We start from the raw sequence: 56,841 nt of genomic DNA, 5'->3' as shown, positions 1-56,841 counted from the left end.
TGACTGACCGCGTGTGTCTGCGCAGTGCTGTCGATGCTGACAATCTGCCAGGCACTGCCGCCACGCTGTTTCACAATCGCTTCTTTCCGTGTCCAGATACGCCAGAACGCAGAAAGCCGTTCCTCGGGCGCTTCACGCTCCAGCTCATCATGCTCTGTCACGCTGAATACCGCATTAGCCAGCGCCTGCCAGTTCTTCCTTGGACGAATCACTTCGATATCACAGCCGACTTCGCCTTCATCGCTCATCAGTAAGGCGATATCGTCACCGCTGTGGCTCAGGTTGAACCACAGTGGATGCCCCTTCGCAAAGGCTGGTTTCCCCTGCTCACCGTAAATGATGTCGGGGAGCGGGTGAGGGGATAACGTTCTGGCGAGCAGCGTCCTCCCGGCCAGCCAGGAGGCATGTCGGGCACCCAGAGGTGCCCTGTCTGCGAGCGTTGACGCCAGCGGGTCCGCGCTAAGGGTGGAGATCTTTCCCAGTACAAACTGGTACATAGTTACGCCCAGCGTTTAATGATAATCGAGGTGTTGATGCCGCCAAACGCGAAGTTATTGCTCTGCAGATACTCGCAATCGATCTGGCGGGCTTCCCCCATAATATAATCTAAAGCACCGCATTGCTCATCCGGGTGCGTTAAATTGAGCGTCGGGGCAAACCAGCCTTCACGCATCATCTGCAAGCTCATCCACGCTTCCAGCGCGCCGCAGGCCCCTAACGTATGGCCAAAATAGCTCTTCAGCGAGGAAACCGGCACGTTGTCACCATAGATAGCGGCAGTGGCCTGACTTTCGGCGATATCACCGCGATCGGTGGCGGTACCGTGCGCGGAGATATACCCCATATCCAGGGCGTTTAATCCCGCCATGGCCAGCGACTGCTCCATGCAAATCTGCATGGTTTCACGCTGAGGCTGGGTGATATGGGCCGCGTCACAGTTAGTGGCAAAGCCCACGATTTCGCCGTAGATCCTGGCTCCGCGCGCTTTGGCATGCTCCAGCTCTTCGAGTATCAGGGTACCTGCGCCTTCTCCAATCACCAGACCATCCCGTTGCGTATCGAACGGTGAAGGGGTGGTTTTGGGTTCGTCGTTACGCTGGCTGGTGGCAAACAGCGTGTCAAACACCGCCGCTTCAGACGGGCACAGCTCCTCAGCGCCCCCCGCAACCATAACGGTCTGGTAGCCGTGGCGAATCGCCTCCCAGGCGTAGCCAATCGCCTGGCTGCCGGACGTACAGGCGCTCGACGTCGGGATGACGCGGCCGCGTAGCCCAAAGAACAGGCCGGTATTCACCGCGGTCGTGTGCGGCATCATCTGCACGTAGGTTGTCCCGGTGATGTTATTGGTGTGCTTTTCGGTGAGCATGGTCGCGAATTCGCTGACCGGTCCGGTACTGCCTGTAGAAGAACCGTAGGCGATACCGGTTTGCCCGTTGGTGAGTACCGCCTCGCCAATCAGCCCCGCCTGCTCCAGCGCCAGCTCGGTGGCGCGGGTCGACATCAACGACACCCGGCCCATGGCGCGAATACGCTTGCGGGTATAGTGTTCCGGCAGCGTGAAATCATCGATCGGCGCGCCCAGCAGGGTATGCAGGCCATCATACACCTGCCATTCCGGCATTTTACGCACCGCGTTTTCATACGCCAGCAGTCTGCTGGACACGGATTGCCAGTTTTCGCCAAAGGCGGTCACGCCGCCCATGCCCGTAATCACCACGCGACGCGTCATAGCATTCCTCCGTTAATGGAAATGACCTGGCGGGTGACGTAGCCCGCAATATCTGACATCAGATAGCTTGCCAGCCCGGCGACCTCCTCAGCCTGGCCCATGCGTTTCATTGGAATGATGGACATCGCTTCTTTCAGCGCGGCCTCTTCCATCTCAATCATGCCGGTATCAATCAGCCCCGGGGCAATGCAGTTCACGGTGATTTTGCGTTTTGCCAGCTCAATCGCCAGCGCTTTGGTGGCACCGATAATGCCCGCTTTTGCCGCGCTATAGTTCACCTGCCCGCGGTTGCCCATCACGCCGGATACGGACGATAAGGTGATAATACGTCCCCCTTTACGGGTGCCAATCATCGGCATAACGCAGGGGTGAATGACGTTATAAAAACTGTCGAGATTGGTGTGGATCACGCTGTCCCAGTCGTCTTCACTCAATGCCGGAAAGGCGCCATCGCGGGTGATACCGGCGTTGCTGACCACGCCATACCATGCGCCATGGGCTTCAATGTCCTGCTCCAGCACCTCGCGGCACTGTTCGCGGTTGCCCACATCAAAGGTGAGTAAACGACCGTTGCCACCCGCCTGCGTGATGGCGTCCAGCGTCTCCTGCGCGCCTGCGGCATCACGATGGTAATGCACGCCTACGGTAAACCCGTCGGCGGCGAGCTGGCGGGCGATGGCGCGCCCTATGCCTTTGCTGGCCCCTGTGACCAGTACGGAACGACTCATGCGTTAGATCCCTGATTAAAAAGCGAGGTTAATTCTTCTGCGCTCGGCTGAAAGGTGTTGACCCGGCCCGTGGCCAGCGTCTCTTCATCAGCGGAAATCGCGCATTCAAAACTGCCGAAGCGTTCGTCCTGCATCAGCAGTTTTACGGTGATTTCCAGCGTCAGACCTTGTGTAAAACGCCCGCTGGCGCAGACCAGCTCGCGCGCGCCGAGCACCATGCCCAGCGCAATATGATCCTGCCCATGCTGCTGGCGATGCCAGCCTGACCAGACGCCAACGGTCTGCGCCATCAGCTCGAGCGCGTACCAGCCCGGCAGATCGCCATCGGCATTCAGAAACGGCGCCAGTACGCTTTGCCTGTCGACCACAACGCGGCATACCGCCGTGTCATCCGTAACGCACTCAACGGACTCGAGCAGCATCATTGGCGCATCGTGCGGCAAATAGTCGACGGGTGATAAGTATCTCATGACGCTCTCCCCAGCAGAATGCTGGCGTTATTGCCGCCAAACGCGAACGAATTAGACAGAATGATCGGTTTTTTCAGAGCGGCACTCTGGTGCAGCAGGCCGCACGGCGCTAGCGTGTCGTCCGGTGCGTAGCGGGCGAAGTCCTGCGGCGGCAAGGGCAGATCGCGCGTCAGGATCAGCCAGCTCAGGGCCGCTTCGGTAATGCCGGCAGCGCCCAGCGTATGGCCGGTAAGGTGTTTGGTTGAGCTGCACGGCACGCTTTCCCCGAAGAGATCGTGAACGACCTGCGATTCAATCTGATCGTTGAGCGGCGTGGCCGTGCCGTGCAGGTTGATGTAGCCGATATCATCCGGCTGCATACCCGCTTCGTTAAGCGCCTGCGTGATGGCTCTGATCGCTCCTTCGCCCTGCGGATGAGGAGCGGAAATATGGTAAGCATCACTGGATTCGCCCGTCCCGAGCAGCGCCACATCGGCGGGCTCACGGCTCAGCACCATCAGCGCGGCGGCTTCACCGATGGTGATCCCCCGGCGATCGCGACCGAACGGCTCGCAGAGCGTAGGGGAGAAGGATTCAAGGCTGTTAAAACCGTTGACGGGCATTCGGCTCAGGGTATCGGCCCCGCCGACAATGGTGATATCCACCAGTCCGGCGTCGATCAGGCGTTTGCCGCCGATCATCGCCCGCGCGCTGGAAGAGCAGGCCGTCGAGATCGTATAGGCCGGGCCCTCGAGCTGAAGCCAGTTGGCAAGGAAGCGGGACGGATCGCCAAGCTCCTGCTGCGCATACTGCCAGCGCGTGCTGGTCTCGCCGTCGGTCATGCGGCGCACATGCTCATCGCCTTCATCCAGCCCGGAGGTACTGGTTCCCAGCACCACGGCCACACGGTCGCGACCGACGCGGGTGATGGCCTCGTCGACGGTCGACTGAATCTGCGCCAGCGCGGCCAGCAGCAGCTGGTTGTTGCGGGTGCGGTGTGCGGACAAGGTATCCGGGATGGTCGGCAGCTCGCCTTCCACGCCACCCAGTACGGCTTCGGGTGAGCCCTGCAGCCAGCCGGTCCGGGCATGCATCCCCGGTGCCACGCCTGCCGTCAGGTTCGCGGCAATCTCATCAGGCGAGTTGCCCAGCGCGTTGACCATGCCAACAGCGGAAATATAAATCATCTCAGTCACCCAGATATTGAATGGTGATGTGGTATTTGAATACGTGTTGCTCGATGCTGATCGGCTCGCGCTTGCCTTTGCGCTGCAGATAGACAATCTCCGTCACCAGCTTGCCGCTGGCGTTGCGCAGCTCGCGTCGATCGCCATTGTCCGTTAACGTCCAGCCCTTCGGCAACTGTGGCTGCCAGGCGCTAATTGGCCAGTGGCTGAGCATCACGTCGGCCAGCACCTGGCTGGCTGGCGGCAGCTGCGGCACGACGATCGACTGCTCGGTATGAATACCGGTCTCATCGTACGTCGCGAGGAACAGACGAATGCCCACGGAAGAGAGTCCGGCCAGCGTCACTTTATGCGCATCCGCGTTGAGCATCACCAGCAGAGACTGCGATTGTCCGTTAAAGCTGCCGGTCAGCAGCTGTTGGGAGCTTACTGCCGGGCTAATGCCGGGTGGCGGGAGCGTAACTTTAGTTCCCGGCTGGAGCCAGGCCTGGGGACGCGTCTCTTTGGTATCGGTCGAATGGCTGCAGCCTGCCAGCAGCAGCGCGGCGGCCAGCGCGGCGGCGCGGTAAAAAGCGTTCATTTACGTTTTCTCTCTTTCTTATCCGGCATCGCCAGCGGCGCCAGCAGGAAGGCGGTAAAAATACCGCTCACCAGCACGATACCAAAGCTGCTGATGGCCTGGGTGGCGCTGAAGACGAGCATGCCCAGCGTCAGCAGCGTGGTCATCATCGCCAGCGTAATCGCCAGCATTGAGGTCAGCGGCGTACCGCGCGGGTTGCTGAAAAACAGCGTGTAGTTAATGCCAATGCCGAGCACCAGTACCAGCGCCAGCAGTGAAAACAGATTCACCGGATGGCCCGTTGCGGCCAGGACCGCCAGCCCGCAGCTCAGCGACAGCACGGACGGTACCAGGCTTATCAGCCCTTTACGCCAGCCGAGGCGCAGCATTGCCCCACAGGCAATCACTGCCAGCGCCGCAAACAGTAGCCCCGTCAGCAGCGTGCGATAGAGGGCAAACAGGCTGTCAAAGCTGGCTTTGCGATCGACCCAGACGACGCCGTCATGGCGCGCGGCCAGTTCACTGAGGTGCGCGCTGTTTTTCGCGCCGTCCACCGGCACCAGCACGCCGCTTTCCCCATCCGGCAGGGTCAGCCAGAGCAGACGCCAGCCTTCGCTGGCCGGGCTTTTAAGCCACGCGTCAACGCTGACCGGCATGGCGTCGAGATTCGGGGAGACGGCGTTGAGCCCGGCGCTTTGCAGCACGTTCGTTACCGCAGGGGCAGCGTCGCGCAGCATCGTAAGATCGCTTTTCTGGCGGGCCAGCGAGTTCAGCGGCAGGGTACGCCAGCGGGCGATCTCTCCCGCTTTTTGCGCCTCCGCCAGCGCCGGGGTAAAGGCTTCCAGCCGCTCCAGCGTTTGCTGAGGCGAGGCGCCATGGACCACAAACCATTTCTGATCGACGCTCTGTCCGGTCAGGGCGGTAATGGCCTTCTCCTGCGCCAGAATATCTTTTGGCAGGGCCTGTAGTTGGGCGATATCGTCGTCCACCCTCAGGGTGCTCATCCCCACGGCGGAGAGCAGCGCCAGCGCGACGGGCAAACCAACGGACAATTTTTTATTGCGTCGCCAGGCGGCCAGCCAGCGCATCATCGGGACCATCAGCGGAACCGGGCGCACCGGTAAACCCCGGCACAGCCACGGATGCCAGAAAATCACCGTCAGGCAGGAGGCGCTCAATCCCACGGCGGCGAACACCGCCATCTGGCGGATCCCGGGGAAGGGGGCCAGCATCATTATCAGGTAGGCGGCGACGGTCGTCAGCAGCGCCAGCAGCAGCGCATTGCGCACTTTCCCCAGGCTTTGCCAGGGGGAATGCTCCGCGCCGTGCACCATCCGTTCGGTCAGGTAGTAGAGCGTGTAGTCGGCTGAAATACCGATGATGCTCATGCTCATCACCAGCGTCATCAGGTGCAGCTCGCCAAAGAGCAGCAGCGTTACCACCGTGCCCGCCAGCGCGCCGATGACAATCGAGAGCACGCTCAGCAGCAGCGGACGCAGAGAGCGGAACACCGCCACGATGAGCAGGAACACGCCAAGCAGGGTGGCGATGCCCAGCGTTGAGACGTCGCGTTTGGCCTGCTGGCTGGCGTAATCGCTGTAAAACACGGTTCCGCGGGAAAGCAGCTGTGCCTGCGGGTAACGGGCTTTGAGCGTCTCCTGCAGCGCGTTAAGCGTCGTCACGAGCCGGTGGGTCTGCTGCATATCAAATGACGAGCCCGCCAGTTCACCGTGAAGCAGATACCAGTAGTTTCCCGCCTCATCTTTTGTGACCAGCCAGCCGTCCATCAGCCGCAGCTTCTGGCCGTTTTGCGCCAGAGCGAGCTGCGAGCCGCGCATCAGCATCAGGGGATCGTTTTGCAGCTCTTTGCCGCTGACGCCGGAAAAGGCTGAATAGAGCTGAGATAAAATCCACTGCGCCTGCGCGTTTCCGCCGTTTTGCAGGCGGGCGCGGGTGGCGGGATCGATAAGGCCGTTGCGGTGCTGCCAGAAGAACTCTCCCCAGGCTTTTTGCCCGGCGGCGTCCATCGGGCCTTTGACCTCGCTGAGCGCGTCACTGCTTTGCAGCATCGCCAGCCACTGCTGCGCCACGCGCGAATCCGGCTCTTTGCCGGGGCTAACCAGCCAGACCAGCTGGCGGTCGAGACGCTGCATAAACCCGTCGTTAAGCGCCGGCGGGATCGCCCCCAGCGTCTGTTTCGGCAGCATGGCCAGCACGCTGCTGTTCAGCCGCGCGCCGGGCAGCCGCGACAGCAGCACGCCCAGCAGGATCAGGCATAGCGTGGCCCACAGCAGCGCCGGGCGCAGGGATTTACGGTGCGGCAAAGCGTTGGCGTTCGTCATCGGTCAGGCTGGCGGGCGTCAGTTGGTGGCGTGAAAGGGCGATATCGGTACGGTCACCCTGTTTGTCGTTGAGGCGAATCGTCTCCAGATAGGTCGCGCCGCCCAGATCGAGGGTGGCGAAAATCTTGTCCAGCGGCGTCGTTTTTGGCGTGAGCACCAGCGACCAGCGGCCTGCTCCCTGGTCTTTAAAATCGATGCGGAAGTTCTCTTCAAGCACCTTACGGTCGGCCTGGAACAGGGCCCGCAGAAGGTGGTTGAACTGGAACATCTGCGGATTATTGTCGGCAGTGATGGTCTGCGGCGGCTGGCCGTTGATCGCCTGAACCATCCGCTTGTCGTCCAGCAGGAGCGTCATCGGAAACGGCGCTTTTTGATCCCACAGCAGGCCACTGTCGCGGGCGATCAGCATCTCGCCCTGCGAGCGCAGCGGCTGCGGCATATCTTTTATCGTGCGAACCTGTTCGAAGTGCGCGCGCACGACAGGCTGCTCGGTGAAGCGCTGCTGCAGTTCATCCAGCGTCACGGCGCTGACCAGCGGGCTGACGATCAGCGCCAGCAAAGGCAACCATTTCATGGCGTCACTCCCATTCGTTCAAACAGTATTGCCGGGCTCACAAAGCACATTTCGCGGGTGGCTTCTTCTACTGCCACCTGGATGGTGTAACCGGTGGTGGTGCGTTTGCCGGTCTGCGCATCGAAAATTTGATAGGCAATGCGCAGGCGGTTTTCATACTCTTCAATGTGCGCGCGGACGCGAATTCGCTGCTCAAAGGTCACCGCATCGCGGTATTTCACCCGGGTATCGACGACGGGCCAGACGTAGCCGGAGGCCTTCATCTGGCGATAGCCATAGTTAAACTGATTGAGCAGCGCCTCGCGGGCGATCTCAAAGTAGCGGAAATAGTTACCGTGCCAGACCACGCCCATCATATCGACGTCGTGGAACGGAACGGTGATCTCGACTTCAGTCGTAAAGCGGGGATCGGTCAGCACCCTTTACTCCTTCTCTCTGGACTCTGGCAGATGCCAGAAATCGAAAAAATTAAACCAGTCGAGCGGCGACATGAGGGCGTAATGCTCCAGCCGCTGCGCGTAGCGATCGACGATATCCTGCAGCGCCTGCTGGCGTTCACCGCGCGGCAGGCGCAGCGGGTCGGCAAACGGTTCGCAGTGCAGGGTGAGCTTCCCCTGCTGGCGCAGGGCAAAAATCAGCACCACCGGGCAGCGCAGGATGGAGGCCAGAATAAACGGCCCCTGTGGGAACGGCGCAGGCTGGCCCATGAACGGACTCCAGATCACGCGCCAGTCGCCGCCACGCTGCGGATTCACCGCGATGCGATCGCCCACAATCGCGACCCACTCTCCGCGCTCAAGCTTCTCTTTGATGGCAATCGCGGTGTCCGGGCCGATGTCGGTAACCGACATCAAATTTACGCTGGCCTGGGGCGCCATTTCGCTCATGATTTGCTTAAAGCGCTGGGCGTTCTCGCTGAAAACCAGGGCGTTGATGATTTTGCTCTCTTCCAGCTGAGCCAGCGCCCGGCAGGCTTCTACGTCGCCAAGGTGCGAGGCGAGCAGGAGCTTGCCCTGCGGTGCCGCGATATCTAGCGCTTCGCTCGCGCCGGGGGCAAAGACCACGTCGCGATCAAACTTCAGCTCACCGCGCCAGCTGGCGACTTTATCCAGCATCGCGTTTCCGAAGCGCATAAAATGGAAAAAGCTGTTGAGCCGTGAGGGAACAGGCATGCTCCGCTGACGCAGTTCTTGCTTCACTCTCGCAATCCACTGCCGCGAGGCCTGCCGCGCCGGATGCGCGATAAGCCAGTACACGCCGATCACCGGCCACAGCAGCACGGCAAAGGCCCGCCGCCCCAGCAGTTGCCAGACGCGCAGCATCAGGCGCATCCCCCGCAGACCCTTGACTTCGTCCTGCTGCGCCCAGTGCTGGCGGCGTCGACGGAAAAGCAGGCCGGGCATGCGGGGCAGCATGCCGAAGAAGAGTCGGGTATGCATCAGGGAGATCCGCACGTTATCTTTTAACGCATCGAAGTGGGACAACCCGTCCTTCGGATAGGTGACGCGGGTGGGCAGAAAGACGCTAGTGTTGCCCTGCCAGTAGAGACGGACCATCACTTCGGTGTCAAAGTCCATCCGTTTACCGAGCGGCTCACGCGCTGCCAGCCGCAGCGTGGGCGAGACCGGGTAGACCCGAAAGCCGCACATGCTGTCTTTAAGCTGCAGGGATAAGGTCTCAATCCACACCCAGACGTGGGTTACCCAGCGACCGTAGAGTCGCGAGCGTGGAATGGAATCATCGTAAATGGGCTGGCCGGAAATCAGCGCGTCCGGGTGGCGCTCTGCCAGCGCCAGCAGTTTGGGGATATCTTCGATGGCGTGCTGGCCGTCCGCGTCCACCTGCACGGCGTGGGTATAGCCCGCACGCGCGCACTCCTCCAGCCCCCTGATGACCGCGGCACCTTTCCCGGCGTTTTGCGCCAGACGGACCAGCGTCATCTGTGGCTCCGCCGCCGCCAGGCGTTCGAGCTCCTGACGGGTGACAGCTTCGCTGCCGTCATCCACCACCAGGCACGGCAGGCCGAACGGTGCGAGACGCGACAGCACGCTGGCGATCATGGCGCCGTGGTTGTAGCACGGGATCAGCACGCAGGGGCGAAAGATTACTGACATAGACGAATCTTTCCGCTGCTGGCGGTATGGCGCTCATCCCCGGCGTGACGCTGGTAGCTGAAGGTCAGCATCTGACGTTCGGCATGCCACTCAAGCACCAGCGTGACCGTGGTTTCCGGCAGCAGAGGAGCCTGGAACTTCACGTTTTGAATGCTGTGAAAGCGGTAGCCCGGTGCCAGTAATGTCGTGGCGTAGTGCATCACCCAGTCAAGCTGTGCAACGCCGGGCAGTAGCGGTTGTACGGCAAAATGGCCCTGAAACCAGAACAGCGCCGCGTCGAGATGCAAAGTGATTTCCAGCTTCTCCGGCTGTGTCTGGTGGCGCTCAATTTCATGAATTTTCATGAAACAACTCCTCTAACTGCGCATAGACACGCTTGTTCATACTGTTTACCGGCATTTCATCGACAATGCGCCAGTAGCGTGGAACGGCGACCGGCTCAAGCCAGGGCAGCAGGGCGCGACGCCAGGCGAACTCCTGCGCTTTTTTATCCTGCATATACCCGCGCTGACGAACCGCTTCGTCCAGGACCAGCAGTGCACCAATCCCCTGACGGCCTCCGCGCGTGACCGGCAGTACAGCCGCTTCGCAAATGCCGTCGAGCTCCAGCAGGCGACGTTCGATCTCGTTAAGCGAGATGCGCTTTTCTTCAATTTTGACCACCCGCCCGCGACGACCTGCGATGCTGAACAGCCCCTCGCTGTCGAAGTGGAGGATATCGTCCAGCTGGAGTCCTTCAGCCTCATGGATCAGTGGCGACGTGACGCGACAGGCTTCATCTTCCTGATGGAAGATCACGCCGGGGAACGCCAGCCACGGGACGTTATCCTGCTGGCGATGGCGCCAGGCGAGGATCCCGGTTTCGGTACTGCCATAAATTTCATCCGGGCAGATGTTAAGCCAGCCAGCGGTGGTGGCGACGTCACACCAGGGCAGCATTCCGCCTGCGGAAATCAGCATCCTGACGGGCGGCGCGGCCAGCTCGGTATCCAGGCGCTTCAGGAACGCCGGGCTGCTGATGAACAGGTAAAGCCTGTCATGAGGAAGGGCGGCCAGCTGTTCTGCGTAATAGAGCATCGCGGCATGCAGCGGCAGGCCCAGCGCCATCGGCAATACGATGCGGAATGTCAGACCGTACAGATGTTGCGGTACGACCGAGGCGACAACGCTGCATCCGGCCAGACGCTCGCCGAAGCGGTCAGCCAGCAGACGGGCCTCGCGATCCAGGCTGACGATGTGCTTAATCACCCGGCGCGGAGTACCCGTGGAGCCAGAGGTGAACAGTTCAACGAAGCGGCTTTCGTCAATCTCCGGCAGGGGCGCCCAGTGGCTAACTGTCTGATGGCGGGAAGCCACCACAATCAGCTTCCCATGGAAAGCGAGAGTCCGATCGCTCAGAACGCCGCTAAACAACGCCTGCTGTTCTTCAAGCTGTGAGACGCGGCTATGGCCGGGAATGACCGGTGTTTTACCGGTATGCAGCGAGGCCAGCAGCGCAACAATAAACAGGTAGCTATTTTCAAAGCACAGCGCCCAGCGCTCGCCTTCCTGCTGACGCAGGGTGCCGACCAGTAAGGTCACGTCGTGGCGCAGCTGGCCCAGCGTCCAGGTACGATCGTCAAGCCAGGCAACGGGCGTATCGTCAGGGCGCGGCGCGTTTAACCACTGGCCCAGTGGAAGGGGGTTAGTCATTGTGCATCTCTTTTTTTATCACCCGCTGGCGCACCAGCCACTCTGTCGCCATCAGCGTCCCCATCAGGATGTAAGCCACCATACCGTTCCACAGCGTCCACAGATGCATGTCGCCGTGGAGGACGGTGAACAGCGCCATCGCGCCGTTACCGATGAAAAAGCCGCACCAGACGAGAGTCACCCTGCGGGTATAGCGCACGCCCTCCGGGGGCAAATCTGGCTCGCGCAAGCGCGCCAGTCGCTCGACAAGTGGCATCGCGGTCCACAGCGAACCCCCGAACACGGCCAGCATCACCAGGTTGACGACCACCGGGTAGAGCAGCAGCCACTGATGGGTTTTCAGCAGATAGCTGGCCGCGCAGAGCACGATGCCCGCCAGCGCAACACACTGCACCACGTACCGCATCGGGCCGGTGTTTCGCTGCGCCTGACGCAGCCGCAGCAGCAATACCAGTGCCATCACCGGTAACAGCCATTGCAGGCTGTTGTGCGTCAGCCCAAATCCAATCAGGAAGGGCCACGCCAGCAGCATCAGCCCCGTCAGCAGTGGGATGACCGGGAACGTCCGTCCACCACGCACAATGTCTTACTCTTCGCGCAGAAGCTGTTCGACGGCGTCTACCACATCCTGAACGGTACGAACCGATTTGAAGGTTTCCGGCTTGATTTTCTTGCCCGTTTTTTTCTGCAGATGAACAATCATGTCCACCGCATCAATGCTGTCCAGCTCCAGGTCTTCGTAAAGACGGGCTTCGGGCGTAATATCCTGCGGGTCGATTTCAAAGAGCTTGGTCAAAAGGCCACAGACTTCCTGATAAATGGTTTCTTGTTCGGTCATCGTGATCACATCTCAGGCGCGTTGAGCGTTGATAAAGGACGCCAGCGTGGCGACGGAAAAGAAGTGCTGGCGCATCTCTTCGCTTTCGGCGGAAAGCACCACGCCATACTGGTTTTTCACGGCCAGCCCCAGTTCCAGCGCGTCGATAGAGTCGAGACCCAGCCCATCGCCAAACAGCGCGGCATCGGTATCAATATCCTCTGCGGTAAGCTCGTCCAGATTCAGCGTGGTGATAATGAGATTCTTAATTTCAAGATAAAGCGCTTGCATCATTAATTCCTGACAAAGATTGAAGGCCTGATGTTAATCGATGCTGTAGATGCCGGTTTAACTGCCTTGCCGCCAGCGCCGGTTCTTGTTCAGTTGCATCGTAAAATTCGTCGATGTTCACGCGGTCGCGGACATCCACGGTGAAAACAGGTTTTTCTGGCGGTACATCATACCAGTGACTTTTTTTATCCAGCAGATGTTCGCTACAGTGGATCAGCACCACCCGCAGATCGCTGTTACAGCGCACGGCGATATTTGCCGCGCCGCGCTGGAGAGAGATAGCCTCGCCAAATCGGGTACGCGTGCCTTCCGGGAAGATTAAAAGCGTGTCGCCCTGAGCCAGACGCTGCTGGCTGGCCGCGAGCAGGGGCTCGGCTTCGCTGTTAATCAGGTAATCCGCCGCACGGATAACACCGCTGACAAACGGGTTGCGCAGCAGCGCGCTCTTCACCAGACAGTCGGTTTCCGGCATCACCGACGCCAGAATCACGTAGTCAATTAACGTGGGGTGGTTAGCCACCACCAGACAACCCCGATCGCTGCGCAGCGCGTCAAGGTTGTGAATGCGATAGTCCAGTACTCCGAGGCTGCGAGCAACGGTCAGGAAGAAGCGGAAGCTGGCCGCAATGCTGCGACGCGCCAGGCGACGACGGCTGGCGCGGTCGCGCTGGACGATCAGCAGCAGGTTGAACCAGACCAGCGACAGCAGCAGCCCGCCCACGCCAAACAGCGCGAAGCAGAAGCCGGTCATCACCAGACGCCATAACCAGTTGATACGGGCAGCCAGGCGGTTCATGCGCGCGTCCATTGCCACAGCAATCGTTCCCCGGGCACCACAAACTGCCGCGCCTCGCTGAGATAGCGTTGCAGGAACAACAGGCTTTGCGGCAGGGCGGGTTCTTCACCCGTGCTGCCGCTGCGGGTTTCACACTGCAATCCGTTGCCGGATTCAATCACCAGCGCCAGCGCGTATGGCCAGGTGGGCATCTGCGGCGGTAACGCCGGATGGTAAAATTCCGGCAGCGCGCCGTCAAAATCGACCAGCAGGACGCGGGAATAGCCCGCATGCAGCAGGCTCAGCACTTCACATAAGGCCTGCTGGAAGGTGTCCAGTCCGGCTGAGATGGATGACGAGACGATGGCCTGGCGTGCGGTAATCGTGAGATTGCCCACCGCGGAATTGTGCACGGACATGGCGAAATCGGTGGGGGAAACGGACTGCCCGGTCGCCAGAGCATGCAGAATACGGTAGTTGCGCTCCAGCTCGCCGTGACGGCTGGAATAGACGACGGCATCAATGGCGTGCTTTTGCAGCATGGCAAGACCAATGTCCACCGCCAGCTTACTGCCTGAATTGAGGCGGCGCGCGGTCATCATAGGTAAAGCGGTCAGCCGGGGAAGCGGGGCCGCTGGGTCAACGGCCAGCTGCAGGCGCGACCACGCCTGCCACTCTGTGGCATCGCTGAGTCCTGGCGCTCTCGCCTGCCAGTCGATAATGTTCAGTGAAAATTTCATCTACGCGCGTCCGCGAAAAAACCGTATTCAAAGGGCAGGCTGGGCCACCCGGGCAGCTACGCTGCTCTGTTGTTCACGTTTGGTGCATATCAGCAGGGTATGACCGACCCCAAGGTTGTCCAGCCGCTGTTCAACGCTGAAACCTGCGCTCTCCAGGTAGCGATAAAACTTCTCTACGCTGTAAAACCGGCTATTACCATTCGCCATACAGGTGAAATAGAGCGAGGTGGCATTCAGGCTGAAAGAGGCCGCTTCAAACTTCTGGGCATCCCAGAAAAGCTCCATGATGCACAAACGTGCGCCTGGCTTCATGACCTGTGCGACGCGCGTCAGCATGGCGACAATCTGATCCGGAGAGAAACAATCCAGGAACTGGCTCATCCACCAGACGTCGGCGTCACCCGGCAATGCTGCTGGGCTAAGCATATCGACAGCATGGAATCCAATACGATGAGAAAAACCTGCTTTTGCGATGTTTTCCTGCGCCAGCGCTATCTGCTGCGGCAGATCGAGGATCGTCACGGCAACATTTTCGTCATAGCGGCAGCAGCGTAACGACCATTTACCCGTATTTCCGCCCACATCGTACAATTTTGTCGGCGAGCTTGCGAATATATATGGTAACGCAGCGTCAAAAGCGGCGTCAGAATAGTAATGATCAAAGGCGAACCAGCTCTCTTTCGCCGGAGCCGGTAATTGGGATAATGCCGGGTAGATGGTTGGCCAGTCGCCAAACACGGCTAATCCGGCCGGCTTTTCTTCCTGCAGGGCGTCCGCCAGGTGAAATAGCCCCTGATAACAAACATCCTGAGTGAAATCCATATTTACGCGGGTCATTGCGTCGTGCAGTAAAAAATGTCCCACTTTCGCCAGAAAATAACGTCCATTCTGTTGGGTAACGATGCGTCCGCTTAATCCCATATCCAGCAGGACGCTGACACCATAGCTACTCAGGGTGCTGTTTTCGGTTATTTCCTCGAGGGTAGCTCCCTCTTTGCCTTGTTTATCGAGACAGGCGAGAACGCCTGAGTTACGCAGACAAAGCGCAGTCTGGAATAACATCGGGGCAAAGGCGATGCGTTGCGCTTCGGTAATGGCATCCAGTGCGCTGAGTGTGTCCTTTTCGTACATTACTGCGTAACCTTATAGGGCAATAAAGAGAGGTTATCGGGCCATACGCGGCCCGACTTTAGAAAAATATTACAGCGCGGCGCCAGCGGAGAGGTTCAGCTGAATATCGTGGTCGAGGTTATTCACCCAGCGGTTATAATTCTTGTGAATTTTACCGTCTGCCGCTTTCAGGTTAAGGCTGTTTTCATAGTTGATTGAATAGCTTGTTGCCGTGTACGGAATACTCACCTGGACCGAGTGATCGCGTGACTGCAGACGTCCCTTAATCACCCCAGGACCCGCTTCCGTCATGATCCAGTCACGCTTTTGGCCTGCTTTCAAAATTGCCGTTTTTACCTGATCGGCAGTATGACCCGCGCTGACAATAGAGTGAACCTGAGCGATTGGGGCGGTACGCGCACAGCCTGCCAGTGCACCCACGAATACGGCAGCAGTACACCATTTAACGATCTTTTTCATCAACAACTCCATATCAATAATAACAATTAAAGGTAGTGTTTTTTACAAATAATACGCATCCGGCTTTTTTTGACCGCCAGATGTATTTTTAATCAATATTAATGTTTGCATTGCGTTGACGCGAAGGCGGGCATAATAACATGGAAAATAAATAAGAATTTCATTTTTTATAATTTGCGTTAAATCATGGATTGCGTTTCAACATAATGCGCGTGGAGTAAATAAAGACAGAGTGAATATCGCCTTAACGCAAATAAAAATACCGCGACGGATTAGGGACGCGGTAATTTACGGTGTATTACTGACGCTTTAAACCTACCTGTACAGGTAGGCCGGTTACCCGGGTAGCCGGCTTTTCGGCCTCCCCGGGCCGAGCAGGATCGCCAGCTTGCTTCCGCCTTTGGTGGTTTCCATCCAGATTTTACACACGCTGGTCAGGGGGACCGACAGCAGCATCCCGACCGGGCCCAGCAACCATCCCCAAATCAGTAAGGATAAAAACACCACCAGCGTCGACATGCCCAGCCGGTGTCCCATCATGCGCGGCTCAAGAATATTGCCCAGCACCATATGCACGACGAGGAACAGCGCGCCGACCAGCATGCATTCGTAAAAACCGTTAAACAGGAACGCCTGAATCATCGGCGGCACGGCGGAAAGCACCGCGCCAATATTGGGCACGTAGTTGAGCAGAAACGCCAGCACGCCCCACATCAGCGCGAACTGCACGTCCATCAGCATCAGCCCCAGCCAGACAATGATTCCCGTCCAGACGCTCAGCAGCGTTTTCAGCGCCAGATATTTGGAAACGCCCTTCAGTGCCCGATGTAATCCAGCAATATGAATTTGTGGATTATTTAATGCAAAGCGCAGCTTATAGGGGACGTGGCGGACTTCGAACAGCATAAACACCACCGTCATGACCAGCAGCAGAATGCTGGCCATCGCGCCGGAAAGCCCTGTCATCAAGGTGGTGGCGTAGGTCATAACTTTCTCTGAATCCATCCGGCGCAGCATCCGTTCGGGTGAGATATGCAGATTAAGGAAGGGCACCATCTCCTGCAGCGCCACAATCTTACGCGTCAGCTCTTTGTTGTACTGCGGCAGCATGGTGGAGAATTCGCTCAGCGAGGCCGCCAGCACGCCAAAGAGCGCTGTCAGGGCAATCAGCATCACGATGACGACGATGGTGATGGCGACCGGACGGCTGACGCCCCGGCGTAAAAACCAGGTGACCAGCGGATTAAGCACAATGGCAAAAAAGAGCGCCAGCAGGAGCTGGACAATAATGTCAGCGGCAGCGTGGATACCCGCAAGGATAACCACCAGACAGGCGAGTTTTAATAAGATATGGAGCCCTGCTTTGTCGGACGGGTTAGCGATCATGCGTGTTCCTTAATATGATGACCCGGTAAGTGTAGTGCCCGGGCTTCGCTTCGTCTGGCACCGTTAATCTGAAAGTCGGTGCTGATTTTCTTATTGGGGCGTGGTAATAGTGAAACACTGTTGTAAAAAATCCAGGTAGAACCCCATGCCCGAACCTGCCGCTGAACCGGTACTGAGCGGACTGCGCCTCAATCTGCGCATCGTTTCCGTTGTGATTTTCAACTTTGCCAGCTATCTGACCATCGGGCTGCCGCTGGCGGTCCTGCCGGGCTATGTCCATGACGTGATGGGCTTCAGCGCCTTCTGGGCGGGGCTGGTGATTAGCCTGCAGTATTTCGCCACGCTCCTCAGCCGCCCGCATGCCGGGCGCTACGCGGACACGTTCGGTCCAAAAAGCATCGTGGTGGTGGGATTGTGCGGCTGCTTCCTCAGCGGCCTGAGCTATCTTCTGGCTGCCGCAACCAGCCACTGGCCGCTGGTCAGCCTGGCGCTGCTCTGCCTGGGGCGCGTCATTCTGGGCATTGGGCAAAGTCTGGCGGGAACCGGCTCGACGCTGTGGGGCGTGGGGGTTGTCGGCGCGCCGCACATTGGCCGGGTGATCTCCTGGAACGGGATTGTCACCTACGGTGCGATGGCGCTCGGTGCGCCGCTCGGCGTGGCCTGCTATGCGCTGGGCGGGCTGCATGGGCTGGCCATCACCATTATGGCGGTCGCGCTGCTGGCGATCCTTTTGGCGCTGCCGCGCCCGAAGGTGAAGGCCAGCAAAGGCAAGCCACTGCCGTTTCGGGCGGTGCTGGGGCGCGTCTGGCCGTACGGCATGGCCCTGGCGCTGGCGACAACTGGCTTCGGCGTGATAGCCACCTTCATTACTCTATTCTATGACGCCAAAGGCTGGGACGGCGCGGCCTTTGCGTTAACCCTGTTCAGCTGTGCGTTTGTTGGCGCGCGCCTGCTTTTCCCTAACGGCATCAACCGTCTGGGCGGGCTGAACGTGGCGATGATCTGCTTTGCGATAGAGATTGTTGGGCTGCTGCTGACCGGAATAGCGATGGTGCCCTGGGTCGCGAAAGTGGGCGTCTTCCTCGCGGGGGCAGGCTTTTCTCTGGTCTTCCCGGCGCTGGGCGTGGTGGCGGTAAAAGCCGTGCCGCAGCAGAATCAGGGGGCGGCGCTGGCGACCTATACGGTGTTTATGGATATGTCTTTAGGCATTACCGGCCCGCTGGCGGGGCTGGTGATGGCCTGGGCAGGCGTGCCGGTGATCTATCTTGCCGCGGCGGGTCTGGTGATTATTGCGCTGCTGCTGACGTGGCGGCTAAAAAAATGGCCCCCGGTGCAGGCACCGGAGGCCACGTCATCATCGTGAATCGTTACTGGATCACGATGGTGTTAATGATGTTTTCAGCAGCCGTCTGTGCTTTCTGCTGATCTTCCGCTGGCAGGGTGATCTGCAGGGTCAGCAGTTTGTTATCGACCTTGCCCAGCACGACAGAGGAGTAAGCTGTCTGGCCTTTTGCAGAGATGATGCTGTCCAGCTGCTGCAGCTTATGACCTTTCAGCTCGATGGATTTATTGGTCACGACCTGCAGCTGCGGGTCGCGGCCGCGCTGCTGATCTTCCAGACGTTTGGACAGAACGGCCAGATCTTCGCTGGTGTCGTCGCCCACAATTACAATGACCGCTTTCTGCCCGGTTGCGTCGGAGTAAACGTGCATGTTATTCGCCTGGGTGCCCAGCTTGCCGCTCTGGTCAGTCATATCGGCTGGCAGAGAGAAACTGAGTTTGCCATCCATCAGATTGACCGGCTGGCCGGTCGCGTTGCTCTCTGCGGATGCGCCCTGAGCAGGCGTTTTCGTGTCGCTGTTATCACAGGCTGCAAGACCCACAACCAGCAGGCCAATCCCGACATATTTAACCAGATTGCGCATTGACTTCTTCCTTTCGATAAACGGCCATAACGGCTCATTCGCTCATCTTATCACAACTGATAAAGCTAACCTTTAACCTGCCTGCAATGCGGTGATTTCAGATTTATCTGCCAGCCTTTTCAGCAGCATATTGAGCAGTACGCCGTACATCGGCAGGAAGAAGACAATGCTGATGAGGACCTTGAAGCAGTAGTCCACCAGCGCGATTTCCATCCAGTGTTCGGCCATGAACGCATCCGGGCTGCGCCAGAAGGCGATGAAGAAGAAGGCCAGAGTATCGCTCACGTTACCGAACAGCGTGGAGGCGGTGGGCGCCATCCACCAGCGGTGATTTTGCCGCAGGCGGTTAAACACGTGCACGTCGAGGATCTGCCCCAGCGCGTAGGCCATAAAGCTGGCGGCGGCGATACGGGCGACAAACAGGTTAAAGTGGGTTAACGCCTCAAAGCCCTGCCAGCTTCCCATATAAAACAGAGAGGAAACCCCGTACGAGATAAACAGCGCCGGGAGCATGACCGAAAAAATAATGCGGCGAGCCAGCGGTGCGCCAAAGATACGCACGGTCAAATCGGTCGCGAGGAAAATAAACGGAAAACTGAACGCGCCCCAGGTGGTATGAAAACCAAAGATGGAGATCGGGAGCTGCACCAGATAGTTGCTGGAGGTGATCACCAGCAAATGGAAAAGCGAAAGCCAGAACAACGCTTTTACGCGCTGAGATTCGGAAAACGACGTCATATTGTGACCTTTTTATACGTTGGGGTGAGGGAACCCAATAAAAACCGCAGCATGATACTGCTTTGGCAGGACATTGCAATGGTTAGTTTTTACGCAATCGTTAACCTGGTTTGCATTGATCGAAACCGGGCGTAAACTACAGCCGTTTTTATCTGACCGAGAAGATCATGACCGACCTGTTTTCCAGTCCAGACCACACCCTTGATGCCCAGGGCCTTCGCTGCCCGGAACCGGTAATGATGGTACGTAAGACCGTGCGCAATATGCAGACCGGTGAAACGCTGTTGATTATTGCCGATGACCCGGCCACAACCCGCGATATTCCCGGTTTTTGTACCTTTATGGAACATGAGCTGGTGGCACAGCAGACTGAGGCGCTGCCGTACCAGTATTTGATTCGTAAGGGGTAGATGGGCTGCCCTCTGCGGCCTGATGCCCTCACCCCGACCCTCTCCCACGGGGAGAGGGAGAAAGTCATCCTTTCATCCACGCCCGGATCCCGTCCAGGAACATCTGCGTCGCCATCATGACCAGAATCAGCCCCATCAGGCGCTCCAGCGCGTTCACCCCTTTCTCACCCAGCAGGCGCAGGAACAGGGACGACTGCAGCAGGATAATAAACGTCCCGCCCCAGGCGATCAGCAGGGCAATCACCAGATGACTCATCTGGTTCGGATACTGATGCGACAGCAGCATCAGCGTGGCCAGAATGGTCGGGCCCGCGACGAGGGGGATCGCCAGCGGCACAATAAACGGCTCTTCACCCGCAGGCAGGCCGCTGCTGCTGCCTTCCGCGCTCGGGAAAATCATCTTAATGGCAATCAGGAACAGAATAATCCCGCCGGAAATCGACACAGTTTCGGCGCGCAGGTTCAGGAATGCGAGGATCTTTTCCCCGGCAAACAGGAAGATAAACATCACCAGCAGGGCGATGAGCAGCTCGCGGATCATGATCGCCCGGCGGCGCTTCGGCTCGGTGTGCTTCAGCACCGACATGAAGATCGGCAGGTTACCCAGTGGATCCATTATCAGAATCAATAAAACCGCTGCGGAAATGATTTCACTCATGTAAATTATCCCTGAAATTCTCTATGGTTATTATGATAATTAGCTGTATTTCTGATTGTCGGGCAATCATCGATTAATTTCGCTTGCGACTTTGGCAGCATTTTGTAATGTGAAGCATATCCCAGTTCAATACTGGCTTGCACAAACAGCACACACCCTCAGCAGGAAAAAAATGCTATGAAAAACGTTGGTTTTATCGGCTGGCGCGGTATGGTCGGCTCTGTACTCATGCAACGCATGGTTGAAGAGCGCGATTTCGACGCTATCCGCCCGGTCTTCTTCTCCACTTCCCAGCTCGGCCAGGCTGCTCCGTCCTTTGGTGGTACCACAGGCACGTTGCAGGATGCTTACGATCTGGAAGCGCTGAAGGCGCTCGACATTATTGTGACCTGCCAGGGCGGCGATTATACCAACGAAATCTATCCAAAGCTGCGTGAAAGCGGCTGGCAGGGCTACTGGATTGACGCGGCCTCGTCGCTGCGCATGAAAGACGATGCCATCATCATTCTCGACCCGGTTAACCAGGGCGTGATCACCGATGGCCTGAACAACGGCGTGAAAACCTTTGTCGGCGGTAACTGCACCGTCAGCCTGATGCTGATGTCCCTCGGCGGCCTGTTCGCGCAGGATCTGGTGGAGTGGGTCTCCGTGGCGACCTACCAGGCGGCGTCCGGCGGCGGCGCGCGTCACATGCGCGAGCTGCTGACCCAGATGGGCCAGCTGCACCAGAGCGTTGCGACCGAGCTGGCAAACCCGGCATCCGCTATTCTGGATATCGAGCGTAAAGTGACCCAGCTGACCCGCAGCGGCGAGCTGCCGGTGGATAACTTTGGCGTACCGCTGGCCGGCGGCCTGATCCCGTGGATCGACAAACAGCTGGATAACGGCCAGACCCGCGAAGAGTGGAAGGGCCAGGCTGAGACCAACAAAATTCTCAATACCGCGAACACCATTCCGGTTGATGGCCTCTGCGTGCGTATCGGTGCGCTGCGCTGCCACAGCCAGGCCTTCACCATTAAACTGAAAAAAGATGTGTCTATTCCGACCGTGGAAGAGCTGCTGGCCGCGCACAACCCGTGGGCGAAAGTGGTGCCAAACGATCGCGATATCACCATGCGCGAGCTGACCCCGGCTGCCGTTACCGGCACGCTGACCACGCCGGTTGGCCGTCTGCGCAAGCTGAACATGGGGCCGGAGTATCTCTCCGCGTTCACCGTTGGCGACCAGCTCCTGTGGGGCGCTGCCGAGCCGCTGCGCCGCATGCTGCGCCAGCTGGCGTAATAATTTGTTAAATACCGGGGGTGATTTTCACCCCTTTTTTTTGCGTACTACATGGAGTAACACGCGTATGTCTTATTTTTTATCAGGAGTCATCTAGAGCGTTGGCTATGCTTTAAGGAAGAGTCATTTCTTACCTGAGGTTCGAACGGAGCAGATTGGATGCACATTTTTGTGCTGTCCCGTTCAGGTCACATTAAAAGTCGTCCCGGAGCGCTTAAAAAGGACGACATAAAAAACAGGATGAATACCATGTCCGATCGTGTGGATAGAGACGTGATTAATGCGCTTATTGCGGGTCATTTTGCTGACCCCTTTTCTGTGCTTGGGATGCACCGTACTGAGGCCGGTCTGGAAGTTAGGGCACTGTTACCGGATGCCACAGAAGTCTGGGTGATTGAACCCAAAACCGGCCGCAAGGTGGGTAATCTTGAATGCCTCGATTCCCGTGGCTTCTTCTCGGGCGTAATGCCCCGTCGTAAAAACCCGTTTCGCTATCAGCTCGCCGTTCTCTGGCACGGTCAGCAAAACCTGATTGACGATCCCTACAGCTTTGGCCCTCTGCTTAAAGAGATGGACGCCTGGCTGCTCTCCGAAGGGACGCATCTTCGTCCTTATGAAACGCTGGGTGCCCATGCCGATACCATGGACGGCATTACCGGCACGCGCTTCTCCGTGTGGGCGCCCAATGCCCAGCGCGTCTCCGTTGTCGGGCAGTTCAACTACTGGGACGGCCGCCGCCACCCGATGCGTCTGCGCCGGGAAACCGGCATCTGGGAGCTGTTTATCCCCGGGGCGCACCACGGGCAGCTTTATAAATTCGAGATGATCGACGCCCACGGCAAGCTGCGCATTAAAGCCGACCCGTATGCCTTCGAAGCGCAGATGCGCCCGGATACCGCGTCGCTGATTTGCGGCCTGCCGGAGAAGGTCGTTCAGACGGAGGAGCGCAAGCAGGCTAACCGCTTTGATGCGCCGATCTCCGTCTATGAAGTCCATCTTGGCTCCTGGCGTCGCCACACCGATAACAACTTCTGGCTGAGCTACCGGGAGCTTGCCGACCAGCTGGTGCCGTATGCAAAATGGATGGGCTTTACCCACCTTGAGCTGCTGCCGGTCAACGAGCACCCGTTCGACGGCAGCTGGGGCTATCAGCCCACCGGGCTGTATGCGCCGACCCGCCGCTTCGGCACCCGCGACGACTTCCGCTATTTCATTGATGCCGCGCACGCCGCCGGGCTGAACGTCATCCTCGACTGGGTGCCGGGTCATTTCCCGGCGGATGATTTCGCGCTGGCAGAGTTTGACGGTACGAAGCTGTACGAGCACAGCGATCCGCGCGAAGGCTATCACCAGGACTGGAACACGCTGATCTACAACTACGGTCGCCGTGAGGTCTCAAACTACCTGGTCGGGAATGCCCTGTACTGGATCGAGCGGTTTGGCATCGATGCCCTGCGCGTGGATGCGGTGGCGTCGATGATCTACCGCGACTACAGCCGCAAAGAGGGGGAGTGGATCCCGAACGAGTTTGGCGGCCGCGAAAACCTGGAAGCGATTGAATTCCTGCGTAATACCAACCGCATTATCGGCGAGCAGGTGGACGGTGCCGTGACCATGGCGGAAGAGTCGACCGACTTTGCGGGCGTCTCCCGTCCGCCGTCATTGGGCGGCCTGGGGTTCTGGTATAAGTGGAACCTGGGCTGGATGCACGACACGCTCGACTACATGAAGCTGGATCCGGTTCACCGTAAGTATCATCACGATAAGCTGACGTTCGGGATGCTCTACAACTACACCGAAAACTTCATGCTGCCGCTGTCGCACGATGAGGTGGTACACGGCAAAAAATCGATTCTCGACCGCATGCCGGGCGACGCGTGGCAGAAGTTTGCCAACCTGCGCGCCTACTACGGCTGGATGTTTGCCTTCCCGGGCAAAAAACTGCTGTTTATGGGCAATGAGTTCGCTCAGGGACGCGAGTGGAACCACGACGCCAGCCTCGACTGGCATCTGCTGGAAGGCGGCGACAACTGGCATCACGGGGTGCAGCGGCTGGTACGCGATCTGAACCTGACCTATCGCCACCACAAAGCGCTGCACGAGCTCGACTTCGATCCGTACGGCTTTGAGTGGCTGGTGGTGGACGACCACGAACGCTCGGTGTTTGTCTTTGTGCGTCGTGACAAAGCCGGTAACGAGATCATCGTCGCCAGCAATTTTACGCCGGTGCCGCGCGAACACTACCGCTTCGGCATTAACCAGCCGGGCAAATGGCGCGAAATTCTGAATACCGACTCGATGCACTACCACGGCAGTAACGCCGGTAACGGCGGGCTGGTACAGAGCGACGCCATCGAAAGCCACGGACGACCCAACTCCCTGAGCCTGACGCTGCCGCCGCTTGGCACCATCTGGCTAATGCGGGAGGGCGAATGACGCAGCTTACGGCAGGTAAACCCGAACCGCTCGGGGCGAGTTTTGACGGGAAGGGGGTCAATTTCACCCTCTTTTCCGCTCACGCTGAGCGGGTAGAACTGTGCGTGTTTGACGGGGAAGGTAACGAGCACCGTTACGATTTACCCGCGCGCACGGGGGATACCTGGCACGGCTACCTGGCCGGAGGGCGGCCAGGCTTGCACTATGGCTTTCGCGTACACGGTCCGTGGGATCCGGCGCAGGGGCACTGGTTTAATCCGGCGAAGCTGTTGATTGACCCGTGCGCGCACCGCGTGGACGGCGAATTTAAAGACGACCCGCTCTTCCACGTGGGTTACGGCGATCCCGACCACCGCGACAGCGCGCCCGTCGCGCCAAAAAGCGTGGTGGTGAACGATCTTTATGACTGGGAAGACGATGCCCCGCCGCAGACGCCGTGGGGCCATACCGTCATTTATGAAGCCCACGTCAAAGGACTGACGTACCTGCACCCGTCGATCCCCAAAGAGATGCGCGGTACCTATAAGGCGCTCGGGCATCCCACCATGATCGCCTACCTGAAGCACCTCGGCATCACCGCTCTGGAACTGCTGCCCGTCGCCCATTTTGCCAGCGAGCCGCGCCTGCAGCGGCTGGGGCTCAGCAACTACTGGGGCTACAACCCGCTGGCGATGTTCGCGCTTGAGCCACGCTATGCCGCTCATCCGGAAAAGGCGCGGGACGAGTTTCGCGATGCGGTGAAGGCGCTTCATACGGCGGGCATTGAGGTCATTCTGGATGTCGTGCTGAACCACAGTGCCGAAAGCGATCTCGACGGTCCGACGCTCTCCATGCGCGGAATTGATAACCGTAGCTATTATTGGATCAGGCAGGATGGCGATTATGAGAACTGGACCGGCTGCGGCAACACGCTCAATCTCAGCCATCCGGCGGTCACGCATTTTGCTTATGAATGCCTGAAATACTGGGTGGAAACATTCCACGTCGACGGTTTTCGTTTCGACCTGGCGCCCGTGATGGGGCGCACGCCGGCGTTCAGCAAGCAGGCGCCGCTGTTTGAGGCGATAAAAAACTGTCCGGTGCTCTCGCAGGTGAAGCTCATTGCCGAGCCGTGGGACATCGGAGAAGGTGGTTATCAGGTCGGGAATTTCCCGCCGCTGTTTGCCGAGTGGAACGACCACTACCGCGACGCCGTACGCCGCTTCTGGCTGGAGCGGAATCTGTCGCTCGGGGAGTTTGCCGGACGTTTTGCCGCTTCAAGCGATCTCTTTAAGCGCGACGGCAAACGCCCGTCGGCCACCGTCAATCTGTTGACGGCGCACGACGGTTTTACCCTCAGGGACTGCGTTTGTTTCAATCAGAAACACAATGAGGCAAACGGCGAAGAGAATCGCGATGGCACTAACAATAACCATAGCTTTAATCATGGTATAGAAGGGTTAGGCGGAAGTCTGGATGTGATAGAGCGGCGACGCGCCAGCGTACATGCGCTGCTGACAACGCTTTTATTGTCGCAGGGCACGCCGATGCTGCTGGCAGGCGATGAACACGGCCACAGCCAGCACGGTAACAACAATGCGTATTGCCAGGACAACACGTTAACCTGGCTCGACTGGGGTGAAGCCAACAGCGGGCTGATTCATTTTACCGCTGCGCTGATCCATCTTCGCCAGCAGATCCCCGCGCTGACCGCCGACCGCTGGTGGGAAGAGGGTGACGGCAACGTTCGCTGGCTGAATAAAGACGCGCAACCGTTAAGCGCGCAAGAGTGGCAACACGGCGTACCACGCCTGCAAATCCTGCTGTCGGATAAATGGCTGGTCACGCTGAACGCGACGGATGACGTCGCAGAGATTGTTTTACCTGAAGGGGAATGGCGCGCCGTTCCTCCCTTTGCCGGAGCGGATAATCCGGTAGTAATGGCTGTCTGGCACGGGCCTGCGCACGGAGTGTGCGTATTCCAAAGATGATAAAAAAGGAGTTAGTCATGGTTAGATTAGAGAAGAACGATCCCTTAATGTTGGCACGCCAGCTACCATTAAAAACGGTTGCCCTGATACTTGCGGGCGGGCGTGGTACCCGTCTGAAAGATTTGACCATCAAGCGCGCCAAACCGGCTGTTCACTTTGGTGGTAAGTTCCGTATCATCGACTTTGCGCTCTCCAACTGCCTGAACTCGGGCATTCGCCGCATCGGCGTCATTACGCAGTATCAGTCGCATACGCTGGTTCAGCATATCCAGCGCGGCTGGTCATTCTTCAGCGAAGAGATGAACGAGTTTGTCGATCTCCTTCCTGCGCAGCAACGCGTCCACGGCGAGAACTGGTATCGCGGGACAGCGGATGCGGTGACCCAGAACCTCGACATCATTCGTCGCTACAACGCGGAATACATCGTGATCCTCGCCGGGGACCACATCTACAAGCAAGATTACTCCCACATGCTGATCGACCACGTCGAAAAAGGGGCGCGCTGCACCGTGGCGTGTCTGCCTGTGCCCGTTGCTGAAGCGACGGCGTTTGGCGTCATGCACGTGGATGCCGACGACAAAATTATCGACTTCGTTGAAAAACCGGCGAACCCGCCAACCATGCCGGGCGATGACACCAAATCGCTTGCCAGCATGGGGATCTATGTCTTTGACGCAGATTATCTTTATGAGCTGCTGGAAGAAGACGACAAAGACGAAAACTCCAGCCACGACTTCGGTAAAGACATCATTCCGAAAATCACGAAAGCTGGCATGGCGTATGCACATCCTTTCCCGCTGTCCTGCGTGCAGTCCGACCCGAATGCGGAACCTTACTGGCGCGATGTGGGCACGCTGGAAGCGTACTGGAAAGCGAACCTCGATCTGGCATCGGTCACGCCTGAACTGGATATGTACGACCAGAACTGGCCGATTCGTACCCATATGGAGTCGCTGCCGCCGGCCAAGTTCGTCCAGGACCGCTCCGGCAGCCACGGTATGACGCTGAACTCGCTGGTGTCCGGCGGGTGCATTATTTCAGGCTCGGTGGTGGTGCAGTCGGTGCTGTTCCCCCGCGTGCGGATAAATTCATTCTGTAATATCGATTCGGCAGTCTTGTTGCCGGATGTCTGGGTAGGGCGCTCGTGTCGTCTGCGTCGTTGCGTGATCGACCGTGCCTGCGTCATCCCTGAAGGGATGGTTATTGGGGAGAATGCGGAAGAAGACGCGCGTCGTTTCTACCGTTCGGAAGAGGGGATCGTGTTAGTCACACGGGAAATGTTGCGGAAGCTGCAGATCAAACAGGAGCGATGATGCAGGTTTTACACGTATGTTCTGAGATGTTCCCGTTGTTGAAAACGGGCGGACTGGCAGATGTGCTTGGCGCATTACCGGCGGCGCAAATCGCCGGAGGCGTGGATACCCGAGTCCTGCTGCCCGCCTTTCCGGATATCCGGCGCGGTATACCTGATGCGAAAGTGGTGACCCGCCGTGAAACGTTTGCCGGACGCATTACCCTGCTGTTTGGACATTACAATGGCGTAGGGATTTACCTGATCGACGCGCCGCATTTATACGATCGCCCGGGCAGCCCGTATCATGATACGAACCTGTTCGCCTACACCGACAACGTGCTGCGCTTTGCGCTGCTCGGCTGGGTCGGTGCAGAAATGGCGACGGGGCTGGATCCGTTCTGGCGCCCGGATGTGGTGCACGCGCACGACTGGCACGCCGGGCTTGCCCCGGCGTATCTCGCCGCGCGCGGCCATCCGGCCAAATCGGTCTTTACCGTGCACAATCTGGCGTATCAGGGGATGTACTATGCCCATCACATGAGTGAAATCGATCTGCCATTATCGTTCTATAACATGCACGGGCTGGAGTTTAACGGGCAGATCTCGTTCCTGAAAGCCGGGCTGTACTACGCCGATCACATCACGGCGGTGAGCCCAACCTACGCGCGTGAGATCACCCAGCCGGCGTTTGGCTACGGTATGGAAGGGTTGCTGCAGCAGCGCCATCGCGAAGGACGCCTGTCGGGCATTCTGAACGGCGTGGACGAACAGATCTGGAGCCCGGAAACCGATCTCCTGCTGGCGGCGCGTTATGGCCGTGATTCCGTGGAAGACAAAGCGGAAAACAAACGCCAGCTGCAGATTGCGATGGGCCTGAAGGTTAACGACAAAGTGCCGCTGTTCGCGGTGGTCAGCCGCCTGACCAGCCAGAAAGGGCTGGATCTGGTGCTGGAGGCACTGCCCGGTTTACTGGAGCAGGGCGGACAGCTGGCGCTGCTCGGCGCGGGCGACCCGGTGCTGCAGGAAGGCTTCCTTGCCGCCGCGGCGGAACATCCGGGTCAGGTGGGCGTGCAGATTGGCTACCACGAGGCATTCTCGCACCGCATTATGGGCGGCGCGGACGTCATCCTGGTGCCAAGCCGTTTCGAACCCTGCGGCCTGACGCAGCTGTACGGCCTGAAATATGGCACCCTGCCGTTGGTACGCCGCACGGGCGGACTGGCGGATACCGTATCCGATAGCTCTCTGGAAAACCTGGCGGACGGTATCGCCAGCGGGTTTGTCTTTGAGGACAGTAATGCCTGGTCGCTGCTTCGGGCGATTCGGCGTGCTTTCGTCTTGTGGTCCCGTCCATCGCTGTGGCGTTACGTACAACGTCAGGCGATGTCCATGGACTTTAGCTGGCACGTCGCGGCGCAGTCATACCGCGATCTCTATCAACGCTTGATGTAACGAGGCGAAGTTACTGATATGAACGCTCCATTTAGCTACTCTTCACCCACGCTCAGCGTTGAGGCGTTAAAGCACTCTATCGCCTACAAGCTGATGTTCACCATCGGGAAAGATCCGGTTATTGCCAACAAGCACGAGTGGCTGAACGCTACCCTGTTTGCGGTGCGTGACCGTTTAGTGGAACGCTGGCTGCGCTCAAACCGCGCCCAGCTCTCTCAGGAGACGCGTCAGGTTTACTACCTGTCGATGGAATTTTTGATTGGCCGCACGCTGTCCAATGCGCTGTTGTCGCTCGGTATTTATGACGACGTCAAAACCGCACTGGAAGAGATGGGGTTAGATTTAGAAGAACTGATCGACGAAGAGAACGACCCGGGCCTCGGTAACGGCGGTCTGGGACGTCTCGCCGCCTGCTTCCTCGACTCGCTGGCGACGCTGGCGCTGCCGGGCCGCGGCTACGGTATTCGCTACGATTACGGCATGTTCAAGCAGAACATCGTCGACGGGCGTCAGAAAGAGTCCCCGGACTACTGGCTGGAGTACGGTAACCCGTGGGAGTTCAAGCGCCACAACACGCGCTACAAGGTGCGCTTTGGCGGGCGTATTCAGCAGGAAGGGAAAAAATCCCGCTGGGTGGAAACGGAAGAGATCCTGGCCGTGGCCTACGACCAGATTATCCCCGGCTACGACACCGACGCCACCAACACGCTGAGGCTGTGGAGCGCCCAGGCCAGTAGCGAAATTAACCTCGGTAAATTTAACCAGGGTGACTACTTCGCGGCGGTGGAGGATAAAAACCACTCCGAGAACGTATCCCGCGTGCTGTACCCGGATGACTCGACCTACTCAGGCCGCGAGCTGCGCCTGCGTCAGGAGTACTTCCTTGTTTCGGCGACCATTCAGGACATCCTTAGCCGTCACCATCAGCTGCACAAAACCTACGCCAACCTGGCGGAGAAAACCGCGATCCACCTTAATGACACCCACCCGGTGCTTTCTATTCCGGAGCTGATGCGCCTGCTGATCGACGAGCATAAATTCAGCTGGGACGACGCCTTTGAGGTGACCTGCCAGGTGTTCTCGTACACCAACCACACGCTGATGAGCGAAGCGCTGGAAACGTGGCCGGTGGACATGCTCGGCAAAATCCTACCGCGCCATCTGCAGATTATCTTTGAGATTAACGACTACTTCCTCAAGACGCTGCAGGAGCAGTATCCGAACGATACTGGCCTGCTGAGCCGCGCGTCCATCATTGATGAGTCGAACGGTCGTCGCGTGCGCATGGCCTGGCTGGCGGTTGTCATCAGCCACAAGGTCAACGGGGTGTCCGAGCTCCACTCGAACCTGATGGTGCAGTCGCTGTTTGCGGACTTTGCGAAGATCTTCCCGACGCGGTTCTGCAACGTGACCAACGGCGTCACCCCGCGCCGCTGGCTGGCGCTGGCCAACCAGCCGCTCTCTGAGGTACTGGACGAGAATATTGGCCGTACCTGGCGTACCGATTTGAGCCAGCTGAGCGAGCTGGAACAGCATATTGATTTCCCGACGGTGAACAAAGCCGTGCGCGAAGCCAAGCTGCTGAACAAAAAGCGTCTGGCGGTCTGGCTGGCGATGCACCTCAACGTGGTGGCAAACCCGAAAGCGCTGTTCGACGTGCAGATCAAACGCATCCATGAATACAAGCGTCAGCTGATGAACGTGCTGCACGTGATCACCCATTACAACCGCATTAAGGCCGATCCGACGGCCGAATGGGTGCCGCGCGTGAAGATCTTTGCCGGTAAGGCGGCGTCGGCCTACTACATGGCGAAGCACATTATTCATCTCATCAACGACGTGGCGAAGGTGGTTAACCAGGATCCGGACATTGGCGACAAGCTGAAGGTGGTGTTCATTCCGAACTACAGCGTCAGCCTGGCTCAGCTGATCATCCCGGCGGCGGATCTCTCTGAACAGATTTCCACGGCGGGGACGGAAGCATCCGGCACCAGTAACATGAAGTTTGCCCTTAACGGCGCGCTGACCATCGGTACGCTTGACGGGGCGAACGTCGAGATGCTGGAGCACGTGGGCGAAGACAATATCTTTATCTTCGGTAATACGACAGAAGAGGTGGAGGCGCTACGCAGAAAAGGCTACTCGCCACGTCAATATTACGAAGGGGATGAAGAGTTGCGTCAGGTGCTGACGCAGATCGCGACCGGCGTGTTTAGCCCGGATGAACCGAGCCGCTACCGCGATCTGGTGGATTCGCTGATTAACTTTGGCGATCACTATCAGGTGCTGGCGGATTATCGCAGCTACGTGGACTGTCAGGACAAGGTGGACGAACTGTATCGCCAGCCGGAGAAGTGGACCAGCGCCGCGATGTACAACATCGCCAATATGGGCTATTTCTCGTCTGACAGGACCATCAAGGAGTATGCCGAGACGATCTGGCATATTGATCCGGTGAGGTTATAAAAGCAAAACGGCAACCTCGGTTGCCGTTTTTAGTGTTTGTTCCCTCTCCCTGTGGGAGAGGGTCAGGGTGAGGGCATCAGCCCGCACCGATCGCATTAAGACGCCAGCGACAGCTCACGCTTTCCCGCATGTTGCAGTAACCACTGCGCCACGCGAGACTGCTGCTCGGCGTTGAGCCACATCCCTTCTTTGGTACGGCGCCAGATAGCATCGTCCAGACGACGCACCCACTCGTGCTCAACCAGGTAGCGCAGCTCGGCTTCGTACAGCTCGTGGCCGAAATGCTCGCCCAGATCCGCAATGTCCTTCGCATCGCCCAGGAACAGCTCGGTATTGCTGCCGTAGGTGCGGGCATAGTGGCGCGCCATCCCTTCGGTGATGAACGGGAAGCGACGGCGCAGTTTCGCGGCGTAATCATCGCGGTTACCGCCGATATCACCGCCGGGCAGCACCGCGCCTTTGGTCCATGCCGGGCCAATGCCTTTGTAGTACGGCGCCAGTTTTTCCAGCGCGTGCTCGGCCAGTTTGCGGTAGGTGGTCAGCTTGCCGCCAAACACGGACAGCAGCGGCGCCTGACCGTCTACGTCGTGAATATCGAGCGTATAGTCGCGGGTGATGGCCTGCGGTGAGTCAGACTCGTCATCGCACAGCGGACGCACGCCGGAGTAGGTCCAGACCACGTCGTCGCGTGACAGCTGTTTCTTAAAGTGCGCGTTATACACTTTGAGCAGGTAGTTCACTTCGCTCTCGTCGATCTCGACGTTCTTCGGATCGCCTTTGTACTCCACGTCGGTGGTGCCGATGATCGAGAACTCGTCCATCCACGGGATCACAAACACGATGCGCTTGTCTTCGTTCTGCAGAATGTAAGCCTGCTTCTGGGTATGCACGCGCGGCACCACAATGTGGCTGCCCTTGATCAGGCGGATGCCGTACGGCGAAGGCAGATGCATGCCGTCGTCGAAGAACTGCTTCACCCACGGGCCGGTAGCGTTCACCAGGCCGCGCGCTTTCCAGCTGAATTTCTCGCCGGTATCGATGTCTTCCGCTTCCACAATCCACAGGCCGTTTTCACGACGGGCAGCGGTCGCGCGGGTACGGGTTTTCACCTCGCCGCCTTTCTTCTCAACCATCTGCGCGTTCGCCAGCACCAGACGGGCATCGTCCACCCAGCAGTCGGAATATTCGAATCCGCGCACGATTTCAGGCTTAAGGACCGATTCTGAGCCAAAACGCAAACCTTTCGAACCCGGGAGACTGGTGCGTTTACCCAGATGATCGTACATAAACAGACCAATTCGGATCATCCATGCCGGACGCAGATGCGGGCGATGGGGCAGGCGGAAGCGCATCGGAATCGCCAGATGCGGGGCCATTTTCAGCAGCACTTCACGTTCGGCCAGCGCTTCACTGACCAGGCGGAATTCGTAGTGTTCCAGGTAGCGCAGGCCACCGTGAATCAGTTTGGAGCTGGCGGACGACGTCGCGCAGGCGAGATCGTTAGCTTCCAGCATCAGTACGGATAAACCGCGTCCTGCGGCATCGACCGCAATACCGGCACCGTTGATGCCACCGCCTATCACAATCAGATCTTTGGTTTCCATAACACCCTCATGCACTTTCGTTAAAGCTCAGAAATGTTCGATATCGCTCATAATAGCAAAGGAACGCGCTTTTGGTAACATCAAAAAAACAATTTAGAGTGATATGGATAACATAATGGCGTTTACCCGCCGCCAGGACGTACACTACGGGGTAAAATCTTGTCGTTGACCACTGTAAAGAGAACACCATGGATCAGTTTGAATGTATTAACGTAGAAGAAGCCCACCAGAAGATGCACCAGGGAAAAGCGGTGCTGGTGGACATCCGCGATCCGCAGAGTTTTGCGATGGGCCATACGCCGGGCGCGTTCCATCTCACCAACGACACGCTGGGCGCGTTTATGCGCGATAACGACTTCGACACGCCGGTCATGGTCATGTGCTATCACGGCAACAGCAGCAAAGGCGCGGCGCAGTATCTGCTTCAGCAGGGCTACGACGCGGTATACAGCGTCGACGGCGGCTTCGATGCCTGGCATCGTCATTTCCCGGCAGAAGTGGAATACGCTTTTGAGCGCTGATCCCGCTATACTGTCCCCTTTTGTGTGGAAATAAGCGACCGCTGCCCATGTTGATGATCACCTCTTTTACCAACCCGCGCGTCGCCCAGGCGTTTGTCGACTATATGGCGACGCAGGGCGTTATTCTGACTATTCAGCAACATACGCAGACCGACGTCTGGCTGGCCGATGAGAGCCAGGCCGGGCGGGTAAACGAGGAACTGGCGCGTTTTCTTGAGAACCCTGGCGACCCGCGCTATCTGGCGGCAAGCTGGCAGTCCGGCCAGACCGGAAGCGGATTGCACTACAGCCGCTTTCCCTTCATCGCCACCATTCGCGAGCGCGCGGGCCCGTTTACGCTGCTGCTGATGGCGGCCTGCATCATTGTCTTCATTATCATGAACGTGGTCGGCGACCAGAGCGTGATGATTGCCCTGGCGTGGCCCTATGATCCGTCTGTTGAGTTTGACGTCTGGCGCTACTTTAGCCACGCGCTGATGCACTTCTCGGTGATGCATATCCTCTTTAACCTGCTCTGGTGGTGGTATCTCGGCGGTGCCGTTGAAAAGCGTCTGGGCAGCGGCAAGCTGATCGTTATCACCCTTATCAGCGCCCTGCTGAGCGGCTACGTGCAGCACAAGTTCAGCGGGCCGTGGTTCGGCGGGCTATCGGGCGTTGTGTATGCCCTGATGGGCTACGTCTGGCTTCGTGGGGAGCGCGACCCGGAAAGCGGCATCTATCTGCAGCGCGGATTAATAACCTTTGCGTTAATATGGCTAATTGCCGGATGGTTTGATCTGTTTGGTATGTCTATCGCCAACGGTGCACACGTCGCCGGGCTGGCCGTGGGGCTGGCGATGGCGTTTGCCGACACGCTCCATGCGCGAAAACGAACATAATTCTCAGGGATAATTGATGAAACAAACACAACGTCATGACGCCATTATCGAACTGGTAAAAAAACAGGGATACGTCAGCACCGAAGAGCTGGTGGAGCAGTTTGCCGTCAGCCCACAAACCATCCGTCGTGACCTGAACGACCTGGCCGATCAGAACCGTATTCTTCGCCACCACGGCGGCGCGGCGCTGCCGTCCAGCTCGGTTAACACCTCCTGGCACGACCGTAAAGCCACGCAGACGGCGGAGAAAGAGCGTATTGCCCGCAAGGTCGCCAGCCAGATCCCGAACGGGGCAACGCTGTTTATTGATATCGGCACCACGCCGGAAGCGGTCGCCCATGCGCTGCTGGATCACGAGAACCTGCGCGTGGTCACCAACAACCTGAACGTGGCCAACACCCTGATGCAGAAAGACGATTTCCGCATCATCCTCGCGGGCGGCGAACTGCGCAGCCGCGACGGCGGGATTATCGGCGAAGCGACCCTCGATTTTATCTCTCAGTTCCGCCTCGACTTCGGCATTCTGGGGATCAGCGGCATCGACAGCGACGGCTCGCTGCTGGAGTTTGATTACCACGAGGTGCGCACCAAGCGCGCGATCATTGAAAACTCGCGCCACGTGATGCTGGTGGTAGACCATTCGAAGTTTGGCCGTAACGCGATGGTGAACATGGGCAGCATCAGCATGGTGGATGCGGTCTACACCGACGTGATGCCGCCGGCGGGCGTGATGCAGGTGATTAAAGATAATAATTTGCAGTTAGAGTTGTGTTGAAAAGCCGTTCTCCCTCTCCCTGTGGGAGAGGGTCGAGGTTAGGGCATCAGGCCGCACAAAACCTAAACTCCGTACCCCATCATCTTCAACAGCTGCTGTGCATGCTGCACCGCATCCTGACGATGCGCCACGCCCAGCTTCTGGTACAGGTTGCGGATATGCGTTTTGATGGTGGTCGCCGCCACCGCCAGCTCACCGGCAATCTGTTCGTTGCTGTAGCCTGAATAGATCAGCCCCAGAACCTGCCATTCGCGCTGGGTGAGCGGGCTGGTGCGGATAAGCTCCGGCACTTCCGGGTGGTTCAGCAGACGTTCAACGAAGTTCTCATCGAAGTGCGCGAACTTGTGCCGATGATGCTGGTTAATCTCGCGCAGAATACGCTGGGCGCGATGCTGATCCAGCTCCGGCAGCGTGTTGAGCTGAATAAGCTGACGCAGCTGCTGCGCCATCACTTCACCTTCAATCACAAAGTGGCTGATAAACCCGGTGCGGTTAGCCAGCTGCAACGCCTCCAGCAGCACGCGCTGGGCATCATTTTTACGACCCGCCTGCCAGTAGAGCTGGTTCTGCAGCAGCAGGTTGCGGTTCAGGTCGCTCATCAGGCGCAGGCTGCGCGCGTTCTCGTTCAGCTCCTCCAGGACAATCTCTGCGGGCTCTAAATCACCGAGCAGGATCTGCGCGCGGGCGATGTTGCGCCACTGGCTCTGCAGAAAGTGGTTGTTGGCAAATTCCGGTTTTGGCGTCTGGCGCAGCCAGTTGGCGGCGGATTTTTTGTCGCCGGTCATCTGCCAGTAAATCACCCGAACCTTATCGGCGTTCGATACCCAGTCGCTATGATACTGGCCGTTGCCGAGCAGGTTCTCCAGGCGGTTCAGATGGTTGCGGGCGTTATCGAGATCGCCGCGCGCCAGCGAGCACTGCACCAGCAGCGCCAGGCACTGCAGCTGCTGCTGCGGCTGGAAGCTGGAGAGCACGTCTACACCCTGACGGGCGCAGCTTTCTGCTTCATCCAGACGCGACCATGCCCACAGCAGCTGAGCGCGAATACGCAACAGGAACTCGTGCATCGGCAGCTGTTCCAGATGCTGTTCACGAATCAGCTGGAACGCTTTTTCCTGGTTTTCCCAGGCGGCCTGCAGGAACCCCTGCGCGAATAAAATCTCACTCTGTTGGATCAGGCTCCACAGCGCGTAGTGCCAGACATCATGACGACGCGCCATCTGCTCGGTTTGCTGCATCAGTGAAAGCGAACGCGTGAGATCGCCTTTGCAGTGCAGCACTTCGCCGTGCACCGAGGTCGCCACGATGCGGCTGTAGAAGTTAGCCAGCGGCAGTTCATCCAGCGCGACCATCGCCAGCCGTTCAGCTTCGTCCGGGTCGCCGTCGTTAATGGCCACCTGAGCGCGCAGCGCGTTGAACTCGCCGTGCAGGGTGGTATCCATTTCGCTTTCCATCTCCTGCTCGGCGCGCGCCAGCAGGGTGTTCACTTCGCTGTAACGATGCTGGCTCTGCATCAGCCAGGCCTGCAGCAGCACCAGACGCGGGTTCTCCAGCAGGCTTTCCCACGGCAGGGCTTTGAGGGACTCTTCCAGCAGCGTCAGTTCGCTGTGGTTAAACAGGCCCCATGCATGGTTGAGGAGGATATCGCGCAGCATGCTGGCATCACCGGCGGCCAGCGCGTGGTGGATGGCCTCGCTCGGGAAGCCTTGTGCCATCCAGCCTTCAGCGGCGGCACGGTGAATCTCCGGGAGTTCAACCGCCATTTCCCACTGACAGCGCTGGCGCAGGAAGCTACCAAACAGCGGGTGATAGCTAAACCACTCGCCCGGATCGTCCATGCGCGTCAGGAAAAGGCCCTGACGTTCAATCTCTTCGAGCTGCAGCTGACCGTTTTCACAGCCCGTCACCCGCACGATGAGCGCATCATTCATGGAACGCAGCAGAGAGCTTTTCAGCAGGAAATTACGCGTCGAGGGATCGACGCTGTCCAGCACCTCATCCACCAGGTAGTCAGAAAGGTGGCTGGCGTTGATGCCCGCCAGACGCCGCGCAGACTGATGCGCCGGACTGTTGTTTTGCCGGGCAGAGAGGGCGATAAGCTGCAGCGCCGTGGCCCAGCCCGCAACGTCATCACACAGACGGCTGCTTTCGGCGGCCTCAATCGGTGAGGTCAGGCGGCAGTCAAAGAACTGTTTAGCTTCCTGGTGGGTAAAGGCCAACTGCTGGCTGCCCACTTCCAGAAGCTGATCGCGCACGCGCAGGTTGGCAATACCCAGCTGCGGCAGGTTGCGTGACAGCACGACTAAAGTCAGGTTTTCCGGCTGATGGCGCAGGAAGAAACGCATCGATTCATGAATCACCGGGTTAGTGATGAGATGATAATCATCAATCACCACGTAAAGCGGGCGATGCCATTCGGCCAGTTCGATAAACAGCTGAGAGAAAAGGGAAGACAAGCTGGCATACTGGCGCTTTTGCACCATCATCTCACTGGCGACGCAGTGTCCATGGGTGGCTTGCTGTATGGCAGCAATCAGATAGCTGGCAAAACGCTCTTGCTGGTTATCGCCCTCATCGAGGGAGTACCAGCCAAGATCGCTCTTACCTGCGGCCCATTGCGAAATGAGCGTTGTTTTTCCATAACCTGCAGGGCTCGTAACCAGCGCCAGTCGGAAATTATGCGCGCCGGAAAGTTTAGCCAACAGACGTTCGCGGACCACTGTATGGTCAAGGCGAACCGGGCGACTTAATTTAGACGGAATCAACATAGGTTTCACTTCACTGTGGGGAACGAGAGATTTTATTTTTTTTGCGCTTCGTAATTAATGGATATAAGGTCGGCCAATAAGTTAACTATTGCAAGTTATGTCTGGATTTGGTGGCTGTGAATTTGCACTCTGTCACAAAACATTCAGGAAGAAGATGGAACTTTCTGGAAAGGTCTTTGACGCCGCGTCACTGCTGGCTTGTCTGTACTGGTTACCGCTGCGCTGAAACTGGTTTCAGAAAGGGATAGTGACGTCAAATTTAATATACTGCTGGTAAAGTTAAGGGAGATTAATAATCTCCTTAGCGATTACCCGATTGCAGAAATATTATTCTACGTAAGTAATTATTTCGGTGGGGTTTGATTTCACCCGAAACTGCATTTCATTTCTTTGACATTATACTCGGTTACTTTTTTATCTTCCGGGCACACTCGAACTATGCTCTGAGAGTGGCCTCGATCACACTTTTCTGCTCATCCCCGCTACTCCTCCCTGTCTAATCCCCCACGGGAGGAGGAAGAGGGGAAATGAGCCAGGCACACTAGCGCCAACTTGTGTTTTCTTTCTAAAGGATGCCGATCCCCTATGTCACAGCCTACCTTCAACAAAGCTCAATTCCAGGCTGCCCTGACGCGTCAGTGGCAGCGTTTTGGCCTTCATGCTGCAAACGAAATGACGCCTCACCAGTGGTGGCAGGCAGTGAGCGGTGCGCTCGCAGAGCAGCTGGATGCTCAACCCCTGGCAAAACCGGTAAAAGGCCAGCGCCATGTAAACTACATTTCAATGGAATTCCTGATTGGCCGTCTGACGGGCAACAACCTGTTGAACCTCGGCTGGTATCAGGAGGTCGGTGACGTCCTTAAAGAACACGACATTAACCTGACCGACCTGCTGGAAGAAGAGATTGACCCGGCGCTGGGCAACGGCGGCCTGGGACGCCTGGCGGCCTGCTTCCTTGACTCCATGGCGACCGTCGGCCAGTCGGCGATTGGCTACGGTCTGAACTACCAGTACGGCCTGTTCCGTCAGTCGTTTGCTGACGGCCACCAGATGGAAGCGCCGGACGACTGGCATCGCAATACCTATCCGTGGTTCCGCCATAACGCGCAGCTTGACGTGCAGGTTGGCATTGGCGGGAAAGTGACGAAACAAGGTCTCTGGGAACCGGCGTTCACCATCACCGGCGAAGCCTGGGATCTGCCGGTGCTTGGCTACCGTAACGGCGTGGCGCAGCCGCTGCGTCTGTGGCAGGCGAAACACGCTCACCCGTTTAACCTGACTAAATTCAACGACGGCGATTTCCTGCGGGCCGAGCAGCAGGGCATCGACGCCGAGAAGCTGACCAAAGTCCTCTATCCGAACGACAACCACCTGGCCGGTAAAAAGCTGCGCCTGATGCAGCAGTACTTCCAGTGCGCCTGCTCCGTGGCGGATATTCTGCGTCGCCATCACCTGGCGGGCCGCAAGCTGGCGCAGCTGCCGGACTTCGAAGTGATTCAGCTCAACGACACGCACCCGACGATTGCGATCCCGGAACTGCTGCGCGTGCTGATCGACGAGCATCAGCTGAGCTGGGATGACGCCTGGGCCATCACCAGCCGTACCTTTGCCTACACGAACCACACCCTAATGCCGGAAGCGCTCGAGTGCTGGGATGAGAAGCTGGTGAAAGCGCTGCTGCCGCGCCACATGCAGATCATCAACAAGATTAACGACCAGTTTAAAAAGCTCGTGGATAAAACCTGGCCGGGCAACAAAGCGGTCTGGGCGAAGCTGGCGGTGGTTCACGATAAGCAGGTGCGCATGGCAAACATGTGCGTAGTCAGCGGCTTTGCGGTGAACGGCGTGGCGGCGCTACACTCGGATCTGGTGGTGAAAGATCTGTTCCCTGAATACCACCAGCTGTGGCCAACCAAATTCCACAACGTGACCAACGGCATCACGCCGCGTCGCTGGATCAAGCAGTGCAACCCGCTGCTGGCCGGCCTGCTGGACAAGACCCTGAAGAAAGAGTGGGCCAACGATCTGGACCAGCTCATCAACCTGGAAAAACAGGCCGACGACGCGAAATTCCGCGAGCAGTACCGTGCGATCAAGCTGGAGAACAAGGTTCGCCTGGCGGAGTTCGTGAAAATGCGTACCGGGATTGAGATCAACCCGAATGCGATTTTCGATATCCAGATCAAACGTCTGCACGAGTACAAACGCCAGCACCTGAACCTGCTGCACATTCTGGCGCTATACAAAGAGATCCGCGAGAACCCGCAGGCCGACCGCGTGCCGCGCGTGTTCCTGTTCGGTGCGAAAGCGGCGCCGGGCTACTACCTGGCGAAAAACATCATCCTCGCCATCAATAAAGTGGCGGCGGCGATCAACAGCGATCCGAAAGTGGGCGACAAGCTGAAGGTGGTGTTCCTGCCGGATTACTGCGTCTCGGCGGCTGAAATGCTGATCCCGGCGGCGGATATCTCCGAGCAGATCTCTACCGCAGGGAAAGAAGCGTCCGGTACCGGCAACATGAAGCTGGCGCTGAACGGCGCGCTTACCGTCGGTACGCTCGACGGGGCCAACGTCGAAATCGCCGAGAAGGTGGGGGAAGAGAATATCTTTATCTTCGGCCATACCGTGGAAGAGGTGAAAGCCATCAAGGCCAAAGGCTATGACCCGGTGAAATGGCGTAAGAAAGACAAAGTGCTTGATGCGGTGCTGAAGGAGCTGGAAAGCGGTAAATACAGCGACGGCGACAAGCACGCGTTTGACCAGATGCTGCACAGCATGGACAAACACGGCGGTGACCCGTATCTGGTGATGGCGGACTTCACGGCCTATGTCGAAGCGCAAAAGCAGGTCGACGTGCTCTATCGCGATCAGGAGGCGTGGACCCGGGCGTGCATCCTGAACACCGCCCGCTGCGGTATGTTCAGCTCTGACCGTTCAATCCGTGATTATCAGGCCCGTATCTGGCAGGCAAAACGCTAAGGAAGCGCGATGGAGAGTAAACGTCTGGACAGCGCCGCGCAGGCGGCGGGGATCAGCCTCAGTTACATTAATGCTCACGGCAAACCGCAGTCTATTGGCGCCGACACCAAAAGACGTTTGCTGGACGCTATGCACAAAACCGACGCGAAAGCGTCGGGTGCGCCGGTGCCGAACGTGAAGGTATTCACCGCAGGCAAAAAGATGCCGCTGGCGGTGGAGGGGCGCGGCGAGTTTAGCTGGCTGCTGACCACCGAAGAGGGGCATCAGCACAAAGGTCACGCCACCGGCGGCAAAACGTTAAACCTTCCGGCGAAGCTGCCGGAGGGCTATCACACCCTCACGCTCACCCAGGACGATCGGCGTTTCCACTGCCGGGTGATCGTCGCGCCAAAACGCTGCTACGAGCCGCAGGCGCTGCTTGAAGGCAAAAAGCTGTGGGGCGCCTGCGTGCAGCTCTACACCCTGCGTTCCGACAGCAACTGGGGCATCGGTGATTTTGGCGATCTGAAGAACATGCTGGCATCCGTGGGCGAGCGCGGCGGCGCGTTTATCGGCCTCAACCCGATCCACGCGCTTTATCCCGCCAACCCGGAGAGCGCCAGCCCGTATAGCCCGTCGTCCCGTCGCTGGCTGAACGTGATTTATATCGACGTTAACGCCTTAGATGACTTCAAAAACAGCAAAGAGGCGCAGGCGTGGTGGAAACTTAGCACCACGCAGCAGGCACTGAAGCAGGCGCGCGACGCAGACTGGGTGGACTATTCCACCGTCACGGCGCTGAAAATGGCCGCGCTGCGCCTGGCGTGGAAAGGCTTTTCGCAGCGTGACGACGAGCAGATGGCCGCGTTCCGTCAGTTTGTGACGCAGGAGGGCGAGAGCCTGTACTGGCAGGCGGCGTTTGATGCGCTGCACGCGTATCAGGTGAAAGAGGACGAAATGCACTGGGGCTGGCCGGTCTGGCCTGAAGCGTATCAATCCGTCGACACGCCGGACGTGAAAGCGTTCTGTAAAAAATATGCCGATGAAGTGGACTTCTACCTGTGGCTGCAGTGGCTGGCGTACAGCCAGTTTGCCGCCTGCTGGCAGGTGAGCCAGGGCTATAAAATGCCGATTGGTCTGTACCGTGACCTGGCCGTGGGCGTGGCGGAAGGCGGCGCGGAAACCTGGTGCGACCGTGAGCTGTACTGCCTGAAGGCCTCCGTGGGGGCACCACCGGATATCCTGGGCCCGCTGGGCCAGAACTGGGGATTACCGCCGATGGATCCGCACGTCATGGCGGCGCGCGCCTACGAGCCGTTCATCGACCTGCTGCGCGCGAACATGCAGAACTGCGGCGCGTTGCGTATCGACCACGTGATGTCCGTGCTGCGCCTGTGGTGGATCCCGTACGGTGAAACGGCGGATCACGGGGCGTACGTGCAGTACCCGGTTGACGATCTGCTGTCGATCCTGGCGCTGGAAAGCAAGCGTCACCAGTGCATGGTGATCGGTGAAGATCTCGGTACCGTGCCGGTGGAAATTGTCAGCAAGCTCCGCGACAGCGGCGTCTACTCCTATAAAGTGCTCTATTTTGAAAACGACCATGAGAAAACCTTCCGCGCGCCGCAAGCGTACCCTGAACAGTCAATGGCAGTCGCGACGACGCATGACCTTCCTACGCTTCGTGGCTATTGGGAAAGCGGCGATCTGACCCTTGGCAAAACGCTGGGCCTGTATCCTGACGAAGAGGTGTTACGCGGTCTTTATCAGGATCGCGAGCTCTCCAAACAGGGGCTGCTGGATGCGCTGCATAAGCATGGCTGTCTGCCGAAGCGCGCCGGGCATAAAGCGTCGCTGATGGCGATGACTGCGACACTCAACCGCGGTTTGCAGCGCTATATTGCCGACAGCAATAGCGCCCTGCTGGGCCTGCAGCCGGAAGACTGGATTGATATGGCGGAGCCGGTGAACATTCCGGGCACCAGCTATCAGTACAAGAACTGGCGTCGTAAGCTGTCCACCACGCTTGAGGCGATGTTTGCCAATGACGGGGTGAACAGGCTGATCAAGGATTTGGATAAGCGGCGAAAAGCAGCCGGTAAGAAGTGATAAAAAACCCGCCAGTGGCGGGTTTTTTATTGCCCGGTGGCGCTGCGCTTACCGGGCCTACATGTATCGAGTAGGTCGGGTAAGGCGAAGCCGCCACCCGACTTATGGCATCAGACCACCATATTGAGCAGCAGCACCCCGACCAGACCGCACACCGAAATAATGGTTTCCAGCGCGGACCAGGACTTGATGGTTTCACCGATCGTCAGGTTGAAGTACTCCTTGAACAGCCAGAAGCCCGGGTCGTTAACGTGAGAGAAAATCACGCTACCGGAACCGACGGCGATAACCATCAGCTCAGGGCTCACGCCCGTGGTGGCAATCAGCGGAGCAACGATACCGCCTGCGGTAATCGCCGCAACGGTCGCAGAACCCAGGGCAATACGCAGCACGGCAGCGATAGACCAGGCCATCAGGAGCGGCGACACGTTGGTTTCATGCATCATGGCCGCGATGTATTTGTCCACGCCGCTGTCGACCAGAACCTGCTTGAATGCACCGCCACCGCCGATGATCAGGAGCATCATGGCAATGATTTTGATGGACGAGGTCAGCGTGTCGTTGATCTGATCCATTGAACGGCCGCGATTAAGACCGAAGGTGAACATCGCGATCAGCACGGCAATCAGCGTTGCCATCACCGGGTCACCCAGGAATTCCGCAACGGACAGGAACGCATGACCTTTCGGCAGGATCATCTCTGCCACGGCACGCATTGCCATCAGGATCACCGGTACCAGAGAGGTCCAGACGCTGACGCCAAAACCAGGCATCTCTTCTTCGGTGAAGGTTTTGGCGCTGTACAGACCTTCCGGGATTGGCTTATCAATGCCCTTCAGGAAGCGGGCATAAACCGGGCCTGCCAGAATCACCGTCGGGATCGCCAGAATCGTACCGAACAGCAGGGTTTTACCCATATCCGCGTGGAAGATGGTCGCGATAGCGGTTGGACCCGGGTGCGGCGGCAGGAAGCCGTGGGTCACGGACAGCGCCGCAGCCATCGGCACGCCAACATACAGCAGCGGGATGCTCGCGGCAGCCGCGATGGTGAACACCAGCGGCAGCATCAGCACGAAGCCCACTTCGTAGAACAGCGCGAAACCGACGGTAAAACCGGTTAACACCACTGCCCACTGAATATTCTTCTTACCAAATTTGTCGATAAGCGTGGTAGCAATACGCTGGGCGCCACCACAGTCCGCCAGCATTTTACCGAGCATAGCGCCGAAGCCCATGATCAACGCCAGGCTGCCGAGCGTGCCGCCGACACCGGCTTTGATGGAACTGATAACTTTAACCAGCGGCATACCCTGCATCAGACCGACTGCAAGTGCCACCAGAACCAGAGCGATAAATCCGTTCATTTTGAAACGGATCATCAAGAGCAGTAATAACACAACACCGATAGCAACGATGACTAATGGCATGATTTACCTGGCCTTTGAATTGTTATGGGTAACGTCATTGTTTCAACGACACATTCCGATTGTCCCAACTGGGAACAGAGAAGTAACGGCACTAATACTGATGCCTTGGAAACCATTAAGTTTAGTCGGCTGTTATGAGTGTGCTTAGTGCCCATGAGAATGATACGGGTAACATGACGTGATTGAGAATCACCCTGGCAGGCAAAATGTGAATTATGAGACGCAGGTCAACATATAGAGGGGAACGAAGAGGGGGGGCAGGGTTTTGTAGGCCCGGTAAGCGCAGCGCCACCGGGCAATACAGACGGGCACTGAATCAGTAGTAGGAGTGCTCGCCGCGCTGGTGTTCGGTCAGGTCACGCACGCCTTTCAGTTCCGGGAACTCGTTCAGCAGCTGCTTCTCGATCCCTTCTTTCAGGGTGACATCGACCATTGAACAACCGTTACAACCGCCGCCAAACTGCAGAATGGCAAAACCTTCGTCGGTGATTTCCATCAGGGAAACACGGCCGCCGTGGCCCGCCAGCTGTGGGTTGATCTGGGATTGCAGCAGATACTCGACGCGCTCCATCAGCGGGGCATCGTCAGACACTTTACGCATTTTCGCGTTCGGCGCTTTCAGGGTCAGCTGAGAACCCAGCTGATCGGTGACGAAGTCGATCTCCGCATCTTCAAGATACGGTGCGCTCAGCTCATCAACATAGGCGGTGAGCTGTTCAAATTTAAGGGCAGTGTCGGTGGCTTCCACAGCGTCCGGAGGACAATAAGAAACACCACATTCTGCATTCGGAGTGCCTGGATTAATCACAAACACGCGGATCTGCGTCCCTTCTTCCTGATTTGCCAGCAGTTTGGCAAAGTGCGCTTGTGCAGAATCGGAAATACGGATCATAGCTTTGGCCTAATAGTTGACTAAATTACCTGGGTATAATCATACGCCCATTGAAGAAGGGCTACAAGGTACGGCACAGACACCATACCTGAACCGACGCGGCGCCGCTTCGCAAAAGCAGTCGGGAAAGTTCAGCAACGGTACTGCCCGTGGTGACGACATCATCCACAATCGCGATATGGAGACCGTCGACCGGTAATTCAAGGCGAAAGGCATTTTTGAGATTTCTTTTGCGAAGCCGCGCGCTGAGCTGATGCTGGATGGCGGTGGCATGAACACGCGTCAGCGCGCTGGCATCATACCGACAGCCGAGCCACCGGGCGAGGGGACGGCAGATCAGGTCACTCTGGTTATAGCCGCGCCGCCAGTGCCGATGTCGGTATAAGGGGACATTCACCACCCTGTCAATTTTCGGCAGTGCGCGATGACGCCGTGCCTGCAAAACCGCCAGCAATAGCAGGCGGGCAAGGGGCGGTGCAAGCGAGCTCTGCCCGGAAAACTTCAGCGCGTGAATCAGCCTGCTCAGCGGTGGAACATAATCATCCACGGCCACCAGCGCGCTCCACGGCGGGGATTTCTTCAGGCAGCGGCCGCAGGGCAAAGAGGAATTTGTGGCCGGTAAACCACATTGTGGACAGATCCCGATACGCCATTCCAGCGAACGCGTACAGACGGAGCAGACGCCCCACCCGCTGAGCGCCAGCGGCATTCGGCATAGCCAGCACAACCCAGGTACTGTTAGCATGTGCAACCTCCATGTGAAAAAAGAGAACAGTAACTGATGAAGACGCTGTGGTGGCAGACTGTAGGGACAGGAAATTGCCATCTTGTGCTGCTGCACGGATGGGGCCTGAATGCGGAGATATGGCATTGCATACGTGAGGAACTCGCCTCGCATTTCACACTGCATCTGGTAGATTTACCCGGCTTTGGCCGCAGCCGCGGATATGGCGCGTTGTCGCTTGATGAGATGGCGCAGCAGGTTCTGGACGCCGCGCCGCAAAACGCTGTCTGGCTGGGCTGGAGCCTGGGCGGGCTGGTGGCGAGCCAGGTTGCGCTGTCGCGACCAGACCGCGTACAAGCGCTGGTGACGGTGGCGTCGTCGCCCTGTTTTAGCGCGCAGGACGCGTGGCCGGGGATAAAACCCGAGGTACTGGCGGGATTCCAGCAGCAGCTGAGCGAAGATTTCCAGCGGACCGTAGAGCGCTTCCTCGCCCTGCAGACGATGGGAACTGAAACCGCCCGTAAGGATGCCCGCACGCTGAAGCAGACCGTGCTGTCACTGCCGATGCCGGAGGTTGAGGTGCTTAATGGCGGTCTTGAGCTCCTGAAAACCGTTGATCTGCGCGAGCCGCTGGCCGCCCTGACGCTGCCGCACCTGCGTATCTACGGTTACCTCGACGGAATTGTGCCGCGCAAGGTGGTTCCACTCCTGGATTCACTTTGGCCGAACAGCGAATCGCAGATCGTTGCCAAAGCTGCACATGCCCCGTTCATCTCTCATCCGGCGGAGTTTTGTTCAGCGCTCATTGCGTTAAGTCAACGTTTCGACTGATTATTTTCTATCCAGCCTGGAAAAAGTTACACACCGCAACCATACTCCAGATGTCGTTGCGGTTGTTCTGCTTACGATAATCAAAACAACAATCCTATGGAGAGTCAGGTTATGAAACTTGTTACAGGTATTGTCACTTCTCTGGTTATTGGGTCACTTTCATTTGGCGTCTTTGCGGCAAAAGAGCTGGAAAAAGATAAAGTTGCCGGCATGAATCTGACCAAAGTTGGTGAGATCTCTACGTCTGATACTACCGCGCCGATGGATGCTCGCAGAGAGCTGTCGAAGAAAGCGGATGAACTGGGTGGGACGTACTACGTGGTAACCAGTGCAAACAAAGACACGAAGAACGTACGCGCAACGGCGGACGTCTACAAGTAATACGATAAAGCCGGGCAGCGATGCCTGGCTTTACTAGCGCAGTGCCCACCACTCCCTGAGGCAGGCCTTTCCTTCCGGACAGCTTTTACAACTGCCGGAGAGACAGCCGTCCGCGTCTTCCTGAATCCGCACGGCTTTCCCCATGGCTTCCAGTCTTTCCAGCATGGCATCGATCATCGGCTGCGGCGTATGCAGGCTGAGGCTCAACTGTTTCGCCTCCATCCGCCCCTGTAGCGCCAGCAGGTCACGAACCTGAATCAACGATGCCATGTGGTGTACTCCTTAGTGGCAGTCGCCCGCCGGGCTGTTGCAGCAGGTCGCGGCGGTTTTACGGTTTGCCAGCAGATCAATATCGACGCGGCTGCGTGCCCGCCGCAGCAGACCGAGCACTACCACGTTAAACAGCACAACCGCGAGAATGCAGACCAGACTGTAGCGCGGATGCTGACTGAAGTTAACGGTTTGATAAAAGAGCGTCGACAGCGAGTACGCAATATTTAACCCCCACAGGATGGAGAAGCCCATCCAGCCGCGGCTGGACTCGCGGGCAATCGCCCCCATCACGGAGATGCACGGAATATAGAGCAGAACGAAGATAAGGTAGCTGTAGGCCGCGGACGCGCTGCCAAATTTCTCGCCCATCACGCCCATGGCACCCGTCGCCATTTCGCCGTCGCCTTTGCTGGCCTCAATCGGGTTCGCCAGCACGCTCAGGCTGAAGGTGTCCTTCAGGCTCTGCCAGGTTTCCTCTACGGCACCCAGCAGCTCATGACCGAGATGAAACTCTGCTGGATTAAATTCCTGTTCCTGAATGTTCTCAGCGGTGTAAAGCGTGTTCAGGGTGCCGACAACCACCTCTTTCGCCATCGCACCGGTGAACAGCCCGACGGTTGCCTGCCAGTTATCCTCATGCACGCCAATCGGTTTGAAGACCGGCGTGATGACGCGGCTGACGGAAGCGAGGGCAGAGTCGTTGATGTTATCTGCCGCCTGCCCGCTGAGGGTGAAGCTGTTCAGCGCGCTCAGGAAAATGCTGACGATGACAATTACTTTACCGGCGCGCAGCACAAAGCCTTTCAGGCGCTGCCAGGTCTGGATCGCCAGGCTTTTCAGATGCGGCACGTGGTACACCGGCAGCTCCATCACAAACGGTGACGCTTCACCGCGCATGATGGTGTGCTTCAGCATCAGACCGGTGAGGATCGCCATCACGATGCCCAGTACATACAGCGAGAAGACCGCCAGCGCGCCCTGCTGACCAAAGAAGGCTGCGGCAAAGACCGCAAAGATTGCCAGGCGGGCACCGCAGGACATAAACGGCGCCATCATGATGGTCATCAGACGTTCACGCGGCGCATCCAGGGTGCGTGCGCCCATCACCGACGGCACGTTACAGCCGAAGCCGACGATCAGCGGGACGAAGGATTTACCCGGCAGGCCCAGCGCCTGCATCAGACGATCCATCACGAACGCGGCGCGCGCCATGTAGCCGGAATCTTCCAGGAACGAGAGGAACAGGTACATCATGCCGATCTGCGGCACCAGCGGCAGAACGGTGTTGATACCGCCGCCGATCCCCTGCGCGAGGAAGATGGTGAGCCATTCCGGGAAGTGCAGGGTGTAACCCACCCACTGGATCCCGTGGACGAAGACCGCGACGGAACCGGCGTCAAAAATCGGCTGCAGTGCGCCACCGATGTTAATGGCGAGCAGGAACATCACGTACATCACCAGCAGGAAGATCGGCAAACCGAGGAAGCGGTTAAGCACAACCTTATCTACTGCCGCCGTAAAGCGGCTGGGTTCCGCCGTCAGCGCGTTACTGACCACGTCGCAAATCGAGGCGATGGCCTGGTAACGGGCGTCGGCGATGTGCAGCGCCGGGTCGTCCAGCTCGTCGCTAAGCCGGGCCACCGTCACGTCCAGCTTATCGGCCGCATGCCCGGCGTAAGCGCGGCTGTAGATATCCCCTTCCAGCATCTGCAGTCCAAGCCACAGGCGCTGTTTCGCAGGCATGCTGTTGTCCATCTCCTGCGCCAGCAAATTGGCTTCGCGCAGGAGAGGCTGCGCGTAATGCACCAGCTCAATGTCGCGATTACCCGCGTGACGGTCAATGGCCAGCTTCAGTGCATCAATACCGCGAGCGCGCGTCGAGACCAGCGGAACGACCGGGCACCCCAGGCGCGCGGAGAGGGCATCGACGTCGATGCGCAGCTTTTGTTTCTCCGCAATGTCGAGCATGTTGAGCGCCACGATGCAGGGGATCCCCAGCTCCAGCAGCTGCAGCGTCAGATAAAGGTTACGCTCGAGATTGGAGGCATCGACCACGTTGATCAGCAGGTCCGCGTCGCCGCCAAGAATATAGTGGCAGGCAATCTGCTCATCGAGCGAGGTTTGCGACGAAATGGTGGTTAAGGAGTAGGTGCCGGGAAGGTCGACCAGCGTTACCTGATTGTCCGTTGTCGTGAACTGGCCCTCTTTACGCTCAACCGTCACGCCCGCCCAGTTGCCCACGCGCTGGCGGGCTCCAGTCAGCTGGTTAAAAAGCGTAGTCTTGCCGGAATTAGGATTGCCAATTAAGCCAATAGTTAACTTTTTCATTTTTTAGACTCACTGAAACCGCTGGCTTGTTATCGGGATAAGGCTTCGACTTCTATTAACGCGAGGTCTTTCTTACGCAGCACCAGATTCACGCGGCGGGTTTCGATATGAACCGGATCGCCTAACGGCGCTACGCGTACGACCTGAAAGGACGAGCCGGGCAGCATGCCCAGCGACAGCAGCTTTTGCCGATAGGCCGGGCTAATTTCGCGGGTAAAACCGGTAATCTTCCATGCACTGTCTGGAGTGAATTGCATAACGCCTGATTCCACGAAAGGTTAAATTATCTACTATGGGATGATAATGAGAATAGTTTTTATCAGCAATATTAAAACTGTGACGGAATGTTGTTTGCGATATTAATTTACGGCCTTTTTGACCTTGCTCAATATTTGCTGAAATGCCTGGAAAACGAAAAGGAGAGGATTTGTTAACGGGGTGATAATTGGTGGTTTAAATATGGATGTGCAATCGGTTTCATATATTACGGCACGATATTATTATTATTCCCTCTCCCCTGTGGGGAGAGGGTTAGGGTGAGGGTTTAGCGTTTCTTACCCATCGCTGCCGCCAGCGCATCCATCATCGCGCTGTTGCCTGCAGGCTGGGCATCACGTCCGCGCGGTTTTGCTGCTTTCGCGGCCGGACGCTGCTGCTCGCGGCCACCGCCGTTTCCGCCACGGCGCGCGTTGGTGTCACCCGGCTGTTCGTCCAGACGCATGGTCAGGGCGATACGCTTGCGCTGCAGGTCCACTTCCAGCACTTTGACCTTCACGATGTCGCCCGCTTTGACCACGGTGTGCGGGTCTTCAACGAACTTGTCGGCAAGGGAGGAGATATGGACCAGACCGTCCTGATGCACGCCGATATCCACAAACGCGCCAAAGTTGGTAACGTTGGTCACCGCGCCTTCCAGCACCATGCCGGGCAGCAGGTCGTTCATGGTTTCCACGCCGTCAGCAAAGGTCGCCGTTTTGAACTCAGGACGCGGATCGCGGCCCGGCTTTTCCAGCTCTTTGATAATGTCGGTAACGGTTGGGACACCAAATTTGTCATCGGTGAAATCAACGGCTTTCAGATTGCGCAGAGCGCTGCTGTCGCCCATGAGATCTTTCAGGGCCTGCTGGGTGGCGGCCAGAATACGCTCCACCACAGGGTACGCTTCCGGGTGAACGGTAGAGGCATCCAGCGGGTTATCGCCGTGGTTGATGCGGAGGAAGCCCGCGCACTGCTCAAAGGCTTTTGGCCCCAGACGGCTGACCTTCAGCAACTGCTGACGGTTCTGGAACTGGCCGTTCTCGTCACGCCAGGCGACGATGTTCTGCGCCATCATGCGGGTTAAGCCCGCCACGCGGGTCAGCAGCGGAACGGAGGCGGTGTTCAGGTCAACGCCGACGGCGTTAACGCAGTCTTCCACGACAGCATCCAGCTTGCGCGCCAGCTGCGTCTGGCTCACGTCGTGCTGATACTGGCCCACGCCGATGGATTTCGGGTCGATCTTCACCAGTTCCGCCAGCGGATCCTGCAGGCGGCGAGCGATAGAGACCGCACCGCGCAGGGAAACGTCCAGGTCCGGGAACTCCTGTGCCGCCAGCTCGGATGCGGAATAGACGGATGCCCCCGCTTCGCTGACGATCACTTTCTGCGCCGTCACTTTCGGGAACTGCTTCTGCACGTCGAGGTAGAAACGCTCGGTCTCACGTGAGGCCGTACCGTTGCCGATGGCAACCAGCTCGACGTTGTATTTTTCGCACAGCGCCGCCACTACCACGGCCGCTTTCGCTGCCTGGCCAGTGTGCGGATAAATGGTATCGGTAGCCACCAGCTTGCCGGTGCCGTCAACCACAGCGACTTTTACACCGGTGCGCAGACCCGGATCGAGACCCATGGTGGCGCGCAGGCCAGCAGGAGCGGCCATCAGCAGGTCGTGCAGGTTACGGGCGAAGACGTTAATCGCTTCATCTTCGGCACGCTCGCGCACGGTGCCCATCAGCTCGGTTTCGAGGTGCATCAGCACCTTGATGCGCCAGGTCCAGCTCACCACGCCTTTGCGCCAGCTGTCCGCCGGGGCGTTGTTCAGGCGCAGGCCAAGATGGTCGATGATGATCTGCTCGCAGTGGCTCTCTTTCGGCGGCTCGTCAAACTGCGGGTCGGCGTTCAGGGAGAGCTGCAGCACGCCTTCGTTGCGGCCGCGAAACATCGCCAGCGCGCGGTGGGAAGGGGCGGTAGAGATCGGTTCGTGGTGATCGAAGTAGTCGCGGAATTTCGCGCCTTCTTCCTCTTTACCCGCGACGACGGTAGAGACGATGTGGGCATTCTTCCACAGGTAATCACGCACTTTGGCGAGCAGGGCGGCGTCTTCGGCGAAGCGCTCCATCAGAATATAGCGCGCGCCGTCGAGGGCGGCCTTGGTATCCGCTACGCCTTTGTCGGCGTCGATGAATTTCGCCGCTTCGGTATCCGGATCGTGGGATGGTTCGTTCCACAGCAGGTCGGCCAGCGGCTCAAGACCCGCTTCAATCGCAATCTGTCCGCGCGTGCGGCGCTTCGGCTTGTACGGCAGATAGAGGTCTTCGAGTTCGGTTTTGCTCAGGGTGCCATTGATGGCGCTTTCCAGTTCGCTGGTCAGCTTGCCCTGTTCGCCGATGGACTTAAGGATCGCCTGACGACGTTCTTCCAGTTCGCGCAGATAACCGAGACGGGTCTCCAGGTTACGCAGCTGCGTGTCATCCAGACCGCCGGTGACTTCCTTACGATAGCGCGCAATAAATGGCACGGTGTTCCCTTCATCAAGCAGGCGAACGGCAGCTTCTACCTGTTCGGCTCTGGCCTGAATATCACCCGCAATAATGCGGCAGAGCGAATCTTTCATCATGGCTTTATCATCTTGTGGGTCAAAAATCAGGGGATAGTTATACGGGCTGACACGGCAAAATGCCAGCCGGGGAGGGCGCTCTCGGACTATTTTACGTAGACGATCTCATTGACGTACCAGCTGGCTTCGCCGGCTGGGGTCTGCACGACGGCCAGATCGCCCACTTCCTTTTTCAACAGCGCGCGAGCCATCGGGGAGTCGATGGAGATGTAATCCTTACGACCAAAAATTTCATCGTAGCCGACAATGCGAAAGCGCAGGGTGTCGCCGTCGTCGTTTTCAATCTCCACCCACGCGCCGAAGAACACTTTGCCCTCCTGCTGCGGTGAGTAATCGACAATTTTGAGATTCTCGAGGCACTTCGTCAGATAGCGAACCCGGCGGTCAATTTCGCGCAGCCGCTTTTTGTTGTACTGGTAGTCAGCGTTTTCGCTGCGATCGCCCAGGCTCGCGGCCCAGGTCACTTTTTTGGTCACTTCAGGACGCTCTTCGCGCCAGAGGTAATCCATCTCTTTTTTGAGCTTCTCATACCCTTCGCGGGTGATCAGGGGCGTTTTCATGGTAAAGCCTTTGCTGCCGGTTTTCTGTCTTGCGCACAATACGTACCACACAGTGTAACAGACAGGATTAATAATGATTTATGTGATGAAATGAACAGATAAGCTGCTGTTAAATATGCTTTGTAACAATTTCGACTAGAATTTATACCAGAATTAACTGGTCGAATACGTGCACTTTTTTAGAATACGCTGTTACAAAGACTATCCGAACCTTTGGGAGTACACACAATGCAAGAGAACTACAAAATTCTGGTCGTGGATGACGACATGCGCCTGCGTGCGCTGCTGGAACGTTATCTGACCGAGCAGGGCTTCCAGGTTCGTAGCGTCGCGAACGCTGAGCAGATGGACCGTCTGCTGACCCGTGAATCTTTCCATCTGATGGTTCTCGACCTGATGCTGCCTGGCGAAGACGGGCTTTCTATCTGCCGCCGTCTGCGCAGCCAGAGCAACCCGATGCCGATCATCATGGTGACGGCGAAGGGAGAAGAAGTTGACCGTATCGTGGGCCTCGAAATCGGCGCCGACGACTATATTCCAAAACCGTTTAACCCGCGTGAACTGCTGGCGCGTATTCGCGCCGTGCTGCGTCGTCAGGCGAACGAACTGCCTGGCGCGCCGTCGCAGGAAGAAGCCGTCATCGCCTTCGGCAAGTTCAAGCTGAACCTCGGTACGCGCGAGATGTTCCGTGAAGACGAGCCAATGCCGCTCACCAGCGGCGAGTTTGCGGTCCTGAAAGCGCTGGTCAGCCACCCGCGTGAACCGCTTTCCCGTGACAAGCTGATGAACCTGGCGCGCGGTCGCGAATACTCCGCAATGGAACGCTCTATTGACGTGCAGATCTCCCGCCTGCGCCGCATGGTGGAAGAAGATCCGGCGCATCCTCGTTATATTCAGACCGTATGGGGTCTGGGCTACGTGTTCGTCCCGGACGGCTCTAAAGCATGAGGCGAATGCGCTTCTCGCCGCGTAGCTCGTTTGCCCGCACCCTGTTACTGATCGTCACCCTGCTGTTCGTCAGCCTGGTGACGACCTATCTGGTGGTGCTGAACTTTGCGATCCTGCCGAGCCTCCAGCAGTTTAATAAGGTCCTGGCCTACGAAGTCCGTATGCTGATGACCGATAAACTGCAGCTGGAGGACGGCACGCAGCTCGTCGTTCCCCCGGCGTTTCGCCGTGAAATCTACCGTGAACTGGGCATTTCGCTCTACTCGAATGAAGCGGCGGAAGACGCGGGCCTGCGCTGGGCGCAGCACTATGAATTCCTCAGCCAGCAGATGGCGCAGCAGCTGGGCGGCCCGACGGAAGTGCGCGTTGAGGTCAACAAGAGCTCGCCCGTCGTCTGGCTGAAAACCTGGCTGTCACCCAATATCTGGGTGCGCGTCCCGCTGACCGAAATCCATCAGGGCGACTTCTCGCCGCTGTTCCGCTACACCCTGGCGATTATGCTGCTGGCGATAGGCGGCGCGTGGCTATTTATCCGTATACAGAACCGACCGCTGGTCGACCTGGAGCACGCTGCGCTGCAGGTCGGTAAAGGGATTATTCCTCCTCCGCTACGCGAGTATGGCGCCTCGGAAGTCCGCTCGGTGACGCGCGCGTTTAACCATATGGCGGCAGGCGTGAAGCAGCTGGCGGATGACCGTACGCTGCTGATGGCGGGCGTCAGCCATGACCTGCGCACGCCGCTAACGCGTATCCGTCTGGCGACGGAGATGATGGGGGAAGAGGACGGTTACCTTGCCGAGTCCATCAATAAGGACATCGAAGAGTGTAACGCCATCATCGAGCAGTTCATCGACTACCTGCGCACCGGTCAGGAGATGCCGATGGAGATGGCGGATCTGAACGCGGTGCTGGGTGAAGTGGTGGCGGCGGAAAGCGGCTACGAGCGCGAGATCGATACCGACCTCCAGGCGGGCGAGATCCAGGTACGTATGCACCCGCTCTCCATTAAACGCGCGGTGGCCAACATGGTGGTTAACGCGGCGCGCTACGGCAACGGCTGGATTAAGGTCAGCAGCGGGTCTGAGCTCAACCGCGCCTGGTTCCAGGTGGAAGATGACGGTCCGGGCATCAAGCCCGAGCAGCGTAAGCATCTGTTCCAGCCGTTTGTGCGCGGTGACAGCGCGCGCAGCACCAGCGGTACAGGCTTAGGCCTGGCGATTGTGCAACGTATTGTGGACAACCATAACGGGTTGCTGGAGATTGGCACCAGCGAGCGGGGTGGGTTGAGCATTCGCGCCTGGTTGCCGGTACCGGTCACGCGGGGGCAGGTGAAAGAGAGTTAAAAAAAGGGTGGCATTCGCCACCCTTTTTTGTAGGTCGGGTAAGGCGAAGCCGCCACCCGACATGGACTACAGTTTTGGACCCGCACTCACCAGCGCAGCACCCGCCGGAGTATCGGTGTACTTCTCGAAGTTCTCGATAAACAGTTTCGCCAGCGATTCCGCTTTCTCACGCCACTGCTCCGGCGAACCGTACGTATTGCGCGGGTCGAGGATATGCGTATCCACACCCGGCAGCGACGTTGGGATCGCCAGGTCAAACATCGGCAGCGTGAAGGTTTCGGCGTCGTCCAGAGAACCATCCAGAATGGCGTCGATAATCGCGCGGGTATCTTTGATCGAGATACGTTTGCCGGTACCGTTCCAGCCGGTGTTCACCAGGTATGCCTGCGCGCCGGATGCCTGCATGCGTTTCACCAGCACTTCAGCGTACTGCGTCGGGTGCAGCGACAGGAAGGCCGCGCCGAAGCAGGCGGAGAAGGTTGGGGTTGGCTCCGTCACGCCGCGCTCGGTGCCCGCCAGCTTGGCGGTGAAACCGGAGAGGAAGTGGTACTGCGTCTGGCTGGCCGTCAGGCGAGACACCGGAGGCAACACGCCGAACGCATCCGCCGTCAGGAAAATAACCTTCGTGGCATGACCCGCTTTTGACACCGGCTTCACGATATTGTCGATGTGGTAGATCGGGTAAGAGACGCGGGTGTTTTCCGTTTTCGACGCATCGTCGAAGTCGATGGAGCCGTCGGCACGCACGGTGACGTTTTCCAGCAGCGCATCGCGACGGATCGCGTGGAAGATATCCGGCTCGGCCTCTTCAGACAGGCGAATGGTCTTCGCGTAGCAGCCGCCTTCAAAGTTGAATACGCCGTCGTCATCCCAGCCGTGTTCGTCATCGCCAATCAGACGACGTTTTGGATCGGTGGACAGAGTCGTTTTCCCGGTGCCGGACAGGCCGAAGAAGACCGCCACGTCGCCTTTTTCACCGACGTTCGCCGAGCAGTGCATGGAGGCGATGCCCCGCAGCGGCAGCAGGTAGTTCATGACCGAGA

At 58.1% G+C, this 56,841-nt stretch carries 51 protein-coding genes (2 of these 51 running past the window's edge); 17 read left to right on the top strand and 34 right to left on the bottom strand.

Going from position 1 to position 56,841, the window contains the following annotated elements; genetic code table 11:
• From acpT to AC0TNG_RS08935, 20 genes are all read right to left on the bottom strand, one after another.
• Positions 1–497: the 5' portion of a 4'-phosphopantetheinyl transferase AcpT gene (gene acpT / locus AC0TNG_RS09030; RefSeq protein ID WP_473712969.1), read on the bottom strand. It extends 121 nt beyond the left edge of the window; 497 of the gene's 618 nt are visible here — the first part of the coding sequence; it begins with the start codon at positions 495–497; its stop codon lies beyond the left edge, outside the window.
• Positions 498–499: 2 nt separating this feature from the next.
• Positions 500–1,729, bottom strand: a complete 1,230-nt coding sequence (locus AC0TNG_RS09025; RefSeq protein WP_248166220.1) for a beta-ketoacyl-ACP synthase — start codon at positions 1,727–1,729, stop codon at positions 500–502.
• Positions 1,726–2,457 carry a 3-ketoacyl-ACP reductase FabG2 gene (locus tag AC0TNG_RS09020; RefSeq protein WP_473712968.1) on the bottom strand — a complete coding sequence of 244 codons (732 nt, stop codon included), beginning with the start codon at positions 2,455–2,457 and terminating at the stop codon, positions 1,726–1,728. The genes AC0TNG_RS09025 and AC0TNG_RS09020 overlap by 4 nt, the downstream gene beginning before the upstream one ends.
• Positions 2,454–2,927: a hotdog family protein gene (locus AC0TNG_RS09015; RefSeq protein ID WP_473712967.1), complete on the bottom strand. Its 474-nt coding sequence runs from the start codon at positions 2,925–2,927 to the stop codon at positions 2,454–2,456. The genes AC0TNG_RS09020 and AC0TNG_RS09015 overlap by 4 nt, the downstream gene beginning before the upstream one ends.
• A complete protein-coding gene (locus tag AC0TNG_RS09010) occupies positions 2,924–4,093 on the bottom strand; it encodes a beta-ketoacyl-[acyl-carrier-protein] synthase family protein (RefSeq protein WP_473712966.1) in 1,170 nt (389 codons plus the stop codon). Before AC0TNG_RS09010 ends, AC0TNG_RS09015 begins: the two co-directional genes overlap by 4 nt.
• A gap of 1 nt (position 4,094) precedes the next feature.
• Positions 4,095–4,673 (bottom strand): DUF3261 domain-containing protein, encoded by a 579-nt coding sequence (locus AC0TNG_RS09005; RefSeq protein ID WP_024908867.1) that lies wholly within the window; start codon positions 4,671–4,673, stop codon positions 4,095–4,097.
• Entirely contained in the window at positions 4,670–6,994 is a 2,325-nt protein-coding gene (locus AC0TNG_RS09000; RefSeq protein WP_473712965.1) for an MMPL family transporter, read from the bottom strand. The genes AC0TNG_RS09005 and AC0TNG_RS09000 overlap by 4 nt, the downstream gene beginning before the upstream one ends.
• Positions 6,963–7,568: an outer membrane lipoprotein carrier protein LolA gene (locus AC0TNG_RS08995; RefSeq protein ID WP_024908869.1), complete on the bottom strand. Its 606-nt coding sequence runs from the start codon at positions 7,566–7,568 to the stop codon at positions 6,963–6,965. Before AC0TNG_RS08995 ends, AC0TNG_RS09000 begins: the two co-directional genes overlap by 32 nt.
• The gene (locus AC0TNG_RS08990; protein ID WP_061716356.1) at positions 7,565–7,987 is read right to left on the bottom strand and encodes an acyl-CoA thioesterase; all 423 of its coding nucleotides are present in this window, start codon (positions 7,985–7,987) and stop codon (positions 7,565–7,567) included. The genes AC0TNG_RS08995 and AC0TNG_RS08990 overlap by 4 nt, the downstream gene beginning before the upstream one ends.
• A gap of 3 nt (positions 7,988–7,990) precedes the next feature.
• A complete protein-coding gene (locus tag AC0TNG_RS08985; RefSeq protein ID WP_473712964.1) occupies positions 7,991–9,682 on the bottom strand; it encodes a glycosyltransferase family 2 protein in 1,692 nt (563 codons plus the stop codon).
• Positions 9,673–10,026: an ApeI family dehydratase gene (locus AC0TNG_RS08980; protein ID WP_024908872.1), complete on the bottom strand. Its 354-nt coding sequence runs from the start codon at positions 10,024–10,026 to the stop codon at positions 9,673–9,675. Before AC0TNG_RS08980 ends, AC0TNG_RS08985 begins: the two co-directional genes overlap by 10 nt.
• Positions 10,013–11,374, bottom strand: a complete 1,362-nt coding sequence (locus tag AC0TNG_RS08975; RefSeq protein ID WP_473712963.1) for a class I adenylate-forming enzyme family protein — start codon at positions 11,372–11,374, stop codon at positions 10,013–10,015. The genes AC0TNG_RS08980 and AC0TNG_RS08975 overlap by 14 nt, the downstream gene beginning before the upstream one ends.
• The gene (locus tag AC0TNG_RS08970) at positions 11,367–11,954 is read right to left on the bottom strand and encodes a COG4648 family protein (RefSeq protein ID WP_032648291.1); all 588 of its coding nucleotides are present in this window, start codon (positions 11,952–11,954) and stop codon (positions 11,367–11,369) included. The genes AC0TNG_RS08975 and AC0TNG_RS08970 overlap by 8 nt, the downstream gene beginning before the upstream one ends.
• A 6-nt stretch (positions 11,955–11,960) precedes the next feature.
• The gene (locus tag AC0TNG_RS08965; RefSeq protein ID WP_024908875.1) at positions 11,961–12,212 is read right to left on the bottom strand and encodes an acyl carrier protein; all 252 of its coding nucleotides are present in this window, start codon (positions 12,210–12,212) and stop codon (positions 11,961–11,963) included.
• Positions 12,213–12,224: 12 nt separating this feature from the next.
• Positions 12,225–12,482: a phosphopantetheine-binding protein gene (locus tag AC0TNG_RS08960; RefSeq protein ID WP_008503081.1), complete on the bottom strand. Its 258-nt coding sequence runs from the start codon at positions 12,480–12,482 to the stop codon at positions 12,225–12,227.
• Positions 12,463–13,290, bottom strand: a complete 828-nt coding sequence (locus AC0TNG_RS08955) for a lysophospholipid acyltransferase family protein (protein WP_410374677.1) — start codon at positions 13,288–13,290, stop codon at positions 12,463–12,465. The genes AC0TNG_RS08960 and AC0TNG_RS08955 overlap by 20 nt, the downstream gene beginning before the upstream one ends.
• Complete coding sequence (locus AC0TNG_RS08950) at positions 13,275–13,997, bottom strand: beta-ketoacyl synthase chain length factor (RefSeq protein ID WP_024908878.1); 723 nt, start codon at positions 13,995–13,997, stop codon at positions 13,275–13,277. Before AC0TNG_RS08950 ends, AC0TNG_RS08955 begins: the two co-directional genes overlap by 16 nt.
• 27 nt (positions 13,998–14,024) lie before the next feature.
• On the bottom strand, positions 14,025–15,128 hold the full coding sequence (locus AC0TNG_RS08945; RefSeq protein WP_061716360.1) for a class I SAM-dependent methyltransferase: 1,104 nt from the start codon (positions 15,126–15,128) through the stop codon (positions 14,025–14,027).
• A gap of 69 nt (positions 15,129–15,197) precedes the next feature.
• A complete protein-coding gene (locus tag AC0TNG_RS08940; RefSeq protein WP_024908880.1) occupies positions 15,198–15,587 on the bottom strand; it encodes a lipoprotein in 390 nt (129 codons plus the stop codon).
• A gap of 336 nt (positions 15,588–15,923) precedes the next feature.
• Positions 15,924–16,973 (bottom strand): AI-2E family transporter, encoded by a 1,050-nt coding sequence (locus AC0TNG_RS08935; RefSeq protein ID WP_024908881.1) that lies wholly within the window; start codon positions 16,971–16,973, stop codon positions 15,924–15,926.
• A gap of 145 nt (positions 16,974–17,118) precedes the next feature.
• Between AC0TNG_RS08935 and AC0TNG_RS08930 the strand changes: the two genes are divergently transcribed.
• Positions 17,119–18,336, top strand: coding sequence for an MFS transporter (locus tag AC0TNG_RS08930; protein WP_417928039.1), 1,218 nt, complete (start codon positions 17,119–17,121; stop codon positions 18,334–18,336).
• A 4-nt stretch (positions 18,337–18,340) separates the two neighbouring features.
• On the opposite strand, the gene AC0TNG_RS08925 is transcribed toward AC0TNG_RS08930, so the two are convergent.
• Entirely contained in the window at positions 18,341–18,898 is a 558-nt protein-coding gene (locus AC0TNG_RS08925; RefSeq protein ID WP_008503073.1) for a DcrB family lipoprotein, read from the bottom strand.
• 72 nt (positions 18,899–18,970) lie between these two features.
• Positions 18,971–19,636, bottom strand: a complete 666-nt coding sequence (locus AC0TNG_RS08920) for a 7-cyano-7-deazaguanine/7-aminomethyl-7-deazaguanine transporter (protein WP_024908883.1) — start codon at positions 19,634–19,636, stop codon at positions 18,971–18,973.
• A 167-nt stretch (positions 19,637–19,803) separates the two neighbouring features.
• On the opposite strand from AC0TNG_RS08920, the gene tusA reads away from it, so the two are divergent.
• Positions 19,804–20,046, top strand: coding sequence for a sulfurtransferase TusA (gene tusA / locus AC0TNG_RS08915; RefSeq protein ID WP_024908884.1), 243 nt, complete (start codon positions 19,804–19,806; stop codon positions 20,044–20,046).
• A gap of 64 nt (positions 20,047–20,110) precedes the next feature.
• Here tusA and yhgN read toward each other — a convergent pair whose 3' ends face one another.
• Positions 20,111–20,704 carry an NAAT family transporter YhgN gene (yhgN, locus tag AC0TNG_RS08910; protein WP_003861574.1) on the bottom strand — a complete coding sequence of 198 codons (594 nt, stop codon included), beginning with the start codon at positions 20,702–20,704 and terminating at the stop codon, positions 20,111–20,113.
• A gap of 177 nt (positions 20,705–20,881) precedes the next feature.
• Between yhgN and asd the strand changes: the two genes are divergently transcribed.
• From asd to glgP, 6 genes are all read left to right on the top strand, one after another.
• Positions 20,882–21,985 carry an aspartate-semialdehyde dehydrogenase gene (gene asd / locus AC0TNG_RS08905; RefSeq protein WP_024908885.1) on the top strand — a complete coding sequence of 368 codons (1,104 nt, stop codon included), beginning with the start codon at positions 20,882–20,884 and terminating at the stop codon, positions 21,983–21,985.
• Positions 21,986–22,234: 249 nt separating this feature from the next.
• Positions 22,235–24,421 (top strand): 1,4-alpha-glucan branching enzyme, encoded by a 2,187-nt coding sequence (glgB, locus tag AC0TNG_RS08900; protein ID WP_045416955.1) that lies wholly within the window; start codon positions 22,235–22,237, stop codon positions 24,419–24,421.
• Positions 24,418–26,391 carry a glycogen debranching protein GlgX gene (gene glgX, locus AC0TNG_RS08895; protein ID WP_024908887.1) on the top strand — a complete coding sequence of 658 codons (1,974 nt, stop codon included), beginning with the start codon at positions 24,418–24,420 and terminating at the stop codon, positions 26,389–26,391. The genes glgB and glgX overlap by 4 nt, the downstream gene beginning before the upstream one ends.
• A 17-nt stretch (positions 26,392–26,408) precedes the next feature.
• Entirely contained in the window at positions 26,409–27,704 is a 1,296-nt protein-coding gene (gene glgC, locus AC0TNG_RS08890) for a glucose-1-phosphate adenylyltransferase (RefSeq protein ID WP_008503066.1), read from the top strand.
• Positions 27,704–29,137 (top strand): glycogen synthase GlgA, encoded by a 1,434-nt coding sequence (gene glgA, locus AC0TNG_RS08885; protein ID WP_024908888.1) that lies wholly within the window; start codon positions 27,704–27,706, stop codon positions 29,135–29,137. Before glgC ends, glgA begins: the two co-directional genes overlap by 1 nt.
• An 18-nt stretch (positions 29,138–29,155) precedes the next feature.
• Positions 29,156–31,603: a glycogen phosphorylase gene (gene glgP / locus AC0TNG_RS08880; RefSeq protein ID WP_032648304.1), complete on the top strand. Its 2,448-nt coding sequence runs from the start codon at positions 29,156–29,158 to the stop codon at positions 31,601–31,603.
• 95 nt (positions 31,604–31,698) lie between these two features.
• Here glgP and glpD read toward each other — a convergent pair whose 3' ends face one another.
• On the bottom strand, positions 31,699–33,207 hold the full coding sequence (glpD, locus tag AC0TNG_RS08875) for a glycerol-3-phosphate dehydrogenase (protein ID WP_024908890.1): 1,509 nt from the start codon (positions 33,205–33,207) through the stop codon (positions 31,699–31,701).
• A 188-nt stretch (positions 33,208–33,395) separates the two neighbouring features.
• Between glpD and glpE the strand changes: the two genes are divergently transcribed.
• Genes glpE through AC0TNG_RS08860 form a run of 3 tightly spaced genes read left to right on the top strand, consistent with a single transcriptional unit; the run spans position 33,396 to position 35,381 of the window.
• Positions 33,396–33,728 (top strand): thiosulfate sulfurtransferase GlpE, encoded by a 333-nt coding sequence (glpE, locus tag AC0TNG_RS08870; RefSeq protein WP_008503062.1) that lies wholly within the window; start codon positions 33,396–33,398, stop codon positions 33,726–33,728.
• 47 nt (positions 33,729–33,775) lie between these two features.
• On the top strand, positions 33,776–34,606 hold the full coding sequence (gene glpG / locus AC0TNG_RS08865; RefSeq protein ID WP_024908892.1) for a rhomboid family intramembrane serine protease GlpG: 831 nt from the start codon (positions 33,776–33,778) through the stop codon (positions 34,604–34,606).
• 16 nt (positions 34,607–34,622) lie between these two features.
• Complete coding sequence (locus tag AC0TNG_RS08860) at positions 34,623–35,381, top strand: DeoR/GlpR family transcriptional regulator (protein WP_008503060.1); 759 nt, start codon at positions 34,623–34,625, stop codon at positions 35,379–35,381.
• Between the two features lie 62 nt (positions 35,382–35,443).
• Here the strand turns inward: AC0TNG_RS08860 and malT are convergent, their stop codons facing one another.
• Entirely contained in the window at positions 35,444–38,149 is a 2,706-nt protein-coding gene (gene malT / locus AC0TNG_RS08855; protein ID WP_024908893.1) for an HTH-type transcriptional regulator MalT, read from the bottom strand.
• A gap of 585 nt (positions 38,150–38,734) precedes the next feature.
• On the opposite strand from malT, the gene malP reads away from it, so the two are divergent.
• Positions 38,735–41,128 (top strand): maltodextrin phosphorylase, encoded by a 2,394-nt coding sequence (gene malP, locus AC0TNG_RS08850; protein ID WP_024908894.1) that lies wholly within the window; start codon positions 38,735–38,737, stop codon positions 41,126–41,128.
• A 9-nt stretch (positions 41,129–41,137) separates the two neighbouring features.
• The gene (gene malQ, locus AC0TNG_RS08845) at positions 41,138–43,216 is read left to right on the top strand and encodes a 4-alpha-glucanotransferase (protein ID WP_473712961.1); all 2,079 of its coding nucleotides are present in this window, start codon (positions 41,138–41,140) and stop codon (positions 43,214–43,216) included.
• 110 nt (positions 43,217–43,326) lie between these two features.
• Here malQ and gntT read toward each other — a convergent pair whose 3' ends face one another.
• From gntT to gntX, 3 genes are all read right to left on the bottom strand, one after another.
• A complete protein-coding gene (gntT, locus tag AC0TNG_RS08840) occupies positions 43,327–44,643 on the bottom strand; it encodes a gluconate transporter (protein WP_024907902.1) in 1,317 nt (438 codons plus the stop codon).
• A gap of 316 nt (positions 44,644–44,959) precedes the next feature.
• Positions 44,960–45,535: a Fe-S biogenesis protein NfuA gene (nfuA, locus tag AC0TNG_RS08835; RefSeq protein WP_008503055.1), complete on the bottom strand. Its 576-nt coding sequence runs from the start codon at positions 45,533–45,535 to the stop codon at positions 44,960–44,962.
• Positions 45,536–45,596: 61 nt separating this feature from the next.
• Positions 45,597–46,280, bottom strand: coding sequence for a DNA utilization protein GntX (gene gntX / locus AC0TNG_RS08830; RefSeq protein WP_024907903.1), 684 nt, complete (start codon positions 46,278–46,280; stop codon positions 45,597–45,599).
• A gap of 36 nt (positions 46,281–46,316) precedes the next feature.
• Here gntX and bioH point away from each other — a divergent pair, with 36 nt between their 5' ends.
• On the top strand, positions 46,317–47,090 hold the full coding sequence (gene bioH / locus AC0TNG_RS08825) for a pimeloyl-ACP methyl ester esterase BioH (RefSeq protein ID WP_024907904.1): 774 nt from the start codon (positions 46,317–46,319) through the stop codon (positions 47,088–47,090).
• 111 nt (positions 47,091–47,201) lie between these two features.
• Positions 47,202–47,471: a YdgH/BhsA/McbA-like domain containing protein gene (locus tag AC0TNG_RS08820; RefSeq protein ID WP_024907905.1), complete on the top strand. Its 270-nt coding sequence runs from the start codon at positions 47,202–47,204 to the stop codon at positions 47,469–47,471.
• Between the two features lie 33 nt (positions 47,472–47,504).
• On the opposite strand, the gene feoC is transcribed toward AC0TNG_RS08820, so the two are convergent.
• The 5 genes from feoC to greB form a co-directional block, all read right to left on the bottom strand.
• Positions 47,505–47,741 (bottom strand): [Fe-S]-dependent transcriptional repressor FeoC, encoded by a 237-nt coding sequence (gene feoC, locus AC0TNG_RS08815; RefSeq protein ID WP_024907906.1) that lies wholly within the window; start codon positions 47,739–47,741, stop codon positions 47,505–47,507.
• Between the two features lie 12 nt (positions 47,742–47,753).
• The gene (feoB, locus tag AC0TNG_RS08810) at positions 47,754–50,072 is read right to left on the bottom strand and encodes a Fe(2+) transporter permease subunit FeoB (RefSeq protein WP_049123400.1); all 2,319 of its coding nucleotides are present in this window, start codon (positions 50,070–50,072) and stop codon (positions 47,754–47,756) included.
• Between the two features lie 29 nt (positions 50,073–50,101).
• Positions 50,102–50,329, bottom strand: coding sequence for a ferrous iron transporter A (feoA, locus tag AC0TNG_RS08805; RefSeq protein WP_008503050.1), 228 nt, complete (start codon positions 50,327–50,329; stop codon positions 50,102–50,104).
• 287 nt (positions 50,330–50,616) lie between these two features.
• A complete protein-coding gene (locus AC0TNG_RS08800; protein ID WP_024907909.1) occupies positions 50,617–52,947 on the bottom strand; it encodes a Tex family protein in 2,331 nt (776 codons plus the stop codon).
• Between the two features lie 86 nt (positions 52,948–53,033).
• Positions 53,034–53,507, bottom strand: a complete 474-nt coding sequence (greB, locus tag AC0TNG_RS08795; protein WP_014885539.1) for a transcription elongation factor GreB — start codon at positions 53,505–53,507, stop codon at positions 53,034–53,036.
• A 228-nt stretch (positions 53,508–53,735) separates the two neighbouring features.
• Here greB and ompR point away from each other — a divergent pair, with 228 nt between their 5' ends.
• Positions 53,736–54,455, top strand: coding sequence for an osmolarity response regulator transcription factor OmpR (gene ompR / locus AC0TNG_RS08790; RefSeq protein ID WP_001157751.1), 720 nt, complete (start codon positions 53,736–53,738; stop codon positions 54,453–54,455).
• A complete protein-coding gene (gene envZ, locus AC0TNG_RS08785) occupies positions 54,452–55,798 on the top strand; it encodes a two-component system sensor histidine kinase EnvZ (protein WP_008503047.1) in 1,347 nt (448 codons plus the stop codon). The genes ompR and envZ overlap by 4 nt, the downstream gene beginning before the upstream one ends.
• Positions 55,799–55,864: 66 nt before the next feature.
• Here envZ and pckA read toward each other — a convergent pair whose 3' ends face one another.
• Positions 55,865–56,841 carry the 3' portion of a phosphoenolpyruvate carboxykinase (ATP) gene (gene pckA / locus AC0TNG_RS08780; RefSeq protein WP_023309493.1) on the bottom strand. Its footprint extends 643 nt past the window's final position, so only the last 977 of its 1,620 coding nucleotides appear in the window; its start codon lies beyond the right edge, outside the window; its stop codon occupies positions 55,865–55,867.

The organism is Enterobacter sp. PL_is514 (assembly GCF_055816715.1).
This window is presented reverse-complemented; position numbering and strand designations above follow the sequence as displayed.

Excerpts from the sequence above, each read along its gene's own strand:
- AC0TNG_RS09025 (WP_248166220.1), bottom strand. The coding sequence starts at position 1,729 with ATGACGCGTCGCGTGGTGATTACGGGCATGGGCGGCGTGACCGCCTTT.
- AC0TNG_RS09020 (WP_473712968.1), bottom strand. The coding sequence starts at position 2,457 with ATGAGTCGTTCCGTACTGGTCACAGGGGCCAGCAAAGGCATAGGGCGC.
- AC0TNG_RS09015 (WP_473712967.1), bottom strand. The coding sequence starts at position 2,927 with ATGAGATACTTATCACCCGTCGACTATTTGCCGCACGATGCGCCAATG.
- AC0TNG_RS09010 (WP_473712966.1), bottom strand. The coding sequence starts at position 4,093 with ATGATTTATATTTCCGCTGTTGGCATGGTCAACGCGCTGGGCAACTCG.
- AC0TNG_RS09005 (WP_024908867.1), bottom strand. The coding sequence starts at position 4,673 with ATGAACGCTTTTTACCGCGCCGCCGCGCTGGCCGCCGCGCTGCTGCTG.
- AC0TNG_RS09000 (WP_473712965.1), bottom strand. The coding sequence starts at position 6,994 with ATGACGAACGCCAACGCTTTGCCGCACCGTAAATCCCTGCGCCCGGCG.
- AC0TNG_RS08995 (WP_024908869.1), bottom strand. The coding sequence starts at position 7,568 with ATGAAATGGTTGCCTTTGCTGGCGCTGATCGTCAGCCCGCTGGTCAGC.
- AC0TNG_RS08985 (WP_473712964.1), bottom strand. The coding sequence starts at position 9,682 with ATGTCAGTAATCTTTCGCCCCTGCGTGCTGATCCCGTGCTACAACCAC.
- AC0TNG_RS08980 (WP_024908872.1), bottom strand. The coding sequence starts at position 10,026 with ATGAAAATTCATGAAATTGAGCGCCACCAGACACAGCCGGAGAAGCTG.
- AC0TNG_RS08975 (WP_473712963.1), bottom strand. The coding sequence starts at position 11,374 with ATGACTAACCCCCTTCCACTGGGCCAGTGGTTAAACGCGCCGCGCCCT.
- AC0TNG_RS08965 (WP_024908875.1), bottom strand. The coding sequence starts at position 12,212 with ATGACCGAACAAGAAACCATTTATCAGGAAGTCTGTGGCCTTTTGACC.
- AC0TNG_RS08960 (WP_008503081.1), bottom strand. The coding sequence starts at position 12,482 with ATGCAAGCGCTTTATCTTGAAATTAAGAATCTCATTATCACCACGCTG.
- AC0TNG_RS08955 (WP_410374677.1), bottom strand. The coding sequence starts at position 13,290 with ATGGACGCGCGCATGAACCGCCTGGCTGCCCGTATCAACTGGTTATGG.
- AC0TNG_RS08950 (WP_024908878.1), bottom strand. The coding sequence starts at position 13,997 with ATGAAATTTTCACTGAACATTATCGACTGGCAGGCGAGAGCGCCAGGA.
- AC0TNG_RS08945 (WP_061716360.1), bottom strand. The coding sequence starts at position 15,128 with ATGTACGAAAAGGACACACTCAGCGCACTGGATGCCATTACCGAAGCG.
- AC0TNG_RS08940 (WP_024908880.1), bottom strand. The coding sequence starts at position 15,587 with ATGAAAAAGATCGTTAAATGGTGTACTGCTGCCGTATTCGTGGGTGCA.
- AC0TNG_RS08935 (WP_024908881.1), bottom strand. The coding sequence starts at position 16,973 with ATGATCGCTAACCCGTCCGACAAAGCAGGGCTCCATATCTTATTAAAA.
- AC0TNG_RS08930 (WP_417928039.1), top strand. The coding sequence starts at position 17,119 with ATGCCCGAACCTGCCGCTGAACCGGTACTGAGCGGACTGCGCCTCAAT.
- AC0TNG_RS08925 (WP_008503073.1), bottom strand. The coding sequence starts at position 18,898 with ATGCGCAATCTGGTTAAATATGTCGGGATTGGCCTGCTGGTTGTGGGT.
- AC0TNG_RS08920 (WP_024908883.1), bottom strand. The coding sequence starts at position 19,636 with ATGACGTCGTTTTCCGAATCTCAGCGCGTAAAAGCGTTGTTCTGGCTT.
- tusA (WP_024908884.1), top strand. The coding sequence starts at position 19,804 with ATGACCGACCTGTTTTCCAGTCCAGACCACACCCTTGATGCCCAGGGC.
- yhgN (WP_003861574.1), bottom strand. The coding sequence starts at position 20,704 with ATGAGTGAAATCATTTCCGCAGCGGTTTTATTGATTCTGATAATGGAT.
- asd (WP_024908885.1), top strand. The coding sequence starts at position 20,882 with ATGAAAAACGTTGGTTTTATCGGCTGGCGCGGTATGGTCGGCTCTGTA.
- glgB (WP_045416955.1), top strand. The coding sequence starts at position 22,235 with ATGTCCGATCGTGTGGATAGAGACGTGATTAATGCGCTTATTGCGGGT.
- glgX (WP_024908887.1), top strand. The coding sequence starts at position 24,418 with ATGACGCAGCTTACGGCAGGTAAACCCGAACCGCTCGGGGCGAGTTTT.
- glgC (WP_008503066.1), top strand. The coding sequence starts at position 26,409 with ATGGTTAGATTAGAGAAGAACGATCCCTTAATGTTGGCACGCCAGCTA.
- glgA (WP_024908888.1), top strand. The coding sequence starts at position 27,704 with ATGCAGGTTTTACACGTATGTTCTGAGATGTTCCCGTTGTTGAAAACG.
- glgP (WP_032648304.1), top strand. The coding sequence starts at position 29,156 with ATGAACGCTCCATTTAGCTACTCTTCACCCACGCTCAGCGTTGAGGCG.
- glpD (WP_024908890.1), bottom strand. The coding sequence starts at position 33,207 with ATGGAAACCAAAGATCTGATTGTGATAGGCGGTGGCATCAACGGTGCC.
- glpE (WP_008503062.1), top strand. The coding sequence starts at position 33,396 with ATGGATCAGTTTGAATGTATTAACGTAGAAGAAGCCCACCAGAAGATG.
- glpG (WP_024908892.1), top strand. The coding sequence starts at position 33,776 with ATGTTGATGATCACCTCTTTTACCAACCCGCGCGTCGCCCAGGCGTTT.
- AC0TNG_RS08860 (WP_008503060.1), top strand. The coding sequence starts at position 34,623 with ATGAAACAAACACAACGTCATGACGCCATTATCGAACTGGTAAAAAAA.
- malT (WP_024908893.1), bottom strand. The coding sequence starts at position 38,149 with ATGTTGATTCCGTCTAAATTAAGTCGCCCGGTTCGCCTTGACCATACA.
- malP (WP_024908894.1), top strand. The coding sequence starts at position 38,735 with ATGTCACAGCCTACCTTCAACAAAGCTCAATTCCAGGCTGCCCTGACG.
- malQ (WP_473712961.1), top strand. The coding sequence starts at position 41,138 with ATGGAGAGTAAACGTCTGGACAGCGCCGCGCAGGCGGCGGGGATCAGC.
- gntT (WP_024907902.1), bottom strand. The coding sequence starts at position 44,643 with ATGCCATTAGTCATCGTTGCTATCGGTGTTGTGTTATTACTGCTCTTG.
- nfuA (WP_008503055.1), bottom strand. The coding sequence starts at position 45,535 with ATGATCCGTATTTCCGATTCTGCACAAGCGCACTTTGCCAAACTGCTG.
- gntX (WP_024907903.1), bottom strand. The coding sequence starts at position 46,280 with ATGCTAACAGTACCTGGGTTGTGCTGGCTATGCCGAATGCCGCTGGCG.
- bioH (WP_024907904.1), top strand. The coding sequence starts at position 46,317 with ATGAAGACGCTGTGGTGGCAGACTGTAGGGACAGGAAATTGCCATCTT.
- AC0TNG_RS08820 (WP_024907905.1), top strand. The coding sequence starts at position 47,202 with ATGAAACTTGTTACAGGTATTGTCACTTCTCTGGTTATTGGGTCACTT.
- feoC (WP_024907906.1), bottom strand. The coding sequence starts at position 47,741 with ATGGCATCGTTGATTCAGGTTCGTGACCTGCTGGCGCTACAGGGGCGG.
- feoB (WP_049123400.1), bottom strand. The coding sequence starts at position 50,072 with ATGAAAAAGTTAACTATTGGCTTAATTGGCAATCCTAATTCCGGCAAG.
- feoA (WP_008503050.1), bottom strand. The coding sequence starts at position 50,329 with ATGCAATTCACTCCAGACAGTGCATGGAAGATTACCGGTTTTACCCGC.
- AC0TNG_RS08800 (WP_024907909.1), bottom strand. The coding sequence starts at position 52,947 with ATGATGAAAGATTCGCTCTGCCGCATTATTGCGGGTGATATTCAGGCC.
- greB (WP_014885539.1), bottom strand. The coding sequence starts at position 53,507 with ATGAAAACGCCCCTGATCACCCGCGAAGGGTATGAGAAGCTCAAAAAA.
- ompR (WP_001157751.1), top strand. The coding sequence starts at position 53,736 with ATGCAAGAGAACTACAAAATTCTGGTCGTGGATGACGACATGCGCCTG.
- envZ (WP_008503047.1), top strand. The coding sequence starts at position 54,452 with ATGAGGCGAATGCGCTTCTCGCCGCGTAGCTCGTTTGCCCGCACCCTG.